Annotated in this window: 49 protein-coding genes and 1 tRNA gene (2 of these 50 only partly in view); 24 read left to right on the plus strand and 26 right to left on the minus strand. The window is 68.7% G+C overall.

What is annotated here, in order from left to right; genetic code table 11:
• A protein-coding gene (locus AC3A6X_RS12835; protein ID WP_487842535.1) for an efflux RND transporter periplasmic adaptor subunit crosses the window boundary here: on the minus strand, positions 1–1,222 show its 5' portion. The gene continues 35 nt to the left of window position 1, outside the view; the window shows 1,222 of its 1,257 coding nt (coding positions 1–1,222); its start codon is at positions 1,220–1,222; its stop codon lies beyond the left edge, outside the window.
• Between the two features lie 219 nt (positions 1,223–1,441).
• On the opposite strand from AC3A6X_RS12835, the gene AC3A6X_RS12840 reads away from it, so the two are divergent.
• The 6 genes from AC3A6X_RS12840 (at position 1,442) to mdoH (ending at position 9,300) form a co-directional block, all read left to right on the plus strand.
• Positions 1,442–1,906: a hypothetical protein gene (locus AC3A6X_RS12840; RefSeq protein WP_487842536.1), complete on the plus strand. Its 465-nt coding sequence runs from the start codon at positions 1,442–1,444 to the stop codon at positions 1,904–1,906.
• 89 nt (positions 1,907–1,995) lie between these two features.
• Positions 1,996–3,366 (plus strand): tRNA (N6-isopentenyl adenosine(37)-C2)-methylthiotransferase MiaB, encoded by a 1,371-nt coding sequence (gene miaB / locus AC3A6X_RS12845; protein WP_487842537.1) that lies wholly within the window; start codon positions 1,996–1,998, stop codon positions 3,364–3,366.
• Positions 3,366–4,793, plus strand: coding sequence for a sensor histidine kinase (locus AC3A6X_RS12850; protein ID WP_487842538.1), 1,428 nt, complete (start codon positions 3,366–3,368; stop codon positions 4,791–4,793). Before miaB ends, AC3A6X_RS12850 begins: the two co-directional genes overlap by 1 nt.
• 75 nt (positions 4,794–4,868) lie before the next feature.
• Positions 4,869–5,492, plus strand: coding sequence for a hypothetical protein (locus AC3A6X_RS12855; RefSeq protein WP_487842539.1), 624 nt, complete (start codon positions 4,869–4,871; stop codon positions 5,490–5,492).
• Positions 5,489–6,913, plus strand: a complete 1,425-nt coding sequence (locus tag AC3A6X_RS12860) for a sigma 54-interacting transcriptional regulator (RefSeq protein ID WP_487842540.1) — start codon at positions 5,489–5,491, stop codon at positions 6,911–6,913. The genes AC3A6X_RS12855 and AC3A6X_RS12860 overlap by 4 nt, the downstream gene beginning before the upstream one ends.
• Before the next feature lie 392 nt (positions 6,914–7,305).
• Complete coding sequence (gene mdoH, locus AC3A6X_RS12865) at positions 7,306–9,300, plus strand: glucans biosynthesis glucosyltransferase MdoH (protein WP_487842541.1); 1,995 nt, start codon at positions 7,306–7,308, stop codon at positions 9,298–9,300.
• A gap of 80 nt (positions 9,301–9,380) precedes the next feature.
• Here the strand turns inward: mdoH and ffh are convergent, their stop codons facing one another.
• Positions 9,381–10,766 (minus strand): signal recognition particle protein, encoded by a 1,386-nt coding sequence (gene ffh / locus AC3A6X_RS12870; RefSeq protein WP_487842542.1) that lies wholly within the window; start codon positions 10,764–10,766, stop codon positions 9,381–9,383.
• 88 nt (positions 10,767–10,854) lie between these two features.
• Here ffh and AC3A6X_RS12875 point away from each other — a divergent pair, with 88 nt between their 5' ends.
• The 8 genes from AC3A6X_RS12875 (at position 10,855) to AC3A6X_RS12910 (ending at position 21,142) form a co-directional block, all read left to right on the plus strand.
• Positions 10,855–11,661: a cytochrome C assembly family protein gene (locus AC3A6X_RS12875; protein ID WP_106554916.1), complete on the plus strand. Its 807-nt coding sequence runs from the start codon at positions 10,855–10,857 to the stop codon at positions 11,659–11,661.
• Positions 11,658–11,906 (plus strand): PP0621 family protein, encoded by a 249-nt coding sequence (locus AC3A6X_RS12880; RefSeq protein WP_487842543.1) that lies wholly within the window; start codon positions 11,658–11,660, stop codon positions 11,904–11,906. The genes AC3A6X_RS12875 and AC3A6X_RS12880 overlap by 4 nt, the downstream gene beginning before the upstream one ends.
• A gap of 14 nt (positions 11,907–11,920) precedes the next feature.
• Positions 11,921–13,615, plus strand: coding sequence for a sensor histidine kinase (locus AC3A6X_RS12885; protein ID WP_487842544.1), 1,695 nt, complete (start codon positions 11,921–11,923; stop codon positions 13,613–13,615).
• Positions 13,616–13,619: 4 nt separating this feature from the next.
• Complete coding sequence (locus AC3A6X_RS12890; RefSeq protein WP_487842545.1) at positions 13,620–15,137, plus strand: sigma-54-dependent transcriptional regulator; 1,518 nt, start codon at positions 13,620–13,622, stop codon at positions 15,135–15,137.
• 99 nt (positions 15,138–15,236) lie between these two features.
• Complete coding sequence (gene ampD / locus AC3A6X_RS12895; RefSeq protein ID WP_487842546.1) at positions 15,237–15,818, plus strand: 1,6-anhydro-N-acetylmuramyl-L-alanine amidase AmpD; 582 nt, start codon at positions 15,237–15,239, stop codon at positions 15,816–15,818.
• 350 nt (positions 15,819–16,168) lie between these two features.
• Complete coding sequence (locus tag AC3A6X_RS12900) at positions 16,169–19,090, plus strand: ribonucleoside-diphosphate reductase subunit alpha (RefSeq protein WP_487842547.1); 2,922 nt, start codon at positions 16,169–16,171, stop codon at positions 19,088–19,090.
• Between the two features lie 150 nt (positions 19,091–19,240).
• Positions 19,241–20,470, plus strand: coding sequence for a ribonucleotide-diphosphate reductase subunit beta (locus tag AC3A6X_RS12905; RefSeq protein ID WP_487842548.1), 1,230 nt, complete (start codon positions 19,241–19,243; stop codon positions 20,468–20,470).
• A gap of 195 nt (positions 20,471–20,665) precedes the next feature.
• Positions 20,666–21,142 carry a histone H1-like DNA-binding protein gene (locus tag AC3A6X_RS12910; RefSeq protein WP_102905180.1) on the plus strand — a complete coding sequence of 159 codons (477 nt, stop codon included), beginning with the start codon at positions 20,666–20,668 and terminating at the stop codon, positions 21,140–21,142.
• A gap of 70 nt (positions 21,143–21,212) precedes the next feature.
• Here the strand turns inward: AC3A6X_RS12910 and AC3A6X_RS12915 are convergent, their stop codons facing one another.
• From AC3A6X_RS12915 to AC3A6X_RS12945, 7 genes are all read right to left on the minus strand, one after another.
• Positions 21,213–22,115 carry a carbohydrate kinase family protein gene (locus AC3A6X_RS12915; protein ID WP_487842549.1) on the minus strand — a complete coding sequence of 301 codons (903 nt, stop codon included), beginning with the start codon at positions 22,113–22,115 and terminating at the stop codon, positions 21,213–21,215.
• A 45-nt stretch (positions 22,116–22,160) separates the two neighbouring features.
• The gene (locus AC3A6X_RS12920; protein ID WP_487842550.1) at positions 22,161–23,474 is read right to left on the minus strand and encodes a DUF3426 domain-containing protein; all 1,314 of its coding nucleotides are present in this window, start codon (positions 23,472–23,474) and stop codon (positions 22,161–22,163) included.
• A gap of 43 nt (positions 23,475–23,517) precedes the next feature.
• The gene (gene prmA / locus AC3A6X_RS12925; protein WP_309970992.1) at positions 23,518–24,402 is read right to left on the minus strand and encodes a 50S ribosomal protein L11 methyltransferase; all 885 of its coding nucleotides are present in this window, start codon (positions 24,400–24,402) and stop codon (positions 23,518–23,520) included.
• 13 nt (positions 24,403–24,415) lie between these two features.
• Entirely contained in the window at positions 24,416–25,765 is a 1,350-nt protein-coding gene (accC, locus tag AC3A6X_RS12930) for an acetyl-CoA carboxylase biotin carboxylase subunit (RefSeq protein WP_106554926.1), read from the minus strand.
• A 120-nt stretch (positions 25,766–25,885) separates the two neighbouring features.
• Positions 25,886–26,356 (minus strand): acetyl-CoA carboxylase biotin carboxyl carrier protein, encoded by a 471-nt coding sequence (gene accB, locus AC3A6X_RS12935; protein ID WP_487842551.1) that lies wholly within the window; start codon positions 26,354–26,356, stop codon positions 25,886–25,888.
• A gap of 132 nt (positions 26,357–26,488) precedes the next feature.
• Positions 26,489–26,968: a TlpA family protein disulfide reductase gene (locus tag AC3A6X_RS12940; RefSeq protein ID WP_487842552.1), complete on the minus strand. Its 480-nt coding sequence runs from the start codon at positions 26,966–26,968 to the stop codon at positions 26,489–26,491.
• Between the two features lie 47 nt (positions 26,969–27,015).
• Positions 27,016–27,609 (minus strand): hypothetical protein, encoded by a 594-nt coding sequence (locus AC3A6X_RS12945; protein WP_309970980.1) that lies wholly within the window; start codon positions 27,607–27,609, stop codon positions 27,016–27,018.
• 66 nt (positions 27,610–27,675) lie between these two features.
• Between AC3A6X_RS12945 and mpl the strand changes: the two genes are divergently transcribed.
• Both mpl and AC3A6X_RS12955 read left to right on the plus strand, forming a co-directional pair.
• Positions 27,676–29,088: a UDP-N-acetylmuramate:L-alanyl-gamma-D-glutamyl-meso-diaminopimelate ligase gene (gene mpl / locus AC3A6X_RS12950; protein ID WP_487842553.1), complete on the plus strand. Its 1,413-nt coding sequence runs from the start codon at positions 27,676–27,678 to the stop codon at positions 29,086–29,088.
• Positions 29,089–29,092: 4 nt separating this feature from the next.
• The gene (locus AC3A6X_RS12955) at positions 29,093–29,593 is read left to right on the plus strand and encodes a cupin domain-containing protein (protein WP_487842554.1); all 501 of its coding nucleotides are present in this window, start codon (positions 29,093–29,095) and stop codon (positions 29,591–29,593) included.
• A gap of 12 nt (positions 29,594–29,605) precedes the next feature.
• Here AC3A6X_RS12955 and AC3A6X_RS12960 read toward each other — a convergent pair whose 3' ends face one another.
• The 3 genes from AC3A6X_RS12960 to rodA all read right to left on the minus strand — a co-directional run bounded on the left by AC3A6X_RS12960 (position 29,606) and on the right by rodA (position 33,592).
• Positions 29,606–30,724: a 3-deoxy-7-phosphoheptulonate synthase gene (locus AC3A6X_RS12960; protein ID WP_487842555.1), complete on the minus strand. Its 1,119-nt coding sequence runs from the start codon at positions 30,722–30,724 to the stop codon at positions 29,606–29,608.
• A gap of 216 nt (positions 30,725–30,940) precedes the next feature.
• A complete protein-coding gene (tldD, locus tag AC3A6X_RS12965) occupies positions 30,941–32,401 on the minus strand; it encodes a metalloprotease TldD (RefSeq protein ID WP_106554933.1) in 1,461 nt (486 codons plus the stop codon).
• Between the two features lie 33 nt (positions 32,402–32,434).
• Positions 32,435–33,592 carry a rod shape-determining protein RodA gene (rodA, locus tag AC3A6X_RS12970; protein WP_487842556.1) on the minus strand — a complete coding sequence of 386 codons (1,158 nt, stop codon included), beginning with the start codon at positions 33,590–33,592 and terminating at the stop codon, positions 32,435–32,437.
• 88 nt (positions 33,593–33,680) lie between these two features.
• Here rodA and AC3A6X_RS12975 point away from each other — a divergent pair, with 88 nt between their 5' ends.
• The 5 genes from AC3A6X_RS12975 (at position 33,681) to mtgA (ending at position 38,993) form a co-directional block, all read left to right on the plus strand.
• Positions 33,681–34,277, plus strand: a complete 597-nt coding sequence (locus AC3A6X_RS12975) for a YqiA/YcfP family alpha/beta fold hydrolase (RefSeq protein WP_487842557.1) — start codon at positions 33,681–33,683, stop codon at positions 34,275–34,277.
• Positions 34,278–34,375: 98 nt separating this feature from the next.
• The gene (locus AC3A6X_RS12980; RefSeq protein ID WP_487842558.1) at positions 34,376–36,436 is read left to right on the plus strand and encodes a ribonuclease catalytic domain-containing protein; all 2,061 of its coding nucleotides are present in this window, start codon (positions 34,376–34,378) and stop codon (positions 36,434–36,436) included.
• 91 nt (positions 36,437–36,527) lie between these two features.
• Complete coding sequence (locus AC3A6X_RS12985) at positions 36,528–37,394, plus strand: energy transducer TonB (RefSeq protein WP_487842559.1); 867 nt, start codon at positions 36,528–36,530, stop codon at positions 37,392–37,394.
• Positions 37,395–37,404: 10 nt separating this feature from the next.
• Positions 37,405–38,247, plus strand: coding sequence for a shikimate dehydrogenase (gene aroE, locus AC3A6X_RS12990; protein WP_487842560.1), 843 nt, complete (start codon positions 37,405–37,407; stop codon positions 38,245–38,247).
• Positions 38,244–38,993: a monofunctional biosynthetic peptidoglycan transglycosylase gene (gene mtgA / locus AC3A6X_RS12995; protein ID WP_487842561.1), complete on the plus strand. Its 750-nt coding sequence runs from the start codon at positions 38,244–38,246 to the stop codon at positions 38,991–38,993. Before aroE ends, mtgA begins: the two co-directional genes overlap by 4 nt.
• Before the next feature lie 38 nt (positions 38,994–39,031).
• Here the strand turns inward: mtgA and AC3A6X_RS13000 are convergent.
• Positions 39,032–39,107 (minus strand) — tRNA-Gly (locus AC3A6X_RS13000).
• Between the two features lie 91 nt (positions 39,108–39,198).
• Here AC3A6X_RS13000 and AC3A6X_RS13005 point away from each other — a divergent pair.
• The 3 genes from AC3A6X_RS13005 to ruvC all read left to right on the plus strand — a co-directional run bounded on the left by AC3A6X_RS13005 (position 39,199) and on the right by ruvC (position 41,881).
• The gene (locus AC3A6X_RS13005) at positions 39,199–39,978 is read left to right on the plus strand and encodes a lysophospholipid acyltransferase family protein (protein WP_487842562.1); all 780 of its coding nucleotides are present in this window, start codon (positions 39,199–39,201) and stop codon (positions 39,976–39,978) included.
• Positions 39,979–40,248: 270 nt separating this feature from the next.
• A complete protein-coding gene (locus tag AC3A6X_RS13010) occupies positions 40,249–41,319 on the plus strand; it encodes a phosphatidate cytidylyltransferase (RefSeq protein WP_487842563.1) in 1,071 nt (356 codons plus the stop codon).
• 13 nt (positions 41,320–41,332) lie between these two features.
• Entirely contained in the window at positions 41,333–41,881 is a 549-nt protein-coding gene (gene ruvC / locus AC3A6X_RS13015) for a crossover junction endodeoxyribonuclease RuvC (RefSeq protein WP_487842564.1), read from the plus strand.
• Here ruvC and AC3A6X_RS13020 read toward each other — a convergent pair.
• The 13 genes from AC3A6X_RS13020 to AC3A6X_RS13080 form a co-directional block, all read right to left on the minus strand.
• Positions 41,878–42,054 (minus strand): hypothetical protein, encoded by a 177-nt coding sequence (locus AC3A6X_RS13020; protein WP_436823614.1) that lies wholly within the window; start codon positions 42,052–42,054, stop codon positions 41,878–41,880. The two genes, ruvC and AC3A6X_RS13020, sit on opposite strands and share 4 nt — an antisense overlap.
• 11 nt (positions 42,055–42,065) lie before the next feature.
• Positions 42,066–42,989, minus strand: a complete 924-nt coding sequence (lpxC, locus tag AC3A6X_RS13025) for a UDP-3-O-acyl-N-acetylglucosamine deacetylase (RefSeq protein ID WP_487842565.1) — start codon at positions 42,987–42,989, stop codon at positions 42,066–42,068.
• Positions 42,990–43,068: 79 nt separating this feature from the next.
• The gene (gene ftsZ, locus AC3A6X_RS13030; protein WP_106558530.1) at positions 43,069–44,274 is read right to left on the minus strand and encodes a cell division protein FtsZ; all 1,206 of its coding nucleotides are present in this window, start codon (positions 44,272–44,274) and stop codon (positions 43,069–43,071) included.
• Between the two features lie 157 nt (positions 44,275–44,431).
• A complete protein-coding gene (ftsA, locus tag AC3A6X_RS13035; RefSeq protein WP_162578612.1) occupies positions 44,432–45,661 on the minus strand; it encodes a cell division protein FtsA in 1,230 nt (409 codons plus the stop codon).
• Positions 45,662–45,677: 16 nt separating this feature from the next.
• Entirely contained in the window at positions 45,678–46,469 is a 792-nt protein-coding gene (locus AC3A6X_RS13040) for a cell division protein FtsQ/DivIB (RefSeq protein ID WP_487842566.1), read from the minus strand.
• Between the two features lie 91 nt (positions 46,470–46,560).
• A complete protein-coding gene (locus AC3A6X_RS13045; RefSeq protein WP_487842567.1) occupies positions 46,561–47,520 on the minus strand; it encodes a D-alanine--D-alanine ligase in 960 nt (319 codons plus the stop codon).
• Positions 47,517–48,950, minus strand: coding sequence for a UDP-N-acetylmuramate--L-alanine ligase (gene murC, locus AC3A6X_RS13050; protein WP_106558534.1), 1,434 nt, complete (start codon positions 48,948–48,950; stop codon positions 47,517–47,519). The genes AC3A6X_RS13045 and murC overlap by 4 nt, the downstream gene beginning before the upstream one ends.
• Positions 48,947–50,011 (minus strand): undecaprenyldiphospho-muramoylpentapeptide beta-N-acetylglucosaminyltransferase, encoded by a 1,065-nt coding sequence (gene murG, locus AC3A6X_RS13055; protein WP_487842568.1) that lies wholly within the window; start codon positions 50,009–50,011, stop codon positions 48,947–48,949. Before murG ends, murC begins: the two co-directional genes overlap by 4 nt.
• A 76-nt stretch (positions 50,012–50,087) precedes the next feature.
• Entirely contained in the window at positions 50,088–51,386 is a 1,299-nt protein-coding gene (ftsW, locus tag AC3A6X_RS13060; RefSeq protein ID WP_487842569.1) for a putative lipid II flippase FtsW, read from the minus strand.
• A 61-nt stretch (positions 51,387–51,447) separates the two neighbouring features.
• Positions 51,448–53,223 carry a UDP-N-acetylmuramoyl-L-alanine--D-glutamate ligase gene (gene murD, locus AC3A6X_RS13065; RefSeq protein WP_487842570.1) on the minus strand — a complete coding sequence of 592 codons (1,776 nt, stop codon included), beginning with the start codon at positions 53,221–53,223 and terminating at the stop codon, positions 51,448–51,450.
• 5 nt (positions 53,224–53,228) lie between these two features.
• The gene (gene mraY / locus AC3A6X_RS13070) at positions 53,229–54,407 is read right to left on the minus strand and encodes a phospho-N-acetylmuramoyl-pentapeptide-transferase (protein ID WP_309970912.1); all 1,179 of its coding nucleotides are present in this window, start codon (positions 54,405–54,407) and stop codon (positions 53,229–53,231) included.
• Positions 54,408–54,432: 25 nt separating this feature from the next.
• Positions 54,433–55,881: a UDP-N-acetylmuramoyl-tripeptide--D-alanyl-D-alanine ligase gene (locus AC3A6X_RS13075; protein WP_487842571.1), complete on the minus strand. Its 1,449-nt coding sequence runs from the start codon at positions 55,879–55,881 to the stop codon at positions 54,433–54,435.
• Positions 55,878–56,718, minus strand: the 3' portion of a protein-coding gene (locus AC3A6X_RS13080; RefSeq protein WP_487842572.1) for a UDP-N-acetylmuramoyl-L-alanyl-D-glutamate--2,6-diaminopimelate ligase. It continues 662 nt past the right edge of the window; 841 of the gene's 1,503 nt are visible here — the last part of the coding sequence; the start codon falls outside the window, past its right edge; its stop codon occupies positions 55,878–55,880. Before AC3A6X_RS13080 ends, AC3A6X_RS13075 begins: the two co-directional genes overlap by 4 nt.

The raw sequence follows: 56,718 nt of genomic DNA on the forward strand, positions 1-56,718 counted from the left end.
TGCCGGGCTTGGCAGAGGCCGCGCTGCCCGGCGTCGCCTCCGGCGCGTTGCCGTTGGGGCGCTGCTGCGGCTGGGCGGCGCTGTCGAGCCGCACCTTGCCGCCCGGACGCACGTTCTGCTTGCCCTCGATCACCACCTGCTCGCCGGGCTCGACGCCGCGCACCGCGACCTGCGTGCCGAAGGTGTGCAAGGTCTCGACCTTGCGGCGCGTGGCCTTGTGCTCGGCGTCGACCACGTAGACCGAGCTGCCCTCGGCCAGCATCATGAGGGCGGCCGCGGGGATGACGGTCGCGCCCTCGAGGCTGCGCACGGTCACGCGGGTCTCGACGAACTGGCCGGGCCACAGGCCCTGGTCGGCGTTGTCGAACACCGCCTTGGCGCGCACGGTGCCGATCATCGGGTCGACCGTGTTGTCGACGAAGTTCAGCGTGCCCTTCATCGGCGTCTTGCGTCCGCTCACCAGCGCCTCGACCGGCGTGTGCGAGCGCGCGGCGGCCAGCAGGTCCTGGAGCTTGCCTTCGGGGACCGGGAAGCTCACCGCGATCGGGTCGAGCTGGGTGATGGTCACCAGCGTCAGGGTGGGCTGGACCAGGGTGCCCGGGTAGATGTTGACGGCGCCGATGCGCCCGGCGATGGGCGCGCGCAGCGTGGCGTAGCCCAGCGCCACTTGCGCCGACTGCACCGCCGCCTTGTCGGCGGCGACCGCGGCGCGCTGGGCCTCGAGCTGCGACAGCGTCGCGTCGGCGGCGGCCTTGGCGATGAAGTTCTGCGCCACCAGCTCCTGGCTGCGGCGGTACTGGCGCTCCAGGTCGGCCATCGTGGCCTCGTCCTTCTGCTGCTGGGCGCGGGCCTTGGCGAGGTTGGCTTGGTCGGGGCGGTCGTCGAGCGTGAAGAGCAACTGGCCTTGCTTGACGAACTGGCCTTCCTTCACATGCACCTCGCGCACGGTGTTCGTCACCTGCGGGCGCAGCTCCACGCTGTTGAGCGAGACCACGCTGCCGTTGACCTGCACGGTGACCGGCACGTCCTGCTTCTGCGCCGCCGCGAGCGTGACCAGGGCGGCTGCTCCGGCGCCCGGCCCGGCGCCCTTGCCGGCGGTGTTGCCGGCGGCCGGTGCGCCCGTCTGTGCCACGCCCTGGGTCCTGTTCCCGGCCCAGCGCCAGGCGCCGGCCGCGGTCAGGATCAGCACACCCGCGAGGGCGAGGACGAGTTTCTTGTTCATGAGCGCTTTTGGATGGGTAGAAAGCCGGCCACGGTTGACCGAGGCGCACTTTTGCCTGACAACAGCTATTGGATCAGGGGTGTGGGACTGCCGTCCATCGGTGCCGTAAAGATAAGTAAAGCGAATATGAAGCACCGCACGGAAGCCCGTCCGTTCGCCGCGGCGTGTGGGAGGCGGCCGCTAGAATCGCCGCTGTCCCACAGCCTCTGGATGAACACCATGAACCGCTGCAACCCTCCCTGGTCTGCTCTCATTTTGGTAGCACTGTGCGCCGTTCTGGCGCCCGCTGCTGCGCAGGAGCCGGTCCAGACCCAGAACGAGGCCGCGCTCGGCGGCCGCAACTTTCCCATCGGCACCCTGCGCGGGCGCTTCATGGTCGTGAATTCGCCCGACATCGAGCTCGACGGCGAGCCCAAGCAGCTCTCGCCCGGTGCCCGCATCCGCAGCGCCCAGCAGATGCTGGTGATGCCGGCGTACCTCACCGGCCAGAACCTGCTCGTCAACTACAAGCTCGACCCCGAAGGCAAGGTGAGCGAGGTCTGGATCCTCACGCCCGAGGAAGCCCAGGCCAAGCGCGAGTCGGCAGGAAAGCCGTTCCTGAACTTCTGGCCCTTCGTGGCCGACACCGGCCCGCGCGACGACGGCAAGACGCCGTTCGACCAACTGCCCCGCTACGGCCAGTAATCCTCGAACTCGGTGACCGGACGCGGAGGGCGCCCGCTCTTCACGTCCGGCGTTCCGCTTTCCGACGGCACCTCCACGGAGCCCACCCCATGACCCGCAAAGTTTTCATCAAGACCTTCGGCTGCCAGATGAACGAGTACGACTCGGACAAGATGGCCGACGTGCTGCGCGCCGCCGAGGGCTACGAGCCCACCCCCAACGTGGAAGAGGCCGACCTGATCCTCTTCAACACCTGCTCGGTGCGCGAGAAGGCGCAGGAAAAGGTGTTCTCCGACCTCGGCCGCGTGAAGCACCTCAAGGCGCGCGGCGTGAAGATCGGCGTCGGCGGCTGCGTGGCCAGCCAGGAAGGCGCGGCCATCATCGCGCGCGCGCCCTACGTCGACGTGGTCTTCGGCCCCCAGACCCTGCACCGCCTGCCCGAGCTGCTGCACGAGCGCGAGCGCGCGGGCCAGCCGCAGGTGGACATCAGCTTCCCCGAGATCGAGAAGTTCGACCACCTGCCGCCGGCACGGGTCGAGGGCGCGACCGCCTTCGTCTCGATCATGGAAGGCTGCTCCAAGTACTGCAGCTACTGCGTGGTGCCCTACACCCGCGGCGAGGAGGTGAACCGGCCGCTGGACGACGTGCTGGTCGAGATCGCCGGCCTGGCCGACCAGGGCGTGCGCGAGGTCACGCTGCTGGGCCAGAACGTCAATGCCTACCGCGGCCACATGGGCAGCACGGCCGAGATCGCCGACTTTGCGCTGCTCATCGAGTACATCGCCGAGATCCCCGGCATCGAGCGCATCCGCTACACCACCAGCCATCCGAACGAGTTCACGCCGCGGCTGATCGAGGCCTACGCCCGCGTGCCCAAGCTGGTGAGCCACCTGCACCTGCCGGTGCAGCACGGCAGCGACCGCATCCTGATGGCGATGAAGCGCGGCTACACGGCAATGGAATACAAGAGCACGGTGCGCAAGCTGCGCGCCATCCGCCCCGGCCTCTCGCTCTCCAGCGACTTCATCGTCGGCTTTCCGGGCGAGACCGACGCCGACTTCGAGAAGATGATGAAGCTGATCGACGAGCTGGAATTCGACAACAGCTTCAGCTTCATCTTCAGCCCGCGCCCCGGCACGCCGGCGGCGCAGTTGCACGACGACACGCCGCATGCGGTCAAGCTCGCGCGGCTGCAAAGGCTGCAGGCGGCGATCGACGCCAACGTCAAGCGCTTCGGCCAGGCCCTCGTGGGTACAGCCCAGCGCGTGCTGGTCGAAGGCCGCTCGCGCAAGGACGCGAGCGAGCTGATGGGCCGCACCGAGTGCAACCGTGCGGTCAACTTCGAAGGCGATCCGCGACTGGTCGGCCAGATGATCGACGTGCGCATCACCCGTTCGCTCGCCTACTCGCTGCGCGGCGAGGTGCCGACCGCCGAATCGGCCTCGTCGCCGGCCGCCCAGGCCGCGCTGGCCTCGGCCTGATGGCAGGCCTGAAGTCGGCGCGCGGCTCGTTCCAACAACTGCTGCTGTTCGCGTTCCTGCTGATCACCGCGCTGCTGGTGGGCGTGGCGCTGCGCTCGGTCTTCCAGTACGACGTGCTGATGACGCAGAGCCGCAACGCCGCAGGCCGCGCGCTCACGCTCTCCGGCGCGGCGCAGTCCCTGGCCGAGCGCAGCGCCGCGATGGAGCGCGCCGGACGCCAGTCGCTGGTGCTCAACGACGCGGTGCTGCGACGCCGCTTCGACGATGCGGCGCGCGACGCCAATCACGCGCTCGACCGCCTGGGCGCGAACGGCCTGCCCTCCACCGGCCTCGACCTGTGGCGCGGCCAGCTGGCCGTGATCGAGGGGCTGATGAGCGGTGCGCCGGAAACCGCGCTCGCGCGCGAGAGCTCGATGGCGATGCAGTTCCGCGACCTCGACGCGCTCAACACCAACATCGCGCAGCAGGCCCAGATCCTGATCGAGACGCAGAACAACGCGCTGGCGCAGCGCATCGAGAACGCGCGCCGGCGGCTGATGCGCGAGGTGCTGGCCGCCAGCGCAGTGGCGGTGGCGCTCGCGCTGGCCTTCGGCGTCTGGCTGGCGCGGCCCTTCAAGCGGCTGCAGCGCGCCATCGTCGGACTGGGCGAGAACCGGCTGGACGAGCCGATCGACATCCGCGGCGCGGCCGACGTGCGCCGCATCTCGCAGCAGCTCGAGTGGCTGCGGCTGCGGCTGACCGAGCTGGACGCCGACAAGGCACGCTTCCTGCGCCACGTCTCGCATGAGCTCAAGACCCCGCTGGCGGCGCTGCGCGAAGGCGTGTCGCTGCTGGAGGACGGCGTGACCGGCGCCCTGAACCCGGCGCAGCGCGAGGTGGCGCAGATCCTGCAGCAGAACACCGTCGCGCTGCAGGGCCAGATCGAGGCGTTGCTGCGCTTCAACGCGGCGGCTTTCGAGGCGCGCGAGCTGCGCCGCCAGCGCACGCCGCTGTTGCCGCTGATCGAGGAGCAGATCGAGGCCCAGCGCCTGCAATGGCAGGCCAACGGGCTGACGGTGCGGGCCGAGGGCGAGCCGCTCGCGGTGGTGGTGGACCCGGTGAAGCTGGGCACGGCGCTGGCCAACCTGCTGTCGAACGCGATCCGTTATTCGGCGCGGGGGGGCACCATCGTGATCACCGTGTCGAGCACGCCGGACACCGTTGGCATCGAGATCCAGGACGCGGGCCCGGGCATCGCCGAGGCCGACCGCGACCGCATCTTCGAGCCTTTCTACCGCGGCGAGCGCCAACCCCAGCATGCCGTCAAGGGCACCGGCATCGGACTGTCGATCGTGCAGGAGTACATTGCAGCTCATGGCGGCCGCATCACGCTGCTGCCCGAGGGACCCGGGGCGCGCTTCCGCATCGAGCTGCCGCGCTCCGCCTGACCACCGCCCCCGCTTCTAGCGTTTTTCTCCGACCTCATGTTCTTCAGTTCGATCGCTCGCAGATCCGCATTCGCCATGACCGTGGTCGTCATGCCGCTGCTGCTCGCCGCATGCGCCGCGCCGTCCAAGCCGCCGGCCGAAGCCGTCGCCGTGCAGCCGCCACCACCCCCACCGCCGCCCCCGCCGCCGGTGCAGCCCGTCGAAGCCGAGCCGATGGCGCCGGCCACGCAGCCGGCGCTGATCTTCACGCAGCTCACGCAAGGCCCGGTGGCCGCCCTGCTCGTGTACGCCGACAAGGTGCGGCCATTGGGCGGCAACGAGCTCGCCAACGAGATTTCGCGCCTGGGCGAGCCGGGCGAGCAGCCCTTGGTGCAGATGCAGCTGGCGATGCTGCTGGCGCAGACCCGCTCGCCGGCCGATCTCGCGCGCGCGCTCGGCCTGCTGCAGCGTGTGATCGCCAACCCGGCGAACGAGGCCCAGGCCCTGCATCCACTGGCCCGGCTGCTGGCCGCACGCTACCAGGAGCAGCGCCGCGTCGAGGACGATCGCGACCGCCAGGCGCAGCAGCTGCGCGACAGCCAGCGCCGCATCGACCAGCTGACCGACCGGATCGAGGCGCTGCGGGCGATCGAGCGCAGCTTCTCGCGTCCCAACAACCCGCCGCCCGTCGCGCCGGCGGCACCCAAGGCTGCACCATGAACACCACCCCTGGCTCCGCGAAAGACCCGCCCGGCGCCCGCCTGCTGGTGGTGGACGACGACGCCGACATGCTGCGGCTGCTGTCGATGCGGCTCACGGCGGCCGGCTACCAGGTGACGGCCGTGACCTCGGCCGAATCGGCGCTGACGCAGCTCGAGATCGAGCATCCCCAGCTGGTGCTGAGCGACGTGCGCCTGCCCGGGCGCGACGGCCTGCAGCTCTTCGACGAGGTTCGCAAGCGCCATCCCACGCTGCCGGTGATCCTGCTGACGGCGCACGGCACCATTCCCGACGCGGTCGAGGCCACCGCGCGCGGTGTCTTCACCTACCTCACCAAGCCCTACGACGCACGCGAGCTGCTCGACAAGATCGCGCAGGCCCTGGCGCTGGGCGCGCCCGCGCCCAGCGGCGGCAAGGTCGGCGACGAGAGCTGGCGCTCGGAGATCGTGAGCCGCAGCAACCGCATGGCCGAGCTGCTGGCCGAGGCCCGGATGGTGGCCAAGTCGGACGCCAGCGTGCTGCTGCGCGGCGACAGCGGCGCCGGCAAGGAACTGCTGGCCCGCGCCATCCATCGCGCCAGCGCACGCGCCGACAAGCCCTTCGTGGCAGTCAACTGCGGGGCCATTCCGGAGGCGCTGCTGGAGTCCGAGCTGTTCGGGCATATGAAGGGCGCCTTCACCGACGCGGTCGCCAATCACAAGGGCCTGTTCCAGCAGGCCGACGGCGGCACCCTGCTGCTCGACGAGATCGGCGACATGCCCCCGGCCCTGCAGGTCAAGCTGCTGCGGGTGCTGCAGGAGCACGCCGTGCGGCCGGTCGGCTCGACGCAATCGATCGAGGTCGATGTGCGGATCATCTCCGCCACCCACCGCGACCTCGATGCCGCGATGGAGGCCGGGCAGTTCCGCGAGGACCTCTACTACCGTCTCAACGTCGTGACACTCCAGCTGCCGCCCCTGTCGGCGCGGCGCGAGGACATTCCGCTCCTGGCCAACCATTTCCTGAACCGGCTCTCGAGCAAGTACGGCAAGCGGCTGTCGGGCTTCGCCCCGGAGGCGCTGAAGGCGCTGACCATGGCGCCCTGGCCGGGCAACGTGCGCCAGCTGTTCAACGTGGTCGAGCAGGTCTGCGCCCTGTCGAGCTCGCCGCTGATCCCGCTGGCGCTGGTGCAGCGGGCGCTGCGCTCGCCCAGCGTCGAGGTCCAGACCTATGCCGAGGCCAAGCAGCGCTTCGAGCGCGAATACCTGGTCGGCCTGCTCAAGCTGACCGACGGCAACGTGGCCGACGCGGCACGCCTGGCAGACCGCAACCGCACCGAGTTCTATCGCCTGCTGCAGAAGAACGGGCTCACCGCCGGGCACTTCAAATCCGATGCCGTGTCGCCGGGCGGCGATGCTGTCGCCGAAGAGCGACGACCCTAAGTGCTTGATTTCATTGGGAATTCACTTCCCCTTCACTAGCCTTGTCGGGATTCGGCGACAAATTCGGGGGTTTTGGAGGTCTTTAGACCTCAAAAGCCGGTCCCAGCGCTGCCGAATCGCGCTAAGCGGTTGATCTGAAAGAGTTTTTCCAGGCTGGCACGGGGTTTGCCCTTAGAAGGGCATGACAGCACTTACCAGCCCATCTTTCGCACTGCGTCCGCAGCGCGACGGCCTGCGTCAAAAGCAGTTTTCCCTCTCGCGGTCCCGTGCCGCGGGTCATCCGCCCGCCGGCCTGGGCCAATCCGGCGGTGCGGCACCGGACTGCGTCTTCAAGCGCTTTCCGGCAATCGGCGACACGCCTTCCGTCGACAAGCAACGGGGGTGAGTCGCATATGAAGCCCAACGATTTCTCCCAGCTCAACGTTCTCACCGAAGCGGATTTTTCCCGCCGCAGCATGCTGCGTGAAGAACGCCACCCCAACTCGGTCACCGCGCCGCCCATCAACCGCGGCTCGATGACGCCCCGCCCCTGGCGCGGCTTCTGGAACAGCATAGGCACGGCGCTGCTCGTCAAGCTCGGCGCCGGCGGCAAGGCAGCGGCCCGCGCGTCGCGCGCACCGCAGGCCACCCAGGCCTGGCAGCGCGCGGCCCAGCAGCGGCGCATGGCCTTTCTGGCGCTCACCGTGGTCAGCACGGTGATCGCATCCGCGCTGTTCGCGGGGGTGCAGCCCGACTACGAGAGCCTCTGGCTCGAATACAGCCAGATCGCCCTCTACGGCCTGCTCTCAGGCTGGGTGGTGACCGGCTTCGTGACCGCGCTGATGGGCTTCTATGTCTCGGTGCGCGGCGACAAGCACGCGCTGTCGGCCAAGCAAGTGGCCGACCATCCGATGAACCCGGAAGCGCGCACGGCGATCATCATGCCGATCTGCAACGAGGACGTGGCCACGGTGTTCGCCGGCCTGCGCGCCACCTGCGAATCGGTGGCGGCGACCGGCCATGCGAGGCAGTTCGACGTCTTCGTGCTGTCCGACAGCTACACGCCCGAGGTCGCCGCCGCCGAACGCGCCGCCTGGGAAGACCTGCGCGTCGCGCTGGCCGACAGCCCGAACCAGCCGCAGGTCGAGGTCTACTACCGCCTGCGCAAGCGCCGCACCCACCGTAAGGCCGGCAACGTGGCCGACTTCTGCCGCCGCTGGGGCAAGGACTACCGCTACATGGTGGTGCTCGACGCCGACAGCGTGATGAGCGGCGACTGCCTGACCTCGATGGTCAAGCTGATGGAAGCCAACCCGTCGGCCGGCATCATCCAGACTGCGACGCAGGCCATCGGCCACGTCACGCTGCACGCCCGCGCCCAGCAGTTCGCCTCGCGCGTGACGGGCCGCCTGTTCACGCTGGGCATGCAGTTCTGGCAGCTCGGCGAGTCGCACTACTGGGGCCACAACGCGATCATCCGCGTCGAGCCCTTCATGGAGCACTGCGCGCTGGCGCCGATCAAGGGCACCGGCGGCATGTCGGGCGGCATCATGTCGCACGACTTCGTCGAGGCCGCACTGATGCGCCGCGCCGGCTACCAGGTGTGGCTGGTCGCCGACCTGGTGGGCAGCTACGAGCAACAGCCGCCGGACCTGCTGGCCGAGCTGCAGCGCGACCGCCGCTGGTGCCAGGGCAACCTGCAGAACGCCCGCCTGATGGCCGAGCCCGGCCTGCACCCGGTGCACCGCGCGATGTTCATGACCGGCACCATGGCCTACGCCTCTGCGCCGCTGTGGCTGGCCTTCCTGACGCTGGGCACCGCCCTGTGGCTTACCGGCTCGAGCGTGATGGCGCACTGGCTGGTGATGCCGATGGAGCTGGCCGGCCTGTGGCTGTGGACGCTGTGCCTCCTGTTCCTGCCGCGCATCCTGGGCATCGCAGCCGTGGTGATGCGCCGCGAGCAGCGCCAGTACGGCGGTGTCGGCGGCCTGCTCAAGAGCGCCGCGCTGGAAAGCGCGCTGGCCATCGTGCAGGCCCCGGTGCGCATGCTGGCCCACTCGCTGTTCGTGGTGGTGGCGCTCACCGGCATCAAGCTGGACTGGAAGTCGCCGCCGCGGGAAGCCGCTGCCGTGCCGTGGCGCATCGCCTTCACCCAGCTGGCGCCGATGACGCTGGTGATCGCCGCGCTGGCGGTGGGCATCGCGCTGATCGATGCCGGTGCGCTGGCCTGGCTGATGCCGGTGGGTCTGCCGCTGCTGCTGGCGATCCCGCTGACCGTGCTGACCAGCCAGATCGCGCTGGGCAATGCGATGCGCGATCGTGGTTTCCTGGTGATTCCGGAGGAATCGCGTTCGCCGGCGGTGCTGCGTCGGGCCTGGATGCACGCGGTGCGCCTGGCACGCGCCTGACGGTTCGCCACCCATGAAAAAGCCCGCTCGATGAGCGGGCTTTTTCTTTGCTCCCTCCCCTTCCGGGGGAGAGACAGAAGTCAGAAGCGCGGCATGCCGCCGCCTCCACCCATGCCTGGCAGGCCCTTCATGCCGCCCATGCGCTTCATCATCTTCATCAGGCCGCCGCCCTTCATCTTCTTCATCATCTGCTGCATCTGCTCGAACTCATTGAGCAGCCGGTTCACCTCCTGAACCTGCACGCCAGCGCCGGCCGCGATGCGCCGCTTGCGCGTCGCCTTGAGCAGCTCCGGCTTGCGCCGCTCCAGTGGCGTCATGCTGTTGATGATGCCCTCCTTGCGCCGGATGTCGCGCTCGGCGCGGGTCATGTCGGCGTCGGTGGCCTTGGCGGCCAGGTGCGTCGGCAGCTTGTCCATGATGCTGGAGAGCCCGCCCATCTGCTTCATCTGCTGCAGCTGACCGAGGAAGTCGTTGAGGTCGAAGCCGGCGCCGCTCTTGACCTTGGCCGCCAGCTTCTGCGCCGCCGCCACATCGACACCGGCCGTGACCTGCTCGACCAGCGCGACGATGTCGCCCATGCCGAGGATGCGGCCGGCATGGCGCTCGGCATCGAACACCTCCAGGCCATCGATCTTCTCGCTGACGCCGGCGAACTTGATCGGCACGCCCGTGACTTGCCGCACGGACAGCGCCGCGCCGCCGCGCGAATCTCCGTCGGTCTTGGTGAGGATGATGCCGGTGAGCGGCAGCGCTTCCTTGAAGGCCTTGGCGGTGTTGATCGCGTCCTGGCCCTGCATCGCGTCGACCACAAACAGGGTCTCGACCGGGTTCAGCGCCGCGTGCAGCTGCTGGATCTCGTTCATCAGCACCTCGTCGATCGCGAGGCGGCCGGCGGTGTCGACCAGCAGCACGTCGAAGAAATGGCGCTTGGCGTGATCGAGCGCGGCGCGGGCGATGTCCAGCGGCTTCTGCTCCGGCGTGCTTGGGAACCACTCGGCGCCGGCCTGCTTCGTGACGGTCTTGAGCTGCTCGATGGCCGCCGGCCGGTAGACGTCGCCCGAGACGGTGAGCACTTTTTTCTTGCGCTTCTCGATGAGATGCTTGGCGAGCTTGGCGGTGGTGGTGGTCTTGCCGGCGCCCTGAAGGCCAGCCATCAGGATCACGGCGGGCGGCTGGGCCACCAGGTTGATGTCAGCCACGCCCTCGCCCATGGTGGTGGCGAGCTCGCGGTTGACGATGCCCACCAGCGCCTGGCCGGGCTTGAGCGAGCCCAGCACTTCCTGGCCCATGGCCTTGTCCTTGACGCGGGCGACGAAGTCGCGCACGACGGGCAGGGCGACGTCGGCCTCGAGCAGCGCCATGCGGACCTCGCGCAGCATGTCCTGCACATTGCTTTCGGTAATGCGGGCCTGGCCGCTGACCTGCTTGACGAGGCGTGAGAATTTTTCGGTGAGGGCGCTGGCCATGGTGCTTCCCGCGGGCGGGACCGGTAGGTGGGGAGTAGGGGCGCCTTCGCGAAGGATCACGCAAGAGCGAGACGCTAAACTCCGACCGATGATTTTAGCGATCCCCTCCCCACTCGGCGTGGCGCTGGGCATCGCCACCGCCGCCGCTTACGCCGCGACCGCTGCGGCGGCCTCCTGGCTCGGGAGGCCTTCCACGCAATGGATGCTGGGTCTGGCCTGGGTGCTGCACGCGTGCGTACTCGCCTGGTCGCTGGCCGGGGGCGATCCGCGCTTCGGCTTCGCGCCCGCCCTGTCCGTCACCGCGTGGCTGGTGATGACGGTCTACGCCATCGAGAGCCGCCTGTATCCGCAGCTCAAGGTGCGACGCATGCTCGCGGGCCTGGGCGCGGCGGCCGTGCTGCTGGCGCTGGTCTTTCCGGGCACGCCGCTGCATGTATCGGCATCACCCTGGCTGCCGCTGCACCTGGCGCTCGGCATTGCCTCCTACGGCCTGTTCGGCGCGGCGGTGATCCACGCCTGGATCATGACCCGCGCCGAGAAGCAGATCCGGCTGGCGGCCGAGCCGCAGGCCGGCGTGCCTCTGCTCACCATGGAGCGCCTGACCTTCCGCTTCGTGACCGCCGGCTTCGTGCTGCTGTCGGCCACCCTTCTTGCGGGCCTGCTGTTCAGCGAGCAGTTGTACGGTGCCAGCGCACGCAGCTGGAAATGGGACCACAAGACGGTGTTCTCGGTGCTGGCGTGGATCAGCTTCGCGGTGCTGCTCATCGGGCGCGCGCGCTTCGGCTGGCGCGGCCGCACCGCACGGCGCGTGCTCTATGCCGGCGCGGCCCTGTTGCTGCTGGCCTATGTGGGCTCGCGCTTCGTGCTGGAGGTGGTGCTGGGGCGCGTGACATGAAATACCTGCTGGTCCTCGCGGTCATCCTGGTGGCGGTCTGGCTCTGGCGCAAGGCCCGGCGCGAAGAGCTGCAGTCGCGCACGCCGCCGCCGTCACCCCCGCCCGCACCGGGCGCCATCGCGCCGCCGCAAGCCATGCTGCGCTGTGCGCATTGCGGACTGCACTTGCCAGCCGCGGACGCGGTGCGCGGCACGGACGGTGCGGCCTACTGCAGTACGGCGCACCGCCAGGCCGCCACACACTGAGTGAGCCGTCGCCGATGAGCACCTTCCTCTGGTCGCGTGCCGAGCCCGGGACCGACTGGACGCCGCTCGACCGGGCGGCCGGCCGCGAAAGCTCGGCCCTGCTGCGCCTGTGGCGCGGCTTCATGACCGCGCGCTGCTTCATCGCCGTTGTGCTGCTGCTGCTGCAGGCCATCGTCTTCGCGCTCGGGCAAGCCCCGCAGCCTATCGTGGTGGCGCTGACGGGCAGCTACCTGGTCGTCACCGTGCTGACCGCGCGCTACTCGCGCTTTCAGCCGCCGGTGCGGCGCTTCGGCACGGCCTGGCTATCCACCATCGGCGTCGACCTGGTGGTCTTCAGCACGCTTCAGCTGCTGCAGGTGGGCAGCATCAACTACACGCCGCTGTTCGCCTTGCCGGTGTTGATGGGGGCGGTACTGGGCACCGGCACCGTCGGGCTGGGCACCACCGCCATCGTCACGCTGCTGCTGCTGGCGCATGCCGGCTGGTACTGGCTGCAGCAGCAGGCCGAGCCCTCGGCGCGCTTCGTGCAGGCGGCGCTGACCGGCACCGGCCTGTTCGTGGTGGCGCTGCTGGCGCACGAGCTGGCGCGGCGGCTGATGCGCGAGGAGGCGCTGGCGCAGAGCAACCGCGGCGCGGCGCAGATGCATGCCCTGGTGAACGACCTGGTGATCGAAACGCTCAGCGAGGGCGTGCTGGTGGTCGACGCCCAGGGCCAGGTGCACGCGGCCAACCCGGCGGCCGACGCGATCCTCGGGCAGGGCCTGGCGCAGCTCGCGCTGCCCTTCGCGCTGGGCGCGAACCCCGCCTGGGCGCCGCTGGCAGCGATCGCGCGCAGCACCTTCGCGCGCCGCACATCGCAGGCGCGCGAGATCCCGATCGCGCAGGCCCAGGGCGCGCCACGCGAGGTGCGCGTGCGCACGCGCCTCACGCGCGCCGCCGAGCGCGGCATCGACAGCCTGTGCGTGATGTTCCTGCAGGACCTGCGCGAACTGGAGGCGCGCATCCGCACCGAGAAGCTGGCGGCCATGGGCCGTATGTCTGCGGCGGTCGCGCACGAGATCCGCAACCCCTTGACCGCGATCACACAGGCCAGTGCGCTGTTGAGCGAGGACCTGGTCGATCCGGCCCACCGCCGACTGACGAACATGGTCCAGCAAAACGCCCAGCGCCTGGCGCGCATCGTCGACGACGTGCTCGACGTCGCCCGCGCCCGCCAGCAGCGCGTGCTGCCGCTGGGCGAGCAGCTGGTGCTCGATCCGACCGTGCGCACGCTGGCCGAGGAATGGGTGCGGCAAACCCAGCGCCAGGGCGTGCTGCTGGTGCTGGAAGCCCCCGGCCGCGTGGTGCGCTTCGACATTGAGCACCTGCGGCGCATCCTCGTGAATCTGCTCGACAACGCCGCGCGCTACGCGGGCGAGCGCGAAGGCTCTATCCAGGTGATGACGCGGCTGAATGCGGCCGGCCGCGCAAGCCTGCAGGTGTGGAGCGACGGCGCGCCGCTCGAGCCCGCGGTGCAGCGCCATCTGTTCGAACCCTTCTTCTCCTCCGAGAGCCGCTCCAGCGGCCTCGGCCTCTACCTGTGCCGCGAGCTGTGCGAACGCCACGGCGCGACCATCGGCTACGAGCGCCGCACCCTCGCCGCAGGCGGGCCGGAGGGCAACGAATTCGCCGTCGTCTTCATGCCGGGCGAAGGCGGGCTGACACAATAGCGCCGTGAGCAGCTCCAATCCGTCCGCACAGCGCCCTGCACAGATCCTGGTCGTCGACGACGAGCCCGACCTGCGCACGCTCTACGAGCTCACGCTGCTGCGCGAGGGCTACCGCGTCGAGGCGGCCGGCAGCGTGTCGGAGGCGCGCGAGCATCTGGACGCGGGCCGCTTCGATGCCGTGATCACCGACATGCGCCTGCCCGACGGGCTGGGCATGGAAATCCTGCAGCGCATCCAGCAGGAGCAGCGCAGCGAGCGCTGCGTGGTGATGACCGCCTACGGCTCGGCCGAGAACGCGGTCGAGGCCCTGAAGGCGGGCGCCTTCGACTACCTCACCAAGCCGGTGGACCTGAAGCAGTTCCGCACCGTCGTGGCCTCGGCGGTGCAGGCGCAGGCCGCGCCCGCGCGGCCGGTGCGCCAGGCGGAGGACAGCGGCGGCAAGCTGGCCGCAACCACCAGCAACGCCGGTATCGCGGCGCTCGAACGGCTGGTCGGCGGCTCCGAGCCGATGCGCCTGGTCAAGTCCCGCATCGCCAAGGTGGCGCGCGGCATGGCGCCGGTGCTGGTGCGCGGCGAGTCCGGCACCGGCAAGGAACTGGCGGCGCGTGCGGTGCATGCGTGCAGCCAGCGCAGCGACGGCCCCTTCGTCGCCGTCAACTGCGGCGCCATTCCCGAGAACCTGCTCGAGGCCGAGTTCTTCGGCGCCAGAAAGGGCTCGTACACCGGCTCCTCGCAAGACCGCGACGGCTACTTCCAGGCCGCGCGCGGCGGCACGCTCTTCCTCGACGAGATCGGCGACCTGCCGCTGGCGATGCAGTCCAAGCTGCTGCGCGCGATCCAGGAGCGCAGCGTGCGGCCGATCGGCTCGACCCAGGAAGACGCCGTCGACGTGCGCATCGTGAGCGCCACGCACAAGGACCTGCAGGCCGAGGTGCAGGCCGGCCGCTTCCGGCAGGACCTGTTCTATCGACTGAACGTGATCGAGATCGCGGTGCCGGCGCTGCGCGAGCGCCGCGAGGATCTGCCGGCACTCTGCGAGGCGCTGCTGGCGCGCATTGCGCGCGACGCCGGCATGCCGATCCCCGCGCTGTCGGCCGAGGTGCTGCAGCGCCTGTCGCAGCATCCGCTGCACGGCAACGTGCGCGAGCTCGAGAACCTGCTGCACCGCGCCGTCGCCTTGAGCGATGGCGACGTGCTGCACATCGATGTCTCGAGCCCCGCGGCTCAACTCGAGCCGGCGGGCGCGCCGCCTGCCACCGCAACGCCGGCGCCGGCCGAGCCGCAGCAGCCCGCGCCTCCCGCGGCCAGGCCCGCCGCCGCGGTGCCGAGCGATCTGCAAAGCTACCTGGACCAGCAGGAGCGCGAGATCCTCGTTCGCGCGCTGCAGGAAAGCGGCTTCAACCGCACCGCCGCCGCGGCGCGGCTGGGCCTGAGCCTGCGGCAGATCCGCTATCGCATCGCGCGCCTGGGCATCGCGACGCCGGGCGGCGACGACAGCCATGGCAACGGACCCGACGACTGAGGACACGAGCGCCGCCCGGGCGCCCGCAGGTGCTTCCATGAGCACCGCCCGGCCGCCCGAAGGCGCTCGCACCGCAGCGCGTAGCGCGAAGGTTGCCCCATGAGCACGGGCCTCTGGCAGGACGGCTGGTACCGCTTCGCCCGGCCGCTGCGCTCGCCGAACTTCGGACCGCGGCCTGCCGGTGCGCAGATCGACCTGATCGTGCTGCACTCCATCAGCCTGCCGCCGGGCCGCTATGGCGGCGACGAGGTGCAGCAGCTCTTCATGAACCAGCTGGACTGGGACGCGCATCCCTACTTCGGCAGCATCCGCGGCCTCGAGGTCTCGGCCCATTTCTATGTGCGCCGCAACGGCGAGCTCTGGCAGTTCGTGAGCTGCGACGACCGCGCCTGGCATGCCGGGCCATCGTCCTGGCGCGGCCGCACCAACTGCAACGACGATTCGATCGGCATCGAGCTCGAAGGCCTGGAGGGTGCGCATTTCGAGCTTGCGCAATACGAAACCCTGGCCAGTCTCTGCCCAGCCATCGCGCAGCGCTATGCGATCGCCTTCGTCGCCGGCCACGAGCACATCGCACCGGGCCGCAAGGCCGATCCCGGCAGCGGCTTCGACTGGCCTCTGCTGCAGCGGCAGCTGGCATGGGCGCCCGCGATGTTCCCGGACACAACTGTTGCCCGCTGATTTTTTTCAATGGTCGCTGCGGCACTGATGCGCCGGCGCCACGGCCGAGCCATCGCCGCTTTTGCTTTCGGTCCGCGCAGCAACCATGCGCCTTTCAGGCCCAAAAACGCGCGCAAGGCGCATGAACAGCGGCGCCCGCTAAGGTGGCTCAGTAACGACGCCGCAAACCCGCCGATGGCAAGGTGTCCACAGAGGATGGATACCGTTGAACTACAAGGAAAACACTATATCTAGTGGGTTGAACCCCCCTTGGACCCCAGATATAGTGTGCCCTGGCCCTGTGCTTCATGCCAAGCAACCGGCCAGACGCGGCACCGCCGCCCCAACAAGAATTGCCAACAGAGGATCGAATGCAAACTGCCCTGAACCATCCCGCCACCTCCCGCGCCGTAACCTCGACGCCGCAACACCCCAGCGACAAGGCCGGCTCGCACGCCGGCAACGCGCTTGCCAACTACCAGATCATCCGCCGCAACGGCGCCGTCGTTCCCTTCGAGCCCAACAAGATCGCGATCGCGATGATGAAGGCCTTCCTCGCGGTGCATGGCACCCAGGGCGCGGCCTCCGCCAGCGTGCGCGAGACGGTCGACACGCTGACCCAGGGCGTGGTGCGCGCCATGCTGCGCTCGCGTCCGGGCGGCGGCACCTTCCACATCGAGGACGTGCAGGACCAGGTCGAGCTGGGCCTGATGCGCGGCGGCCACCACGAGATCGCGCGCGCCTACGTGCTGTACCGCGAGCGCCGCTCGCAGGAGCGCTCCAAGCAGGGCGAGCTTGAAGCCCCGGTCGCCGTCTCCACGCTGCACGTGCTCGACCGCGGCGAGCGCGTCGCTCTGGACCTCAACGAGCTCAAGGGCCTGATCGAATCCGCCTGCGCCGGCCTGGGCGAGAGCATCACGGCCGGCCCGATCGAGGCCGAGACCATGCGCAACCTCTACGACGGCGTGCCGCTTGACGAGGTCTACAAGGCCTCGATCCTGGCCGCCCGCACGCTGATCGAGAAGGACCCGGACTACACCTTCGCCACGGCGCGCCTGCTGCTGCACACGATCTTCAAGGAAGTCATCGGCCGCGAAGTGCCGGCCGCTGAGCGCGCCCAGGCCTACGCCGACAGCTTCCCGCTGTTCATCAAGAAGGGCGTGGACAACGAACTGCTCGACGAGAAGCTGCAGCAGTACGACCTGGCCCGCCTGGGCGCCGCGCTCAAGCCCGAGCGCGACCTGCAGTTCGACTACCTCGGCCTGCAGACCCTGTACGACCGCTACTTCCTGCACGTGCGCAAGACCCGCATCGAGCTGCCGCAGGCCTTCTTCATGCGCGTGGCCATGGGCCTGGCGCTGAACGAGATCGACCGCGAGGCGCGCGCCATCGAGTTCTACGAGGTGCTGTCCTCCTTCGACTTCATGTCCAGCACGCCCACGCTGTTCAACAGCGGCACGCTGCGCTCGCAGCTCTCCAGCTGCTACCTGACCACCGTGCCCGACGACCTGGACGGCATCTACGAGTCGATCAAGGAAAACGCCCTGCTCTCCAAGTTCGCCGGCGGCCTGGGCAACGACTGGACCCGCGTGCGCGCGCTGGGCAGCCACATCAAGGGCACCAACGGCGAGTCGCAGGGCGTGGTGCCCTTCCTCAAGGTGGTGAACGACACCGCGGTCGCGGTCAACCAGGGCGGCAAGCGCAAGGGCGCGGTCTGCACCTACCTGGAAAGCTGGCACCTCGACATCGAGGAGTTCCTGGAGCTGCGCAAGAACACCGGCGACGACCGCCGCCGCACGCACGACATGAACACGGCCAACTGGATTCCCGACCTGTTCATGCGCCGCGTGATGGAAAAGGGCAGCTGGACGCTGTTCTCGCCTTCCAGCGTGCCGGACCTGCACGACAAGTTCGGCGCCGACTTCGAAACCGCCTACGTCGCCTATGAAGAGAAAGCCGCGCGCGGCGAGATCAAGCCCAGCCGCACGCTCCAGGCCACCGATCTCTGGCGCAAGATGCTCACGATGCTGTTCGAGACCGGCCATCCCTGGATCACCTTCAAGGATGCCTGCAACGTGCGCTCGCCCCAGCAGCACGTCGGCGTGGTCCACTCGTCCAACCTCTGCACCGAGATCACGCTCAACACCAGCGACACCGAGACCGCCGTCTGCAACCTGGGCTCGGTCAACCTGCTGCAGCACCTGAAGGACGGCAAGGTCGACCAGGAGAAGCTGCAACGCACCGTGTCGACCGCGATGCGCATGCTCGACAACGTGATCGACATCAACTACTACGCGGTCAAGAAGGCGCGCGACTCCAACCTGCGCCACCGCCCGGTCGGCCTGGGCCTGATGGGCTTTCAGGACGCCCTGTACGAGCTGCGCATCCCCTACGCCTCGCAAGAGGCCGTGCAGTTCGCCGACGAGTCGATGGAAGCGATCTGCTACCACGCCTACTGGGCCTCGACCGAACTGGCCCGCGAGCGCGGCCGCTACTCGAGCTACAAGGGCTCGCTGTGGGACAAGGGCGTGCTGCCGCCCGACACGCTGGAGCTGCTCGAGAAGGCGCGCGGCGGCTACGTCGAGCTGGACCGCTCGGCCACGCTGGACTGGGACGCGCTGCGCCAGAAGATCAAGGCCGACGGCATGCGCAATTCCAACTGCGTGGCCATCGCGCCGACCGCCACCATCTCGAACATCATCGGCGTGGACGCCTCGATCGAGCCCTGCTTCGGCAACCTCTCGGTCAAGTCGAACCTCTCCGGCGAGTTCACCGTCATCAACCACTACCTGGTGCGCGACCTCAAGCGCCTGGGCCTGTGGGACGACGTGATGGTGATGGACCTCAAGCACTTCGACGGCTCGCTGCGCCCGATCGACCGCGTGCCGCAGGACGTGAAGGCGCTCTACGCGACCGCCTTCGAGATCGAGACCACCTGGCTGGTCGAGGCCGCCGCGCGTCGCCAGAAGTGGATCGACCAGGCGCAGTCGCTGAACATCTACATGGCCGGCGCGTCTGGCAAGAAGCTCGACGACACCTACAAGCTCGCATGGCTGCGCGGCCTGAAGACCACCTACTACCTGCGCACGCAGAGCGCCACGCACGCCGAGAAGTCGACGGTGCAATCGGGCCGCCTCAACGCGGTGTCCTCGGGTTCGAACGATGCGCCTTCGTCGGGCATGAGCGCGCTCGAAGCAGCTGCGGCGGCTGCGCGGGCGCAGCTCGGCGCGATGCCCGCGACCGACATCGCCTTCTGCGGCGTCGACGATCCGACGTGCGAAGCGTGCCAGTGATGTCGGCGTGAAGACGCATCGATTCGCGGCATCGCCCGACAAATGGCGATGCACGCGAACAACATAACGACAACATAAATGGAGCCACGATGTGAAGAGCACTTTGCAACTCACATCGTTGCTCACATAATTTGAGCATTGGATTTTTCTATGTTGACCTGGGACGAAGAAGTCAAGCCCTCCTTGCCAAAGGATCTGCAACAAGGCATGCGGCAACCATCGATCAGCGACGCGCAAGCCAGCCGCTCGCTGGAGCATCCGACTTCGCAAACAGCGCCCGCCCTCGCTTCGGTTCCCCGCACGCTCGATGACGGCGCTGTGCCGCGCGCTGCACAGCAGGCCGCGCCCGCAATGCCGGCCGCACGCCGCGTCAAGGCCGCCGACAAGCGCATCATCAACGGCCAGACCGACGTCAACCAGCTGGTGCCGTTCAAGTACAAGTGGGCCTGGGAAAAGTACCTCGCCACCTGCGCCAACCACTGGATGCCGCAGGAAGTGAACATGACGCGCGACATCGCGCTCTGGAAAGACCCGAACGGCCTGACCGAGGACGAGCGCCGCATCGTCAAGCGCAACCTCGGCTTCTTCGTGACGGCCGATTCGCTGGCCGCCAACAACATCGTGCTGGGCACCTACCGCCACATCACGGCGCCCGAATGCCGCCAGTTCCTGCTGCGCCAGGCTTTCGAGGAAGCGATCCACACGCACGCCTACCAGTACATCGTCGAGTCGCTGGGCCTGGACGAGAGCGAGATCTTCAACGCCTACAACGAGGTGCCGTCGATCCGCGAGAAGGACCAGTTCCTGATCCCCTTCATCGACGCCATCAGCGACCCGAACTTCCACACCGGCACGCACGAGAACGACCAGACGCTGCTCAAGTCGCTGATCGTCTTCGCCTGCCTGATGGAGGGCCTGTTCTTCTACGTCGGCTTCACGCAGATCCTCGCGCTCGGCCGCCAGAACAAGATGACCGGTGCTGCCGAGCAGTACCAATACATCCTGCGCGACGAGTCGATGCACTGCAACTTCGGCATCGACCTGATCAACCAGCTGAAGCTCGAGAATCCCCACCTCTGGACCGCGGAGTTCAAGGCGGAGATCAAGGCCCTCTTCCTGAAGGCCGTCGAGCTCGAGTACCGCTATGCCGAAGACACCATGCCCCGCGGCGTGCTCGGCATGAACGCCTCCATGTTCAAGGGCTACCTGCGCTACATCGCCAACCGGCGCGCGCAGCAGATCGGCCTGGAAACGCTCTTCCCGAACGAAGAAAATCCCTTCCCCTGGATGAGCGAAATGATTGACCTGAAGAAGGAGCGCAACTTCTTCGAGACCCGCGTGATCGAGTATCAGTCGGGTGGTGCGCTCTCCTGGGATTGAATTGTTCCGACAAGAAAAGTGAATTCAAGAATAGCCCTCATCACGACCAGGCACCGGAGAGTGCGGCGGCGGTGAAGGCGCAGGTGTTCATGGCGCTGGAGCTCGATCCAACGCCATGAATCGCTTCACGCTACCAACATGCGTGGAGTGCTTCAAAAGGTTGATTTTTTCAACTTGATCAAGGAGAAAAGAGAAATGGCAACTGCAAAGAAAGCGCCGGCTAAGAAAGCCGCAGCAAAGAAGGCTCCGGCCAAGAAGGTCGCTGCTGCCAAGAAGGCACCGGCCAAGAAGGTCGCAGCGAAGAAGGCTCCTGCCAAGAAGGTAGCGGCCAAGAAGGCGCCGGCGAAGAAGGCCGCAGCGAAGAAGGCTCCTGCCAAGAAGGTAGCGGCCAAGAAGGCGCCGGCGAAGAAGGCCGCAGCGAAGAAGGCTCCTGCCAAGAAGGCAGCGGCCAAGAAGGCGCCGGCGAAGAAGGCCGCTGCCAAGAAGGCTCCTGCGAAAAAGGCGCCGGCGAAAAAGGCCGCGGCCAAGAAGCCTGCCGCCAAGAAAGCAGCGAAGAAGCCTGCTGCCAAGAAGGCCGCGAAAGCGCCCGCCGCTGCTGCGCCTGCGCCTGCAGCGCAAACGACGCTGAACCCCCAGGCAGCCTGGCCGTTCCCGACGGCCAGCAAGCCCTGAGTCGCTCAGCAGCCTTGAAGGCAAAAGCCCGGCACTTCGGTGCCGGGCTTTTTTTATTGCAGACCGGGGTTCAGAGGCCGAGCGCCTGGCGATCCACCTGGTAGTTCTGCGGGCCCCGCTGTGCGATCTTGAGCGCACCGAGGCGGTTGCCCAGGGCGGCACAGCGCGCGAGCGTCCAGCCCTGCTCCAGCCCGTACAGCAGCGCACCGCGCCAGGCGTCGCCGCAGCCCGTGGGCTCGATCACCGCGGTGGGCTTGACGGCCAGCACATGCTCGCGCTCGCCCCGGGTCCACACCTCGCAGCCCTCGGCCGCGAGGGTGATGACCAGGCCCTGCACGCGCTCGGAGATCTCGGCGAAGCTCCAGCCCGTGCGCTGCGAGAGCATCTTGCCCTCGTAGTCGTTGACGACGACCCAGCTCGCCAGCTCCACGAAATGCCGCAGCTCCTCGCCGTCGAACATCGGCAGGCCCTGGCCGGGATCGAAGACGAAGGGGATGTTCGCCGCCTTGAACTGCTCGGCGTGCTGCAGCATCGCCTCGCGCCCGTCGGGCGCCACGATGCCGAGCCGGATGTCGTCGCGCGCCGCCACGCGCGTGATGTGCGCCTGCTGCATCGCGCCGGGGTGGAAGGCCGTGATCTGGTTGTTGTCGCGGTCGTTCATGATCATCGCCTGCGCGGTGAAGCTGTCGTCGACCTGCTGCACGAATTCCGTGCTGATGCCGAGCGAGCGCAGCCGCTCCAGGTAGTCGCCGCCGTCGCTGCCGACCGTGGCCATCGGCAGCGCCCGGCCGCCCAGCGCGTTGAGGCTGTAGGCGATGTTGCCGGCACAGCCCCCGAAATCGCGCCGCAGGCCGGGGACCAGAAAGGACACGTTGAGGATGTGCAGCTGATCAGGGAGGATCTGATCGGCGAACCGGCCCTCGAAAGTCATGATCGTGTCGAACGCGAGAGAACCGCAAATCACTGCTGCCATGAATGAACCACTGGTTGGGTTGAGAAAGAAAATGAGGCGCCGGCTTCAGGGATAGAAGGCCAGCAGATGAAAGCCCGCGACCGGCGGCAGCGCCGCGGCCTCGGGACCGCCGAGCGCCAACGGCAGCGATGCCGTGCGCTCGGCACGGGCCGGCAGCACGGAGGGCGCGCCAAACTCCGACGGCATGAGCACGCGCCGCACCACGGCGCGCTCCTGCGTGTCCAGCAGGGACAGCTCGACGGCAGGCATGGCGAGCGGCACGGGCGCGGCATTGCGCAAGGTGAAGTTCAGCCTGTAGGCGTCGCCGACCTTCTCGCGTGCGAAGGAGGCGCCGTCGATCGTGATGTCGCCGATCTGCCGCAGGGCCGAGAGCTCGCAGCCCGTCAGCCCGCACACGGCCGCGAGCACCGGGCGCATCGAGGGCTGGCGCGCCGCGATCAGGTCGCGCTCCTGGTGCAGCACCTGCATGACCAGGAGGACCGCAGCCAGCGCGGCCACCCCGACCAGCGCACGCCGCACGCCGATGCGCTCCCAGAATGCGGCGCCCTCGGCGGGAGCAACGAAGCGGGGCAGGCGCCGCGGGATGTCGGGCGCGGGTTCGTGCTCGCTGGGCGCGAGCACGACGGGAGCCGATTCGCGCGCGGCACGCTCTTCGCCGCGGGCCTTGGCTCGGGCGATCTTGGCGGACTTGGCACGCGCGCGCCGCAGGGCTTTCTGCAGCTGCACGTTGGCAGCGTCGTCTTCGGCCATGGTCGCCGGTGCGGACTTCGCTTCGAGCCGTGCCGGCTCCGCTCGCCGGGCCTCGCGACCAATGGGCGGCGAGGCCGGCAGACTCAGGTCGATGTTCGGGAAGGGCGGCAAGGAAGGGTACGGCGGCACCACATGCGGATCCGCCTCGACCATCGATGCCGGAGCCTCGGGCCAGGGCTCGTCGGTGACGACGCCGGCGAAGGGCAGCGGATCGGACTTCGCCCGCGCTTCGGGTTTCCTGGGCGCTTCGGGTGGCAGCGGCTCGGCGACCGGTGGCTCGGCGATCTGCGGTTCGGCTGGCGGCGGCTCGGTCTCGTGCTCGTCGTCGAGGAAGTCCGTCTCATCCACGTCGTGCCCCGAGTCTTCCGAAGGCGGTGCGACCTCTTCCTGCTCGGGCATGGTGGGCGACGGCGCGCTCGCTGGCGTCTCGATGGGCGGTGCGGGAGCCCTGGACTCCGGCGCCGGATCGGACGTCTCCTGCAGCGCAAGGGTCGCGTCGAAGACTTCGCTGCAGCGCCCGCAGCGCACCCAGCCATCGGAGATGCGAAGCTGGTCCCTCACCACCTTGAAGGTGGTGCCGCAGGCGGGGCAGCGGGTGACCAGGCTCATGAGGCGCCGATTGTAGGGTTGCGACCTCCGGCAGGAGGAGGGTCTAGACCCGCGCGGTCATGAGGATCCAGCCATCCTCGCTGTCGCTGACTTCGAGCGCCGCATAGGGCGCATAGGCCAGCTTCAGCTCATCGGCCTGGCGCTCGAGGATGCCGGCGAGCACCAGCGAGCCGCCGGGCGCCACGTGCTCGCACAACAGGGGTGCCAGCACCTTGAGCGGGGTGGCGAGGATGTTCGCCAGCACGATGTCGTAGCGGCCCTGGGCGAGTTCGCTCAGCCCGGCCTTCAGCTGCACACGATTGGCCTCGGCGTTGAGGCGGGTCGCGTCGACCGCGGCTTCGTCGATGTCGACGGCATCGATCTCCGCGGCGCCGAACTTGGCCGCGCCGATCGCCAGGATGCCGGAGCCGCAGCCGTAGTCCAGCACACGCTTGCCGGCCGTCTCCGCGCGCGACGCGATCCAGCGCAGGCACATGCGCGTGGTCGGATGCGTGCCGGTGCCGAAGGCCAGGCCCGGATCCAGCCGAATCACCTGTCGCGCCCCGGCCGGGGGCTCATGCCAGGTGGGCACGATCCAGAACTCCGGCGTGATCTCGACCGGCGCGAACTGCGATTGGGTGAGGCGCACCCAGTCCTGCTCGGGCACGTCGACCAGGCCCAGCAGTTGGCAGCCGTCGAAGAAGTCCTGCGCCGCCAAAACCGTCGCTGCCTCGCGCGCCTGCGCCTCGTCGGCGAACAGGGCAATTACGCGGGAGCGCTGCCAGCCCTCTTTCGGCGGCGGCATGCCCGGCTCGCCGAAGAGCGCCTGCTCGGCGTCGGTCTGGGCGTCGGCGTCCTCGACCGAGACGCTCAGCGCATCGAGAGCCTCGAGCGCGTCGCTGACGGTCTCGACGCGGTCCTCCGGAACGAGCAGGCGGAGTTCGAACATGGGGCGGCCCCGTTCAGCGCTTGTGGGCCGCGAGCCACTCTTCGAGGTAGTGGATGTTGGTGCCGCCGCTCATGAACTTGGCGTCGACCATCAGCTCGCGATGCAGCGGGATGTTGGTCTGGATGCCCTCCACCACCGTCTCGCTCAGCGCCGTGCGCATGCGCGCGAGCGCTTGCTCGCGGGTGTCGCCGTGCACGATGATCTTGCCGACCATCGAGTCGTAGTTGGGCGGCACGAAGTAGTTGGTGTAGATGTGGGAATCCACCCGCACGCCCGGCCCGCCCGGCGGATGCCACATCGTGATGCGGCCCGGCGACGGCGTGAACTTGTACGGATCCTCGGCGTTGATGCGGCACTCGATCGCATGGCCGCGCATCTCGATCTGGCGCTGCGTGAACGGCAGCCGCTCGCCGGCCGCCACCATGATCTGCGTCTTCACGATGTCGATGCCGGTGGTGAACTCGGTGACCGGGTGCTCCACCTGCACGCGCGTGTTCATCTCGATGAAGTAGAACTCGCCGTTCTCGTAGAGAAACTCGAAGGTGCCGGCGCCGCGGTAGCCGATCTTCTTGCAGGCCATGGCGCAGCGCTCGCCGATCTTCTCGATCAGCTTGCGCGGAATGCCCGGCGCGGGCGATTCCTCGATCACCTTCTGGTGGCGCCGCTGCATGGAGCAGTCGCGCTCGCCCAGGTAGACCGCGTTCTTGTGCTTGTCGGCCAGCACCTGGATCTCGATGTGGCGCGGGTTCTGGAGAAACTTCTCCATGTAGACCGAGGGATTGTTGAAGGCTGCCGCGGCCTCCGCCTTGGTCATCTGGATCGCGTTGACCAGCGCTGCCTCGGTGTGCACCACGCGCATGCCGCGGCCGCCGCCACCGCCTGCCGCCTTGATGATGACCGGGTAGCCGATGGCGCGCGCGATGCGCTTGTTGATGGCGGCGTCGTCGGACAGCTCGCCCTCCGAGCCGGGCACGCAGGGCACGCCGGCCTTGATCATGGCCTGCTTGGCCGACACCTTGTCGCCCATGATGCGGATCGACTCGGGGCTGGGGCCGATGAACTGGAAGCCGCTCTGCTCGACGCGCTCGGCGAAGTTGGCGTTTTCGCTCAGGAAGCCGTAGCCGGGATGGATGGCCTCGGAGTCCGTCACTTCGGCGGCCGAGATGATCGCCGGCATGTTCAGGTAGCTCTGGGACGACGGCGCCGGGCCGATGCACACCGCCTCTTCGGCCAGCTTCACGTACTTGGCTTCCCGATCGGCCTCGGAATAGACCATGACGGCCTTGATGCCCAGTTCGCTGCAGGCCCGCTGGATACGAAGTGCGATTTCGCCGCGGTTGGCGACCAGAATCTTCTTAAACATTGCGCCCTCCGCGGCTCATCGCCCGTGCGCTGGCGCGCACCAGTGCAATTTGCCGGGCTTCGCCCGTCCGCGCCCAGGCGCGAACCCCGCGCTGGGCAGCGAGAATCTTCTTGAACATGGTCACTCGATGATGAACAGCGGCTGGCCATATTCGACCGCCTGACCGTTTTCGCCGAGGATTTGTGTGACGGTGCCGGACTTGTCGGCCTCGATTTCGTTGAGGATCTTCATTGCCTCGATGATGCAGATCGTGTCGCCCTCCTTGACCTGGCTGCCCACTTCGACGAAGGCCGGAGCGCCGGGGCTGGAAGAGCGGTAGAAGGTGCCGACCATGGGCGACTTCACTACGTGGCCGGTTGGCGCGGCCTGCGCGGGAGCTGCGGCCGTAGCCGGCGCCGCGGCGATGGCGCCCGCGGGTGCCGCGACACCGACACCAGGAGCCGGGGCCGGCATGGCCTGCACGTACTGGACGGGCGCTGCGATCCCGCCTTTTACGATGCGGACCTTGCCTTCGGTTTCGGTGATTTCCAGTTCGGAAATATTCGATTCGGACACCAGATCGATCAGTGTCTTGAGCTTGCGCAGATCCATGGGACTCCAACGCCGGGTTGCCGGCTATGAGGATTTATTTGGCCTGAAAATCGGTGTATTTCTGTGTACTTCGGTGTACTTCGGCGTTCAGCCGTCAACTACCCGACAAAGGGACCGAATTCTAGCCGTGAACTATGCCCGCCGCCACGCTTGGAGGTCGGCCGGTTCGATCTTGCCCATTTTACGCGTCGCGATCGTGCCACCGGCGTCCAACACGATGCTGAACGGCAGCCCGCCGGCCGTGTTCCCGAGGTTTTTGACCAGTTCGGTCCCTTGCAAGCCTGCCAGCCCGATGGGATAGCTCACCGGCGTCTTGGCCAGGAATTTGCGCACGGCGCTGGGTTGATCGATGGCCAATCCCACGACTTGCCATCCGTTGGCGGCATTTTCGCGGAAGAAGGCATCGATCATCGGCATCTCCTCGATGCAGGGCGGACACCAGGTGGCCCAGAAGTTGATCAGCACGCGCTTGCCGCGAAGTTGCTCGAAGAGCAGCTCCCCGCCCTCCGGCCGCTCGAAGCGCTGGGCCCAGAAAGCGGCATCGAGCCGCTCGCCGCCTCCATTGGCGCGCCGGTGCCAGACCGCGCCACCGAGTCCGGCGATCGCCGCCACCGCGGCCACGCCTCCATAGAGCCAGCCACGGCGCGTAGGCTTGGCTGTCATCCGTTTTCCTTTTCGATCAGCCGCCTCAGCGCGGCCAGATTGCCCCGCGGCACACGGCCCTGGGTGTCGGGCTTGAGGGCGCCACGCAGGTCGTCGAGGTCGTAGATCAGGAGGTGCACCCCGATCTCTTCGCCAAGGGCACGGCTCGCCACATGAATGCTGAGCGCCTCGACCTGCTCGCCATGGAAGCCGGTCACCATGCGCGGCTCGTAGTCGACATGGTGGTCGATGAGCGTGATTTCGGCCGACTTCGGGTCGTCGCAGAACAGCTGGATATAGATGTCCGACAGCCGGGTCGCCGTGCCGTGCCAGACGGCGCCGCCGATATGGGGGCGGTACTCGGCCATGTGCTCCATCCATTCGAGCGCCAGCACGCGCAGGGCATGCAGTTCCTTCGGCTGGGTGTCGGCGCAATAGAGCTGGATGTAGTCCCGCACCTCGTTTTCGACTTCGTCGTTGTGGGGAAGCGGCGTGCGCGCGGGGAGGCCCAGGTCGCGCAGCGCGCGGCGCTTGGCCGGGCCGTACTCCAGCCCCTCCTCGACGATGAGGCGCGCGGCGGCGGCGGCGATTTCCTGTTTGGGCACATCCATCGGCCCATTTTGCCCAAAGGAAGGCGTGCGCAGAAGAGCGATCTCGGGCATCCCTAGAATCGACCGATGCACATTCACATCCTCGGCATCTGCGGCACCTTCATGGGCGGGCTGGCCGCACTGGCGCGCGAGGCCGGGCACCGGGTCACCGGCTGCGATGCCGGCGTCTACCCGCCGATGAGCGACCAGTTGCGCGCCCTCGGCATCGAACTGATCGAAGGCTTCGGCGCCGACCAGATGGCACTGCAGCCCGACGTCTTCGTCATCGGCAACGTGGTGTCGCGGGTCCGGCTCGCCGATGGCGCGCCCAAGTTCCCGCTGATGGAAGCGATCCTCGACGCCGGCGTCCCCTACACCAGCGGCCCCCAGTGGCTGGCCGAGCAGGTGCTGCAGGGCCGGCATGTGCTGGCCGTGGCCGGCACCCACGGCAAGACCACCACCACCTCCATGCTGGCCTGGATCCTCGAGCGCGCCGGCCGCTCGCCGGGCTTCCTGGTGGGCGGGGTGCCGCTGGACTTCGGCGTCTCGGCCCGGCTGGGAAGCGGCGCGCAGAAGCTCTTCGTGATCGAGGCCGACGAGTACGACACCGCCTTCTTCGACAAACGCAGCAAGTTCGTCCACTACCGTCCGCGCACCGCGATCCTCAACAACCTGGAATACGACCACGCCGACATCTTCGACGACCTGGCGGCGATCGAGCGGCAGTTCCACCACCTGGTGCGCACGGTCCCGGCCAGCGGCCGGGTGGTCGTCAATGCGACCGAGGACAGCCTGCGACGCGTGCTGAGCCAGGGCTGCTGGAGCGAGCTGGCCCGCTTCGGTACCGGCGGCGAATGGCAGGCGCAGGGGACGCACGACGCCTTCGACGTGCTGCGGCAAGGCGAGGCCGTCGGCCGGGTCGAATGGCCGCTGTCCGGGCTGCACAATCAGATGAATGCCCTGGCCGCCATCGCCGCGGCCGAGCATGTGGGCGTGGCGCCGGCCGAGGCGGCGGCGGCGCTGGCAGGCTTTCGCAACGTGCGCCGGCGCATGGAAGTGCGCGGCACGGTCGAGCGGGCCGGCAGGCCGATCACCGTCTACGACGATTTCGCACACCACCCGACCGCCATCCGCACCACGCTCGATGGCCTGCGCAACAAGCTCGACGCCGGCGGCCATCGGGGCGAGCGCATCCTGGCCACCTTCGAGCCGCGCAGCAACACCATGAAGCTGGGCACCATGGCGGCCCAGTTGCCCTGGAGCCTGGAGCAGGCCGACCTCGCCTTCTGCCACAGCGGCGGGCTGGACTGGGACGCGGCGGCAGCGCTCGCGCCGATGGGCGAACGCGCACGAGTGGCCGGCGCGATCGAGCCGCTGGTGGCGCAGATCGTGGCCGCCGCGCAGCCCGGCGACCACATCGTCTGCATGAGCAACGGCGGCTTCGGCGGCGTGCACGAGAAGCTTCTTTCAGCCCTGCGCGCGACAGGCGCGGCAGAATGAGCGGATGCGCGCACAGCAGCTCATCGACACGCTGAAGCTGGCGCCCCATCCCGAGGGCGGCTGGTACCGCGAGCTGTTCCGCTCCGAGGCGCAGGTGTCGCCGGACGATGGCCGGCCGGTGCGCCAGGCGCTCACGACCATCTATTTCCTGCTGCAGGCCGGCCAGTATTCACGCTGGCACCGGGTGCTCTCCGACGAAGTCTGGGTTTACCTCGAAGGTGCCCCGCTCTCGCTCTGGACCAGCGATGCTGCGCTGCGCACGCCGCCTGCACATATCCGGCTGGGACCGGTCGACGTGCATGGCACGCATCCGCAGCACACCGTGACAGCTGGTCGCTGGCAGGCAGCGAAACCGCTGCTGACGCCCGACAGCGCCGACTACACGCTGGTGCATTGCACCGTCGGCCCCGGCTTTGACTTCAATGATTTCGCCTTCATGCAGCCTGACGGCGAAGAAGCGGCGCTGCTGCGCCACCACTGGCCTGCGCTGGTCGAGCTGATCTGATCTGACCGGGCCTCAGCCCCGGCGCGCCTTGACCGCCTGCGACAGCAGCTCCAGCACGTGCGTCGAATCGTCCCAGCCCAGGCAGGCATCGGTGATGCTCTTGCCGTATTCGAGGTTGGCGACGCTGTCCTTGCCGGCGCTGAATTTCTGGGCACCGGCAGTGAGGTGGCTCTCGACCATCAAGCCGAAGATGCTGCGGCTGCCGTGCGCGATCTGAGCGGCGATGTCCTTCGCCACGTCGACCTGTTTCTGGTGCTGCTTGCTGCTGTTGGCATGGCTGCAGTCCACCATCAGCGTCGGCGGCAGCTTGGCGGCCTCCAGGTCCTTGCAGGCGGCGGCCACGCTGGCGGCGTCGTAGTTGGGAGCCTTGCCGCCGCGCAGGATCACGTGGCAGTCCTTGTTGCCGTTGGTCTGCACGATGGCGACCTGGCCGTTCTTGTGCACCGAAAGGAAGTGATGGCCGCGCGCGGCCGCCTGGATCGCATCGGTGGCGATGCGGATGTTGCCGTCGGTGCCGTTCTTGAAGCCGATCGGCGCCGACAGGCCCGAGGCCAGCTCGCGATGCACCTGGCTCTCGGTGGTGCGCGCACCAATCGCGCCCCAGGAGATCAGGTCGCCGATGTACTGCGGCGAGATCACGTCGAGGAATTCGCTGCCGGCCGGCAGCCCGAGGCGGTTGATCTCGATCAGCAGCTGGCGCGCGATGCGCAGCCCTTCGTCGATGCGGAAGCTCTCGTCGAGGTAGGGGTCGTTGATCAGCCCCTTCCAGCCCACCGTGGTGCGCGGCTTCTCGAAGTAGACGCGCATCACGATCTCCAGCGTACCGGCGTACTTCTCGCGCTCGGCCTTCAGGCGCCGGGCGTACTCGAGCGCGGCGACCGGGTCGTGGATCGAGCAGGGGCCCATCACCACCAGCAGGCGATCGTCCTTGCCGCTCATGATGTTGTGGATGGCCTGGCGGGTGCCGGTGATGAGCGTCTCGACCGGCGTGCCGCGAATCGGGAAGAAGCGGATCAGATGTTCGGGAGGCGGGAGCACGGTGATGTCCTTGATGCGTTCGTCGTCGGTTCGGCTGGTTTTTTCGACGCTCGCATACCAGTTCTCGGTGGCGGGGAGATTGCTCGTGCTCATGGGTCGTTCCTTCAAGGGATGTGAATCATCGGGGCATAAAAAAACCGCCGGGGCTCGAGGCGCCGGCGGTTTTGGGAGGGGTTCAGTGTGCTTTACGCGCTCGCCTCTCGTCCGCCGGAGTCCGGGAACCAAAAGTACGAAAAGAAAAACGCGACGCGCGAAGACATAGGGGCCGAATGTAGCACAGGAAAACGAGGCAGCCGCTGCGCGAAGGCCTCAGGCCGTGCCGCCGACAGTCAAGCCATCGATACGCAACGTGGGCTGGCCCACGCCGACCGGCACGCTCTGGCCCTCCTTGCCGCAGGTGCCCACGCCCGAATCGAGCGCCATGTCGTTGCCGATCATGGTGACACGCGTCAGCGCATCGGGGCCGTTGCCGACCAGGGTCGCGCCCTTCACGGGGTACTGGATCTTGCCGTTTTCCACCCAGTAGGCCTCGCTGGCCGAGAACACGAACTTGCCGCTGGTGATGTCGACCTGGCCGCCGCCGAAGTTGGTGGCGTAGAGGCCCTTCTTGATGCTGGCCACGATCTCCGCGGGCACCTTGTCGCCGCCCAGCATGTAGGTGTTGGTCATGCGCGGCATCGGCACGTGCGCATAGCTCTCGCGGCGGCCGTTGCCGGTGGGCTTGACCTTCATCAGCCGCGCATTGAGCGAGTCCTGGATGTAGCCCTTGAGGATGCCGTCCTCGATGAGCACGTTGCGCTGGGTGGCGTTGCCCTCGTCGTCGACATTGAGCGAGCCGCGGCGGTCGGCGATGGTGCCATCGTCCAGCACCGTCACGCCCTTGGCGGCCACGCGTTCGCCGATGCGGCCCGAGAAGGCGCTCGACCCCTTGCGGTTGAAGTCGCCCTCCAGCCCGTGGCCGATGGCCTCGTGCAGCAGGATGCCGGGCCAGCCCGGGCCCAGCACCACAGTCATCTCGCCCGCGGGCGCCGGCCGCGAATCGAGGTTGACGAGCGCCTGCTTGACCGCCTGGTCGACGAATTCGGCAATGCGCGCCTCGTCGAAGTAGGCGAGGCCGAAGCGCCCGCCGCCGCCGCCCGAGCCCACCTCGCGCCGTCCGTTCTGCTCCGCGATCACCGTGACCGACAAGCGCACCAGCGGCCGCACGTCGGCGGCCAGGGTGCCGTCGGCGCGCGCCACCAGCACCACGTCGTATTCGCTCGCCAGCCCGGCCATCACCTGGGCGACCCGCGGATCGCGCGAGCGCGCGAGCTTCTCGACCTTGCCCAGCAGCTCGACCTTGGCGGCGCTGTCGAGCGTCGAGATCGGGTCCACACCACCGTAGAGCGTGCGGCTGGTCGCGACCTTGCGCGTCGGCGCCTTGACCCGGCCGTTGCGTCCCGCGGCGGAAATGGTGCGGACGGTGCGCGCCGCATCGAGGAGCGATGCCTCGGAAATGTCGTCCGAATAGGCGAAGGCCGTCTTCTCGCCGCTGACCGCGCGCACGCCCACGCCCTGGTCGATGCTGAAGCTGCCGGTCTTGACGATGCCCTCCTCCAGGCTCCAGCCCTCGCTGCGGGTGTACTGGAAGTAGAGGTCGGCGTCGTCCACCTTGTGGGCGGTGATCTCCGCCAGGGCGCGCAGCAGGTGCGATTCGTCCAGGCCGAAGGGCGTGAGCAGGAGCTGCTGCGCCGTGGCGAGGCGCTCGAGGGTGGGTTCGCGGGAAATCATCGGAGGATTCTAGGCTCGCCCCCCGGATGGCGCTCAGCTTTGCATCAGTCGCTTGGCGCGAGCAATCGACATCAGGATGCCCAGCCCCAGCCCCAGCGTCACCATCGCGGTGCCCCCATAGCTGATGAAGGGCAAGGGCACCCCCACCACCGGCAGGATGCCGCTGACCATGCCCATGTTCACGAAGGCATAGGTGAAGAAGATCATGGTCACCGCACCGGCCAGCAGGCGCGAGAACAGCGTGGGCGCGTCCAGCGCGATCGCCAGGCCGCGGAAGATCAGGAAGATGAAGCCGGCGATCAGCGCCAGATTCCCGGCCAGGCCGAACTCCTCGGAGTAGGCGGCGAAGATGAAGTCGGTGGTGCGCTCGGGAATGAACTCCAGGTGCGTCTGCGTACCCTGCATGAAGCCCTTGCCGCCGACCCCGCCGGAGCCAATGGCGATCATGCCCTGGATGATGTGGAAGCCCTTGCCCAGCGGGTCCTTGGTCGGGTCGAGCAGCGTGCAGATGCGCTGCTTCTGGTAGTCGTGCAGGATTCGCCAGTCGAGGCCGTCGGCGCAGAGCTGCGACTCGAAGCCCACGATCAGCGACACCGCGATCAGCCCGATGATGACGGGCGGCACGATCAGCTTCCACGACAGGCCGGCGAAGAAGATCACCGACAGACCGGCCGCCAGCACCAGCAGTGCGGTGCCCAGGTCGGGCTGCTTCATGATCAGCCCGACCGGCACCGCCAGCAGCACCGTCGCCACCACGTAGTCGAGGGTGCGCAGCTGGCCTTCCCGGCGCTGGAACCACCAGGCCAGCATCAGCGGCATGGCGATCTTCAGGATCTCGCTCGGCTGGATCACCACGCCCACGTTGATCCAGCGCGTCGCGCCCTTCTTCGTGATGCCGAACAGCATCACTGCCACCAGCAGCGACACGCCCAGCACATAGACCGGCACGGCGAAGAACATCAGCCGCTGCGGCGGCACCTGCGCCACCACGAACATGATGAAGCCGGCCAGCAGCATGTTGCGGCCGTGGTCCATGAAGCGCGTGCCGTGGTCGTAGCCCGACGAGTACATGGTCAGCAGCCCGGCGCAGGCCAGCAGCAGCACGGCGAAGGCGAGAAAGCCGTCGAAGCCCTGGAACACGGGCGCGATGCGACGCGCGAGGGACGGCTGGTGGAACACGGCGGCGGACATGGGCGCGGATTATCCGCCCGCGGCCGCAATCCTCCAGCTTCACGGACAATCGCCGAGCATCGGTCCGTCCTCGATTTAAGACAAAGGCATGACTTCCGCGCCCACCACCCACCTGCTGTACCTCCACGGCTTCCGTTCTTCGCCGCAATCGACCAAGGCCCGGCAGGTGGCACAGCGCGTCCGGGAGCGGCATCCGCAGCTGCATTGGTGGTGCCCGCAACTGCCGCCCTCGCCGCACGAAGCGATCGAGCTCGTCATGCGCGGCATCGCGCAGTGGCCGCGCGACACGATGGCGGTGGTCGGCTCCTCGCTGGGCGGCTTCTATGCCACCTACGTCGCCGGCATGACCCGTTGCCGCGCCGTGCTGCTGAACCCGGCCGTCCACCCGGCGCGCGACCTCGCGAAGTACATCGGCGAGCAGACCTCCTGGCACGATCCGGCCGAGCACTTCCATTTCCGGCCCGAGTACATCGACGAGTTGCGCGCCCTCGACGTGGGCCCGCTGGCGCGGCCGGAACGCGTCTTCGCCGTCATCGCCAAGGGCGACGAGCTGCTGGACTGGCGCGAGATGTCGGCCCGCTACCCCCAAAGCCGCATCAAGCTGCTGGAAGGCAGCGACCACGCCCTGTCCGATTTCGAGCGCCACCACCTGGACGAGGTGATGGCCTTCATCGACCCCGCGTGAGCGCCGCCCGGCCGCCCGAAGGCGCTCGCACCACAGCTGAAGGCGAAGGCACTCCAATGCGCCCTGCCCACGCGGCGGCGCATGGGACAATCCGCCCCATGTTTGTTTTGTTCGAAGAAGCCGGCAAGTACCTGGGCGGACGCGTGCTGTCGGAGGCGGAGGCCTCGGCGCAGGTCGAGCTCGATTCCGGCAAGCGGGTCAAGGTCAAGGCCGCCAACATCGTGCTGCGCTTCGAGAAGCCGGCGCCGGCCCAGTTGCTGGACGAGGCGCGCGCCCTCGCCGCCGGCATGGACCTCGACCTGGCCTGGGAATTCGCGCCCGAGGGGGAATTCGCCTTTATCGAGCTGGCCGCGGACTACTTCCAGGCCCAGCCCACGCTGGCCCAGCAGGCCGCCTCGCTGCTGGCGCTGTTCGAGGCACCGCACTACTTCCGCCGCGCCGGCAAGGGCCGCTTCAAGAAGGCGCCGGCCGAGATCGTGCAGCAGGCGCTGGCCGCCATCGAGAAGAAGAAGCAGGTGCAGGCCCAGATCACCGAATGGGCCGCGCAACTCGGCGCCGGCGAGTGCCCGGCGCCGGTGCGCGAGCAGCTCTACAAGATCCTCTTCAAGCCCGACAAGAACGCGCCCGAGTACAAGGCCGTGGTCGAGGCCGCGCGCGCCACGCAGCGCCCGCCCCTCGACTTGCTGCAGCAGGCGGGCGCGATCGACTCGCCCTACCAGTTCCACTGGCGGCGTTTCCTGTTCGAGAATTTCCCCAAGGGCACCGGCTTCCCGGCGCTCAAGGCCCCGCCCATCGCCGACGAACTGCCGCTGGCCGAGGTGCAGGCCTTTTCGGTCGACGATTCGCAAACCACCGAGATCGACGACGCGCTCTCGGTCACCGGCCTTCGCAGCGGCACGGTGCGCGTCGGCATCCACATCGCCGCGCCGGGCCTGGCGCTGGCGCCGGGCGGCCCGATCGACCAGGTCGCGCGCGCGCGCATGTCCACCGTCTACATGCCGGGCCACAAGATCACCATGCTGCCCGACGAGGTGGTCGAGACCTACACCTTGCAGGAAGGGCGCGACTGCCCGGCCGTCTCGCTCTACGCCGACTTCGACGAGGCGACGCTGGCGCTGAAGACCACCGAGACCCGCCTCGAGCGCGTGCCCATCGTCGCCAACCTGCGCCACGACCAGCTCGACGGCTTCATCACGCAGGCCTGGCTCGAGGACGCCACGGTCGACAACGCCGGCACGCCCGAGGTCGCCAAGCGGCTGCGCGAGCCGCTGTCCTTCCTGTTCCGCCTCGCCAAGCAGCTGAAGGCGCAACGCGAAGTGGTGCGCGGCAAGCCCGAGAGCTTCAACCGGCCCGACTACAACTTCCGCCTGCCCGACGCCCAGGGCGAACCCACCGGCGGCGAGCGGGTGCAGATCACGACCCGCCAGCGCGGTGCGCCGCTGGACCTGATCGTGTCGGAGGCGATGATCCTGGCCAACAGCAGCTGGGGCGGCTGGCTCGGCGAGCTCGGCGTGCCCGCGCTCTACCGCAGCCAGGCCAGCCTGGCGCCGGGCATCAAGGTGCGCATGGGGACCCGCGCCCTGCCGCATGCCGGCCTGGGCGTGAAGAGCTATGCCTGGAGCACTTCGCCGCTGCGCCGCTACACCGACCTGGTGAACCAGTGGCAGATCATCGCGGCCGCGCGCCACGGCAAGACCGCCGCGCTGGCGGCGCCCTTCAAGCCGAAGGACGCCGACCTGTTCTCCATCCTCTCGGGCTTCGATGCCGCCTATGCCGCCTACAACGCCCACCAGGGCGGCATGGAGCGCTTCTGGACGCTCAAGTACCTGGAGCAGGAAAACATCACCGAGCTCGAGGCGACGCTGATCAAGGACGTGCCCAACGGCGCCCTCGCGCGCGCCGACACGCTGCCGCTGGTATTCCAGGTCACGGGCACGCAAGGCCTCGCGCGCGGGGCACGTGTGCGCGTCAAGCTCGGCGAGGTCGACGAGATCGCGCTCGACGTGCACGGCACCGTCATCGAGCGCCTCGACACGGCGCCGGCCGAGGCGGCTGTGGAAGACGAAGGCGAGGAAGAGGAAGTCGCCGGGCCGATCGCCATTGCGGTGGACCTGGCCGACAGCGACGAGGCGGCGCCACCGGAGAAGATCCCAGCATGAGCACCGCACGGCCGCCCGAAGGTGCTCGCCCCCTCCTTCAGGAGGGGGTGCGCGAAGTACACGAAGTGACGAGCCTGGGGGAGGTCACCCCGTGAACCTGCGCGACCTGAGCAGCCTGCAAATCGCGCTCGGCATCTCGGTCGCCGCGCATGCCCTGCTGCTCGCGTTCCGCTTTGCCGACCCCGAATCCTTCAACCGGGTCTTCACCGAGACGCCGCTCGAAGTCATCCTGGTCAACGCCAAGACCAACGAGCGGCCCGAGAAGGCCCAGGCCATCGCCCAGAGCTCGCTGGCCGGCGGCGGCGACCTCGAGCGCGGCCGCGCCACCAGCCCGCTGCCGCCCTCCACCTTCACCACCATCGGCGACTCGATGGAAGACGCCCAGCGCCAGGTCGAGGCCATGCAGGCCCAGCAGATGCTGCTGCTGGCGCAGATCAAGCAGCAGCTCGCCGCGATGCCGCGGCCCGATCCGCGCCACCAGGGCAACCCCAGCGAGGCCGCGGCGCGCGAGGAAAGACGCCGCCAGCTGATCGAGATGCTGGCCGAGATCGAGCGCCGGGTGAACGAAGAGAACGCGCGGCCCAAGAAGCGCTACCTCAGCCCGGCCACGCGCGAGGCCACCTACGCCGTCTACGTCGATACGCTGCGCCGCAAGATCGAGGCGCGAGGCACCGAGAACTTCCCCGAGCTCTCGGGCAAGAAGCTCTACGGCGAGCTCACGATGCTGGTGACCGTCAACTTCGACGGCTCGATCCTCGGCACCGAGGTCGTCGAGGGCTCGGGCAACGCGACCCTGGACCGGCGTGCGCAGGCCATCGTGCGCAGCATCGGCAACTTCGGCAAGTTCACCGACGCGATGCGGCGGCAGACCGACCAGATCGTGCTGCCCTCGCGCTTCAAGTTCACCCGCGACGAGACGCTCGAGACGCAGGTTTCCTCGTCGTCGTCCAAACAGTAAGCCGGACGCCATGGACCTCTATTGCGTGATGGGCAATCCGGTCGAGCACAGCCGCTCGCCCTGGATTCATGCGCGCTTCGGCGAGCTCACCGGCCAGGTGCTGGACTACGGCCGCCGCCTGGTGCCGCTGGACGGCTTCGAGGCCGCGGTGGCCGCCTTTCGTGCCGAGACGAGCGGCACGGCGCGCGGCTGCAACGTCACCGTGCCCTTCAAGTTCGAGGCCGCGGCGCTGGCCCAGCACCTGAGCCCACGAGCCATGCTGGCGCGCGCGGTCAACACGCTGCGCTTCGACGAGGACGGCATCCACGGCGACAACACCGACGGCGCCGGCCTCGTCGCCGACATCACGCAGCACGCCGGCGTGCCGCTGGCGGGCAGCGAGCTCCTCTTGCTGGGTGCCGGCGGCGCCGCGGCCGGCGTGCTGGGCCCGCTGCTGGAAGCCGGCCCGCGCCGCGTGGTGGTGGCCAACCGCACGCTGGCCAAGGCCATCGACCTGGTGCGGCGCCATGCGGCGCTGGCGCTGCAGCATGGCATTGCGCTGGAGGCGCACGAACTGCAGTCGGTGCCCGGCGAGTTCGATGTGGTGGTGAACGGCACTGCCTCCAGCCTCGCCGGCGGCGAGGTGCCGGTGGCGGTCCGCGTGCTCAAGCGCGGCGCGCTGGCCGTCGACATGATGTACGGACCGGCCGCCGCGGGCTTCATGCACTGGGCCCGCGAACACGGCGCCATGCCGCGCGACGGACTGGGCATGCTGGTCGAACAGGCGGCCGAATCCTTCGCGCTCTGGCGCGGCGTACGGCCGCCTTCGGGGCAGGTTCTGGCCGAGCTGCGCGCGGTGGTCGACGGCAAGTGAAGGCCATCCTGCGCTGGGTGCTGTGCCTGCTGTTCGCGGCAGTGGCGCTCGAAGTCTTCTTCATCGGCCGCATCGCCGCGATGGCGGTGATCGATCCGCAGTCCACCGCCTTCCAGCGTTCCGAAGCCTGGCAGCTCGCGACCGAGGGGCGCAGCAACGGCGAGCGCGCCTGGAAGCAGGAATGGGTGCCTTATTCGCAGATCGCGGACAGCCTGAAGCGCGCGGTGATCGCGAGCGAGGACAGCGAATTCATCTATCACAACGGCGTCGAGTGGGAGGCCGTCGAGCGCGCGCGCCAGCGCAATGCGAGGGCGGAGCAGATCGCGGCCCGGCGCGCAGCGCAGATGCGCGCGCGCGGCAAGGAGCCGCGCCCGATCCAGTTACGCGGCGGCTCGACCATCACCCAGCAGCTGGCGAAGAACCTGCTGCTGTCGGGCGAGCGCACGCTGCTGCGCAAGGGTCAGGAGCTGCTGCTTTCGGTCGCATTGGAGCTGCTGCTGGACAAGGGGCGCATCCTCGAGATCTACCTCAACAGCGTGGAGTGGGGGGAAGGCATCTTCGGCGCAGAGGCGGCCGCGCAGCACTACTTCAAGAAGCCGGCTTCGCGGCTCGGCGCGCACGAAGCGGCTCGGCTGGCGGTGATGCTGCCGAGCCCGAAGTTCTTCGAGCGGAGGTCCGGGTCGGCCTACCTCGCGGGCCGCACGGCCACGATCGTGGCGCGCATGCCATCGGCCGAGCTGCCCTGATCTGCAGGGGCAGCGCGCGCATCGAAGAGAGAGGGATTTGGAGCGGGAAAAGAGTCTCGAACTCTCGACCTCAACCTTGGCAAGGTTGCGCTCTACCAACTGAGCTATTCCCGCGTTTGAAGGGTCCGAATCATAACGGATTCGCGAGCCCTCTTCGGCCGCCGCAGGAGAAAAACCTGCATGCGCCGCCCGTATCATCGCCGCCATGCTTGCAAAGTTCACGGGGTGGGTGCTGCTGGGCCTGATCCGGCTCCTCACCGGTGCCCAGGCGCGCTGGTGGGGCTGCCCGCCCAAGGCCGAGCAGCGCATCTACTTCGCCAACCACCAGAGCCACCTGGACCTGGTGATGATCTGGGCCGCGCTGCCCGAGGAGCTGCGCAGCATCACGCGGCCGATCGCGGCGCGCGACTACTGGGCCACGACGCCGTTCAAGCGCTGGATCACCACCGAGGTGTTCAATGCGATCTACGTGGAGCGCAGCGGCAGCGCGCCTGCGCCTGTATCTGCGCCGGCCGCGCCCCGCGAGCGCATCGAGCCCGTGTTCGAGGAAGCGATGCCGGTCTTGGCGCCTGAGCCGGTCGACGCCATGCAGGGCGAGCCGCTGCCGGCATCGCCACCGGCCGATGCGCCACCCACGCCACAGCCGGGCAGCGCCGAAGCGCTGCTGCCGCTGCAGCCGCTGATCGAGGCGCTGCAGAGCGGCGACTCGATCATCATCTTTCCCGAGGGCACGCGCGGGAACACCGGCGAGCCGCAGAAATTCAAGTCGGGCCTCTACACGCTGGCGCAGATGTTCCCCGAGGCCGTGCTGGTGCCGGCCTGGATCGACAACGTGCAGCGGGTGATGCCCAAGGGCGAGGTCGTGCCGGTGCCGATCCTCTGCTCGGTCACGTTCGGCGAGCCGATCCGCCTCGAGGAGAGCGAGGAGCGGCGCCCCTTCCTCGACCGCGCGCGCGAGTGCGTCATCGCATTGCGGTATGTGTAGGGCCTGCCACACATGAATCACCCCCGCGTGGGGCCCCAGAGAGGGCCCAATCTAGGCGCCAAGCGCAGCTGGGCTGGTGGCCCAGCGAGCATTGGCAACGACGAGTGGGCCCTCTCTGGGGCCTCACCCGAAGGGCCGGGGCGGCAAGGGGCGCAGGGCGTCGTTGCGGTCCTTGCCCAGGCGGCGGCCAGCCTGGGCTGCGGCCCACGCCTAGCCCTGCGCCCCTTGCCGCCCCGGCGCGGGGGTGATTCATGTGTTGGCAGGCCCTGAATGAACGAATACCTCCGCCAGCTCTCTCCCACGCACCAGGTCGCGGCCCTGTTCTTCATCGTCTTCGGCCTGCTCGTCGTCGTGAGCATCGTGGCCTTCCTGCTGAGCTTTCGCGAGCGCCGCAACCCACGGCACGACGAGCGCTGGCAGCGCGAGCTGGCGCATTTCCGCCGGCTGCTGGGCACCACCTGGTTCATGGCGGTGATCTTCTGGATCGGCTGGGCGCTGGGCGAGACGGTGGCCACCGTGCTGTTCGCGCTGATCTCCTTCTTCACGCTGCGCGAGTTCATCACGCTGTCGCCGACGCGGCGCGGCGACCACCGCAGCCTGATCCTGGCCTTCTTCGTGGTGCTGCCGATCCAGTTCTGGCTGGTGGCGACGGCGCGCTTCGACCTCTTCACCGTGTTCATCCCGGTCTACGTCTTCCTCGCCATCCCGGTGGTGAGCGCGCTGGCCGACGATCCCAGCCATTTCCTCGAACGCAACGCCAAGCTGCAGTGGGGCATCATGGTCTGCGTCTACGGCATGAGCCATGTGCCGGCGCTGCTGCTGCTCACCTTCCCCGGCTACGAGGGCAAGAGCGCCTTTCTCGTGTTCTTCCTGGTCTTCGTCGTGCAGACCTGCGTGCTGGTGCAGCACCTGATTGCGCGACGCAGCACCTTGCCCGGCGAAGAAGCGGCCGCGGAAGACGCCGAAGCATCCGGCGGCCGCCTGAAGCGCGTCGGCGACTGGCTCTTCAGGGACGCGCCTGCCGCGCCGCACGTGAGCCGCAGCTTCAACTGGCGCAGCTGGGCCATCGGCATGGCGATCGCCAGCGTGGTGGGCGCGCTGTTCTCCTTCATCACGCCCTTCCGCTTCAGCCAGGCGCTGGCCGTCTCCCTGCTCGCCTGCGTGGCCGGCTCGATGGGTCACCTGGTGATGAAGGCGCTCAAGCGCGACCGCGGCATTCCCAACTGGGGCCGGCGCGGCGTGGGCGTGACCGGGGCCAACGGCTTGCTGGACCGCGTCGACGCACTGTGCTTCGCGGCCCCGGTGTTCTTCCATTCGGTGCGCTGGTACTTCGGTGCCTGAGGCGCGGCCCGGCATGCGCATCCTCGGCATCGACCCCGGCCTGCAGACCACCGGCTTCGGCCTGGTGGACATGGACGGCCATGCGCTGCGCTACGTCGCCAGCGGCACCATCAGCACCCGCAGCGTGTCGCAGGGCGAGCTGCCGGCGCGGCTCAAGGTGCTTTTCGACGGCATCGGCGAGATCGTGGCCCGTTACAAGCCCGACGCAGCGGCGGTGGAGATCGTGTTCGTGAACGTCAACCCGCAATCCACCCTGCTGCTTGGCCAGGCGCGCGGCGCCTGCCTCGCGGCGCTGGTGACGAACGCCCTGCCCGTCGCCGAGTACACCGCCCTGCAGATGAAGCAGGCCGTCGCCGGCCACGGCCGCGCCGCCAAGGCGCAGGTGCAGGAGATGGTGCGGCGCCTGCTGCAGCTGCCCGGCATGCCCGGCAGCGATGCGGCCGACGCACTGGGCATCGCGATCACCCATGCGCATGTGGGCAGTTCGATGGCGCGGCTCGGGCAGGCGGCGGTGCTGGCGCGCAGCACCAGCGGGATGTATCGGAAGGGGCGGACGCGCTAGAGCGCCCGCTCGGCGATCAGCACCGCAAAGAACCCGAAGGCCGCCAGCAGCGTCCACTTGAGCACGATCCAGCCGAAGCGCTTGTACTTGGGCTGCCCGGTCCCGGCATAGAACGCGAAGGAAACGCCGGCCACCAGCAGAAGCAGCAGGATGGCCCAGCGGAACAGCAGCATCAGGCGTTTGCCTACCAGGCCCGCGCGACTTCGGCGAAGCCGGCCGGTGCCTGCCGCTGATCATCGAAGCTGACGATCTCGTAGGCGTCCTTCTGGGCCAGCAGCTCGCGCAACAGCCTGTTGTTGAGCCCATGGCCCGAGCGGAAGGCGCTGTAGGCCGCGAGCAGCGGGCGCCCGATGACGTACAGGTCGCCCATGGCATCGAGGATCTTGTGCTTGACGAACTCGTCGTCGTAGCGCAGCCCGCCGGCATTGAGCACCTTGGTGTCGTCCATCACGATCGCGTTGTCGAGGCCGCCGCCCAGCGCCAGGCCCTTGGAGCGCATGTACTCGACCTCCTTGGTGAAGCCGAAGGTGCGCGCGCGCGCGATGTCGCGGCTGTAGGAGCCCGAGCCCAGGTCGAACTCGAAGCGCTGGCCGCTGGCGTTGACCACGCGGTGGTCGAAGTCGATCTCGAAGCTCAGCTTGTAGCCGTGGTAGGGCACGAGGCGCGCCCACTTGAGGTCGTGGCCCTCGCCTTCGCGCACCTCGACCGGCCGGGTGACGCGGATGAAGCGGCGCGGCGCATCCTGCAGCACGATGCCCGCGCTCTGCAGCAGAAACACGAAGGACGAGGCGGAACCGTCGAGGATCGGCACCTCGTCGGCCGTGATGTCGATCTGCAGGTTGTCGATGCCCAGGCCCGCGCAGGCCGACATCAGGTGCTCGACGGTCTGCACCTTGGCGCCGTTGGTGGACACGGTGGAGGCCAGCCGCGTGTCGGTCACGGCCTCGGCACGCATGGGGATTTCCACCGGCTCGGGCAGGTCGACCCGGCGGAACACGATGCCGGCATCGATGGGCGCCGGCCGGAGCGTCAGCTCGACGCGCTGGCCGCTGTGCAGCCCCACGCCGACGGCGCGGGTGATGGATTTCAGGGTTCGTTGTTGGAGCACGGCAGCGATTTTAGGAGCGCGAGGCATCCGGCGCGCCGTGCGCCTCGCTATCTCCGCAATAGCCACCATGTCGGGCCGATCAGTCTGCCTGCCTGCGCAGGAAGGCCGGGATCTCGATGTCGTCCATCCCGCCCGTCGACAGCGCGTCCACCTTGGCCGCGGCCATGGTGCGGTTGGTGCGCCAGACGCTGGGCACGGCCATGCCGTCGTAGTTGGGCTGGCTGGGGTGGCCCTGCACGGTGCCGCCGAGCGTCGGCACGCCGAACGGGATGTTGTCGGTGCCGGTGCGGATCACCTCCAGCGTCGGCGCCTGGCGGCGCGCGTCCTGGCGCGACAGGCCGGTGGCGACCACGGTCACGCGCATCTCGTCGCCCAGGCTGTCGTCGTAGGCGGCACCGTAGATCACGTGCGCGTCTTCCGCCGCGAAGGCGCGGATGGTGGTCATGGCCAGCTTCGATTCGCTCAGCTTCAGCGAGTTCTTCGATGCCGTCACCAGCACCAGCACGCCCTTGGCACCCGAGAGGTCGATGCCTTCGAGCAGCGGGCAGGCAACCGCCTGCTCCGCTGCGATGCGCGCGCGGTCGGGGCCCGAGGCCGCGGCGGTGCCCATCATGGCTTTGCCCGGCTCGCCCATCACGGTGCGCACGTCCTCGAAGTCGACGTTCACGCCGCCGTACTCGTTGATGATCTCCGAGATCCCGCCCACGGCGTTCTTCAGCACGTCGTTGGCATGCGCGAAGGCCTCGTCCTGGGTGACGTCCTCGCCCAGCACGTCGAGCAGCTTCTCGTTGAGCACCACGATCAGCGAGTCGACGTTCGCCTCCAGCTCGGTCAGGCCGGCGTCGGCATTGGTCATGCGGCGGCCGCCTTCCCAGTCGAAGGGCTTGGTCACCACACCCACCGTGAGGATGCCCATCTCCTTGGCCACGCGCGCGATCACCGGCGCCGCGCCGGTGCCGGTGCCGCCGCCCATGCCGGCCGTGATGAACAGCATGTGGGCGCCGTTGATCGCGCCGCGGATGTCGTCGACCGCCGCTTCCGCCGCGTCACGGCCCTTCTCGGGCTTGCTTCCGGCGCCCAGGCCGTTGGTGCCGAGCTGGATGGTCTTGTGCGCGTTGCTGCGCTGGAGCGCCTGCGCATCGGTGTTCGCGCAGATGAACTCGACGCCCTGCACGCGACGCTCGATCATGTGCGAGACCGCGTTGCCGCCGCCGCCGCCCACGCCGATCACCTTGATCTGGGTGCCTTGGTTGAACTCTTCGATTTCGATCATTTCGATGGCCATTTCTGACTCCTTGAATTTGCAGTTGCCTTGTTTGTACGAATGTGTTGTTTTGAGGGTCACCGTCTGCCCTCCTGCGGCGGTCCGGTGCGCCGCCATCGCTCGTTGAAATGCCGAGGGGGACTTCCCCGCACGAGCCAAAGTGGTGTGCTGTCCATCGTCAGAAGTTCCCCACGATGAAGTCCTTGAAGCGGCCGAAGGCGGTCTTTACAGAGCCGTTCTTCTGGGCGACCTTGAAGCCGCGCAGCCGTGCATAGCGCGCCTCCTCCAGCAGGCCCATCACGGTGGCGGCGCGCGGCTGCGCGACCATATCCGACAGCGCGCTCGAATACTTGGGGATGCCGCGGCGCACCGGCTTGAGGAAGATGTCCTCGCCCAGTTCGACCATGCCCGGCATCACCGCGCTGCCGCCGGTCAGCACCACGCCGGAAGACAGCACCTCCTCGTAGCCCGACTCGCGCACCACCTGCTGCACCAGCGAGAAGATCTCTTCCACCCGCGGCTCGATCACGCCGGCCAGGGCCTGCTTGCTGAGCATGCGCGGCCCGCGGTCGCCGAGCCCGGGCACCTCGACCTGCGTCTCGGGATCGGCCAGCAGCTGCTTGGCATAGCCGTTCTCGACCTTGATGTCCTCGGCGTCCTTGGTGGGCGTGCGCAGCGCCATCGCGATGTCGCTGGTGATCAGGTCGCCGGCGATCGGGATCACCGCGGTGTGGCGGATCGCGCCGTTGGTGAAGATGGCCACGTCGGTGGTGCCGGCGCCGATGTCCACCAGCACCACGCCCAGCTCGCGCTCGTCCTCGGTCAGCACCGCCTGGCTGGAGGCCAGCGGGTTGAGCATCAGCTGGTCGACTTCCAGCCCGCAGCGGCGCACGCACTTGATGATGTTCTCGGCCGCGCTCTGGGCGCCGGTGACGATGTGCACCTTGGCCTCGAGCCGCATGCCGCTCATGCCGATCGGCTCCTTCACGTCCTGGCCGTCGATCACGAACTCCTGCGGCTCCACCAGCAGCAGGCGCTGGTCGCTGGAGATGTTGATCGCGCGCGCGGTCTCCACCACGCGCGCCACGTCGGCCTGCGTGACTTCCTTGTCCTTGACCGCCACCATGCCGCTCGAATTGATGCCGCGGATGTGGCTGCCCGTGATGCCGGTGTAGACGCGGCTGATCTTGCAGTCGGCCATCAGCTCCGCTTCCTTGAGCGCCTGCTGGATGCTCTGCACCGTGGCGTCGATGTTCACCACCACGCCGCGCTTGAGCCCGTTGCTGGGCGCGATGCCCAGCCCCGCCAGCTTGAGCTCGCCGGTGGGCAGGACCTCGGCCACCACCGCCATCACCTTGGCGGTGCCGATGTCGAGTCCGACGACCAGGTCTTTGTATTCCTTGGACATGAATTTCCTCTGCTCTCTATTTCTTCCTGGGCGGTGGCGGCTCTGTCGTGACCGTGGTGACGCCGCGCAACCGCAGTGCATAGCCTTCGTTGTGCCGCAGGTCGGCGCCTTCGACGGCGGAGACGCTGCGCCCGTACTGTTTGGCGACCGGCGCCACCGTGACCAGGAAGCGCTGCGTGCGGGCCGCCACTTCCTCGCTGCGCCCGCGGCCCAGCTCGAGCACCGCCCCGCTGTCCAGCACCACGCTCCAGCTGCCGCGGCTCGACAGCTTCAGTTGATCGATCGCCAGTTCGTAGGGCGAGAACAGCGGCTGCAGCACGCGGTACATGCCCAGCACCTGGCCGGCCTGCTCGGGCGGGCCGCCAAGGCGCGGCAGATCGTCGTCCACCTCCGCGACGTTGGCGTCGAAGACCTCGCCGAAGCCGTTGATCAGCCGCGAATCGGCCTCCTCACCCCAGTGCGCCACCGGCACATGCTCGGTCAGCGTCGCGCGCAGCTTGTTGGGGAATTCGCGCCGCACCACCGCCTTGCGCACCCAGGGCACGGATTCGAAGGCCGCGCGCGCCTTCGCCAGGTCGACGGTGAAGAAGTTGCCGGCCAGCTGCGGCGCGACGTTGGCGCGCAGCGTGACCGCGTTGTTGTGCGTGACCTCGCCGTCCACCTTGATGCCGGCGAGCGGGAAGAAGGGCTGGCGCAGCACCCACCAGGCACCCGCCGCCAGCAGCACGAGCGCGAACAACGCGTACACCAGGGTCGCGGTCACGTTCATGAGCTTGACGTCGAAGGGCACGGGGATGCTGTGGGACATCAGATCTCCCCCAGGCTGCGCCGCTGCGCGGCTCCGCCACCCCCCTCGCAAGCGAGGGGGCGAGCACCTTCGGGCGGCCGGGCGGTGCTCATCAGACCTCCGCCCTTGAATCGAGCGTGGCGGAGGCCAGCACCCGCAGGCACAAATCCTCGTAGGAGATGCCTGCAGCGCGCGCCGACATCGGAACCAGCGAATGGCTGGTCATGCCCGGCGAGGTGTTCATCTCCAGCAGGAAAGGCCTGCGGTCGCTGGCGCGGATCATCAGGTCGGCACGGCCCCAGCCGCGGCAGCCGAGCTGGTGGTAGGCCGCCAGCGAGATACGCCGGATCTCCTGCTCCTCGGCCTCGGGCAGGCCACTCGGGCAGTGGTACTTCACGTCGTCGGTGAAGTACTTGTTCTGGTAGTCGTAGGCGCCCTCTGGCGCGGCGATGCGCACCACCGGCAGCGCCTGCGCGTTCAGGCCGTTGCCCAGCACGGCGCAGGTGACTTCCTCGCCCTCGATGAACTCCTCGCACAGCACGTCGGTGTCGTAGCCGACGGCCAGCGTCACGGCATCCTGCATCTCGGAATAGCCCATGACCTTGGTCACGCCGATGGAGGAGCCCTCGCGCGGCGGCTTGACGATCAGCGGCAGGCCCAGCACGTCGGGCACAGCCATGATCTGCTCGCGGCTCTGCTGGTCGAAGGCCAGGCGCGCATAGCGCGGCGTCGGCAGACCGTCGGCCTGCCAGATGCGCTTGGTCATGACCTTGTCCATGGCCACGGCCGAGGCCATGACGCCGGAGCCGGTGTAGGGGATGCCCAGCAGCTCCAGCGCGCCCTGCACCGTGCCGTCCTCGCCGTGGCGGCCGTGCAGCACCACGAAGCAGCGCGCGAAGCCCTCGTGCTTGAGCTCGACCAGCTCGCGCTCGGCCGGGTCGAAGGCATGCGCATCGACGCCGCGCGAGCGCAGCGCCTCGAGCACGCCGGTGCCCGACATGATGGAAATCTCTCGCTCGGCCGAGGTGCCGCCGAACAGCACCGCGACCTTGCCGAAGTCTTGCGGATTCACAAGGACCTCCCTGAAGAAGAAACCGAACCGCCCTGCTCGACCACCTTGGCCGGCACGGCGCCGATGGAGCCCGCGCCCATGCAGATCACGACATCGCCGTCGTGCGCGTTGTCCAGGATCGCCTGCGGCATGCCGGCGATGTCGTCGACGAAGACCGGCTCGACCTTGCCCGCAACGCGGATCGCCCGCGCCAGCGAGCGGCCGTCGGCCGCCACGATGGGCGCCTCCCCCGCGGCGTAGACCTCGCCGAGCAGCACCGCATCGGCGCCACCGATGACCTTGACGAAGTCCTCGAAGCAGTCGCGCGTGCGGGTGTAGCGGTGCGGCTGAAAGGCCAGCACCAGGCGCCGGCCCGGGAAGGCACCGCGCGCGGCGGCGATGGTGGCCGCCATCTCGACCGGGTGGTGGCCGTAGTCGTCGATCAGCGTGAAGCTGCCCAGACCGAGGGCGCCACGCAGCTTGACATCGCCGTAGCGCTGGAAGCGCCGGCCCACGCCCTTGAAGTCGGCCAGGCCGCGCTGCACCGCCTCGTCGGGCACGTTGAGCTCGACCGCCACCGCGATCACCGCCAGCGCGTTGCGCACGTTGTGCTCGCCCGGCAGGTTGAGCACGATGTCCAGGTCGGGCAAGGTGACGCCGTTGCGCCGCTGCGCGGTGAAGTGCATCTGCTGGCCGACCGCGCGCACGTTCACGGCGCGCACCTGCGCGTCCTCGCCGAAGCCGTAGCTGGTGACCGGGCACGAGACCTCGGTCACGATCTCGCGCACCGCCGGATCGTCGGTGCACAGGATCGCCACGCCGTAGAAGGGCATGCGGTGCAGGAAATCGACGAAGGCCTTCTTCAGCTTCGCGAAGTCGTGCCCGTAGGTCTCCATGTGGTCGGCGTCGATGTTCGTGACCACGGCCATGACCGGCAGCAGGTTCAGGAAGGAGGCGTCCGATTCGTCGGCCTCCACCACGATGTAGTCGCCGCTGCCCAGCTGCGCATTGGCACCGGCGCTGTTGAGCCGGCCTCCGATGACGAAGGTCGGGTCCAGCCCGGCGGCGGCGAGCACGCTGGCCACCAGGCTCGTGGTGGTGGTCTTGCCGTGCGTGCCGGCGATGGCGACGCCCTGCTTGAGCCGCATCAACTCGGCCAGCATCAGCGCGCGCGGCACCACGGGGATGCGCTTCTCGCGCGCCGCCACCACCTCGGGATTGTCGCCCTGCACGGCGGTGGAGGTGACGACCGCGTCGGCGCCCGCGATGTGGGCCGCGTCGTGGCCGACGAAGGTGCCGATGCCCAGGCCCGCGAGCCGCTTGAGCGTGGCGCTGTCGGCCAGGTCGGAGCCGGTGATCTTGTAGCCCAGGTTGAGCAGCACCTCGGCGATGCCGCTCATGCCGGAGCCGCCCACGCCGACGAAGTGAATATGGCGGATTGCGTGCTTCATTTTGCAAGCTCCTCGCACGCGCGGACCAGGACGTCGACCGCCTCTGTCTTCTGCATCGTCTTGGCCTTCACGGCACGTTCCATGAGCGCGGGGCGCCCGGTTTTCTGTAGCAAATCGGCCAGCAATTCGGGAGTCAATTCGGTTTGTTGAACGAGCCAGCCCCCGCCCGCGTCGACGAGGAAGCGGGCGTTGGTGGTCTGGTGGTCGTCCACGGCGGAAGGGAAAGGCACGAACAGCGCAGCCGCGCCGACGGCCGCGATCTCGGTGACGGTGCTCGCACCGGCACGCGCGACGATCAGGTCGGCGTCGGCATAGGCACTTGCGGTGTCTTCGATGAAAGGGGTGAGCTCGCCCTCGACGCCGGCAGCGGCGTAGTTGGAGCGCAGCTCGTCGATCTGCTTGGCGCCGCTCTGGTGCAAGACGCTCGGACGCTGCTCGGGCGCGATGCGGGCCAGCGCCTTCGGCACCACGGCGTTGAGCGCCTTCGCGCCCAGGCTGCCGCCCACCACCAGCAGCTTGAGCGGGCCGCTGCGGCCGGCGAAGCGCGTGGCCGGGTCGGGCTGCGACACGAAGGCCGCGCGCAGCGGATTGCCGACCCATTGCGCCTTCTTCATCACGTTCGGGAAGGCGGTGAAGACGCGGTCGGCGACGCCGGCCAGGATCTTGTTGGCGAGCCCGGCCACCGAGTTCTGCTCGTGCAGCACCAGCGGCTTGTTCAGCAGCACGCTCATCATGCCGCCGGGGAAGGTGATGTAGCCGCCCAGGCCCAGCACCACGTCGGGCCGCACGCGGCGCACCACGGACAGGCTCTGCCAGAAGGCGCGCAGGAGGCGCATGGGCAGCAGGGCCAGCGTGAGCGGGCCCTTGCCGCGCACGCCGCCGAACTGCACGGGTTCGAAGGCGAAGCCGCGCGGCGGCACCAGCTTTTCTTCCATGCTGCCGGGCGCGCCCAGCCAGTGCACGCGCCAGCCGCGCTCGCGCAGGGCTTCGGCCACGGCGAGGCCCGGGAAGATGTGGCCGCCCGTGCCGCCGGCCATGACGAGTGCGGTCCTGCTGCTCATACGCGGCCTCCGCGCATGAGCGGCGCTGCCGCGCCGCAGCGCTTCGCGCTGACCCGGTTTTGGCGAAACAGAGTTCTCATACGCGGCCTCCGCGCATGAGAACTCTGTTTTCGTAGTCGATGCGCAGCACGATCGCCAGCGCGATCACGTTCATCAGGATGGCCGAGCCGCCGAAGCTCATCAGCGGCAGGGTCAGCCCCTTGGTCGGCAGCGCCCCCAGGTTCACGCCCATGTTGATGAAGGCCTGGAAGCCGATCCAGATGCCCACGCCCTGCGCCACCAGGCCGGCGAACACGCGGTCCAGCGCGATCGCCTGGCGGCCGATGTGCATGATGCGGCGGGTGAGCCAGAGGAACAGGCCGATGGCCAGCAGCACGCCGACGAGGCCGAACTCCTCGCCGATCACCGCCATCAGGAAGTCGGTGTGGGCTTCGGGCAGCCAGTGCAGCTTTTCGACGCTGCCGCCCAGGCCGACGCCGAAGATCTCGCCGCGGCCGATGGCGATCAGCGAATGCGAGAGCTGGTAGCCCTTGCCCAGCGCATGCTCCTCGCTCCACGGGTCGAGGTAGGCGAAGATGCGCTCGCGCCGCCACGGGCTGGAGGCCACGATGGTGCCGAAGGCCACCACCACCAGCGCCGCGATCAGGAAGAACATGCGCGCGTTGACGCCGCCCAGGAACAGGATGCCCATCGCGATCACCGCGATCACCATGAAGGCGCCCATGTCGGGCTCGGCCATCACCAGCATGCCGACCACCACCACCGCCACGCCCATCGGCAGCACGGCGCGGAAGAAGCGCTCCTTGATCTCCATCTTGCGCACCATGTAGCTGGCGGCGTAGAGGATCATCGCGAGCTTGGCCAGCTCCGAGGGCTGGAAGCGCATGAAGCCCATTGGCAGCCAGCGGCGCGCGCCGTTGACGTTGATGCCGATGTGCGGAATCAGCACCGCGACCAGCAGCAGCAGCGAGGCCACGAAGAGCCAGGGCGCGGCGCGCTCCCAGGTGCGCATCGGCACCTGGAAGGCCAGCAGCGCGGCCACGAAGGCGATCACGATCGAGGCGACGTGCCGCGTGAGGAAGTAGCTGGCGCTGTAGCCGGCGCGCGAGAAGCGCGGGTTGTCGGGCAGCGCGATCGAGGCCGAATAGACCATCACCAGCCCCCAGGCCAGCAGGGCGACCGTGACCCACGCAAGCGCCTGGTCGAAGCCCAACACGCGCACCGGCGCGGCCTTGGTCTGCGTCATGCCGGCATTGCCCAGGCGCACCGGCAGGTGCATGGGCAAGGCGTCCATGCTGGTCTTGGCGCTGTTGAACCAGCCCTCCCAGAAGCGGGGGCTCTTGTTCGGCGTGGCGGCGGCGGCGTTCGCGCTCATAAGGCGACCTCCGCGCTACGCGCTGCGGTGCGAGCCCCCTTCGGAGCGGCCGTGCGGGGGCTCATCTGTCGCTCTCCCCGCCCGACGGCACGCCACCGTCGATGCCCGCGTCGCGCGGCGACTCGGCCCAGTCCTGCACGGCCTCGCAGAACACGGCGGCGCGGTGCGCGTAGTCCTTGAACATGTCGAAGCTGGCGCAGGCCGGCGACAGCAGCACCGCATCGCCGGGACGGGCGCGGCCGGCCGCGGCCTTCACCGCCTCTTCCATCGAGGCGGCGTGCAGCAGCGGCACGCCGGTGGAGGCGAGCGCGGCCTCGATCAGCGGTGCGTCGCGGCCGATCAGCACCACGGCGCGCGCGTACTGGCGCACGGGTGCCGCCAGCGGCGCGAAGTCCTGCCCCTTGCCTTCGCCGCCGAGGATCACGACCACGCGGCGCTCCTCGCCGAGGCCGCTCAGGGCCGCGACGGTCGCGCCGACGTTCGTGCCCTTGCTGTCGTCGAAGAACTCGACCTCGTCCACGATGGTGACCGGCTCCACGCGGTGCGACTCGCCGCGGTATTCGCGCAGGCCGTAGAGCATGGGCCCGAGCTGGCAGCCCGCGGCGGTGGCGAGCGCAAGCGCCGCCAGTGCATTGAGCGCGTTGTGCCGGCCGCGGATGCGCAGGGCATCGGCGGGCATCAGGCGCTGGATGTGGATCTCTTCCTCCTCGACCGCGGCGCCGCGCTTGCGCTTTTGCGTCTCGTCGGCTTCCAGGGCGCGCACCAGCCAGGCCATGCCGTGGACGCGCTCGATGCCGTAGTCGCCCGGTCGCAGGGGCATGGCGGCGCCGAAGGTCAGGACCGAGCGGGGCGACTGGCCCTTGGCCAGCTTGACGGGCGAAGGCTTCATCGCCATGACCGCCTCGTCCTCGCGGTTGAGCACCATGACGCTTTTCGTGCCGAAGATGCGCGCCTTGGCAGCGGCATAGGCGGCCATGTCGCCGTGCCAGTCGAGGTGGTCCTGCGTCACGTTCAGCACGGTCGCGGCGGTCGGCTCGAAGCCCTGCACGCCGTCGAGCTGGAAGCTGGAGAGCTCGAGCACCCACACCTCGGGCAGCGTGCCGGCATCGATGTGCGCGGCGAGCGTGTCCAGCAGTGTTGGGCCGATGTTGCCGGCCACCGCCACCGTCTTGCCGGCGCGCGCGACCAGCTGGCCGGTCAGCGCGGTGACGGTGGTCTTGCCGTTGGTGCCGGTCACGGCCAGCACGGCGGGCCGGTAGCCCTTGGGCGCCGGCGGAACGGGCACGGGCGGAGGCGGCGGGGCCTCGGCGTCGTCGTCGTCTTCGACCGCTGCGGATTCCGGCAGGGGGGCCAGTTGCGGCTCGTTGGCGGCCAGCGTTTCCTCGGGCTGCTGGGCTTCCAGCACTTCCGGCACATCGGCAGGCTGCAGCGCCTCCGGCGTCAGCTGCGCCTCCGGCTCGGACGGCGGTGCAGCTTCCTCTGCACGCTCGACCACGCGAAGGTCCGCCAGCGCGCGCGCGAAGAGGTCCAGCTCGCCACCCACCGGCAAGCCCACGGCCTTGGCGGCGTCGACCACCACCGCCACCGAAGCCGGCGACAAGCCCGGCGAGCGATACACCGCGCGCACCGCCGTGCCTTCGACCAGCGCGGCGGAGAACGGGCCGCCGACGAAGACCGCATCGGGCAGCTCGGCACGCAGGGCTTCGAGCTGCGGTGGCGCCTCGCGGGTGTCGGCCACTGTGAGCTTTGCTCCATGGCGAGCGCACCAGCGCGCCATCGCCAGGCCCGAGGCGCCCAGGCCCAGGATCAGCACGTGTTGGTCTTGGAGATGCCGCATGGATGTCACCGCAGCTTCAAGGTCGACAGGCCCACCAGGCACAGCAGCATGGTGATGATCCAGAAGCGCACCACGACCTGCGTCTCGCGCCAGCCGCTCTTCTCGAAGTGGTGGTGCAGCGGCGCCATCTTGAGCACGCGCCGCCCTTCGCCGAAGCGCTTCTTGGTGTACTTGAAGTAGGTCACCTGCGCCATCACCGAGATCGCCTCGACCACGAAGATGCCGCCCATGACGAAGAACACGATCTCCTGGCGCACGATGACCGCGATGGTGCCGAGCGCGCCGCCCAGCGCGAGCGCGCCGACGTCGCCCATGAAGACCTGCGCCGGATGGGTGTTGAACCAGAGGAAGGCCAGGCCCGCGCCGGCCATCGCCGAGCAGAACACCAGCAGCTCGCCCGAGCCCGGGATGTGCGGGAACAGCAGGTAGCGCGAATAGACCGCGCTGCCGGTGACGTAGGCGAACACGCCCAGCGCCGAACCCACCATTACCACCGGCATGATCGCCAGGCCGTCGAGGCCGTCGGTCAGGTTCACCGCGTTGCTGGCGCCCACGATCACCAGGTAGGTCAGGATCACGAAGCCGATGCCGCCCAGCGGATAGCTCACTTCCTTGAAGAAGGGCACCAGCAGGTTGATCTTGGGCGGAAAGTCCAGGTCGAAGCCCGAGCCCACCCAGGTGTAGAACAGCTCGAGCACGCGCCAGTTGGAGCTCTCGGAGATGCTGAAGAGCAGGTAGAAACCCGCGACCAGGCCGACGACCGACTGCCAGATGTACTTCTCGCGCGAGCGCATGCCCTCGGGGTCTTTTCTCACGACTTTGCGCCAGTCGTCGACCCAGCCGATGGCGCCGAAGCCCAGCGTGACCCACAGCACGATCCAGACGAAGCGGTTCGACAGGTCGAACCACAGCAAGGTCGCGAAGGCGATCGAGAACAGCACCAGCACGCCGCCCATGGTGGGCGTGCCGCTCTTGCTCAGGTGCGTCTCCATGGCGTAGCCGCGCACCGGCTGGCCGATCTTGAGCGCGGCCAGGCGGCGGATCACGTAGGGTCCGGCGCCCAGGCCGAGCAGCAGCGCACTCAGCGCCGCCATCAGCGCGCGGAAGGTGAGGTACTGGAAGATGCGCAGGAAGCCCAGCTCCGGCGAGAGCGTCTGCAGCCATTGGGCAAGACTCATCAGCATGATGCGAACGTGCGCGGCGCATGGATCATGGCCGGCCCTCCTCTTTGTTGTTGTTGTCCTGTTGCGCGGAAGCGGAGGCGATGGCCTGGACCACGCGCTCCATTCGCATGAAGCGCGAGCCCTTGACCAGCACGCTGGCGATGCGCGGCAGCTGCGCCAGCACTGCGGCATCGAGCGCGTCGATGTCACCGAAGTGGCGCGCCTCTGCGCCGCCGGCGCGCGAGAAGGCGGTGGTAGCGTGGACCGATGCGTCGCCCAGCGCGAACAGCGATTCGATGCCGCGCTCGGCCGCCCAGGCGCCGACCTCGGCATGGAATTGCGGGCCGCGGTCGCCGACCTCGCCCATGTCGCCCAGCACCAGCAGCCGCGGGCCCGGCAGGCCGCTGAGCACGTCGACGGCGGCGCGCACGGAATCGGGGTTGGCGTTGTAGCTGTCGTCGACCACGGTGATGGCGCGGCCGTCCGCCAGCAGCAGCTCGCTCGCCCGCGAGCGCCCCTTGACGGGCTCGAAAGCGGCGAGGCCTTCGGCGATCTTTTCGACCGACACCCCGCAGGCCAGCGCGCAGGCGATGGCCGCCAGCGCGTTCACCACGTTGTGGCGCCCGGCGATGCGCACGGTGGAGCGGATCTCGCCGAGCGGGGTGCGCGCCTCGAACTCCCAGGCGCCGTGCTTCCACTCGGCGCGACCGAGCGTAATGTCGGCGTTGGGCTGCTCGCCGAAGCTCAGGCAGCGCCGCGGCGCGCCCTCGTGCGCCATCTCGTTCCACAGCGAGGTAAAGGCGTCGCCGTAGGGGAAGACGGCCGTGCCGCTGTCCGGCAGCGCGGCGAACACGGCGCCGTTCTCGCGTGCCACTGCCTCGACCGTGGCCATGAACTCCTGGTGCTCGCGCTGTGCGTTGTTGACCAAACCGATGGTGGGGCGGGCGATCGCCGCCAGCCGCGCGATCTCGCCCGGATGGTTCATGCCCAGCTCGACCACCGCCAGCTGGTGGCGCTCGCGCAGGCGCAGCAGCGTCAGCGGCAGGCCGATCTCGTTGTTGAGGTTGCCGATGGTGGCCAGCGCCCGGTCCACGCCTGCGGCCCGCAGGATGGAGGCGATCATCTGCGTGACGGTCGTCTTGCCGTTGCTGCCGGTGACCGCGACCAGCGGCAGGTCGAACTGGGAACGCCAGCCCGCGGCCAGGGCGCCGAGCGCGGCGAGGGTATCGGGCACTTCCAGCCCCGGAAGGCCGGCGGCCTGCAGCCCGCGGTGCGCGATGGCCGCGGCCGCGCCGCGCGAATGCGCGTCGGCCAGGAAGTCGTTGGCGTCGAAGCGCTCGCCCTTCAGCGCGACGAAGAGGTCGCCGGCCGCCAGGGTGCGGGTGTCGGTATGCACGCGCGAGATGGCCACGTCAGGATCGCCGACCAGGCGGGCGCCGGGAATCCAGCTCAGTGCCTCGCGCAGCGTCATCATGGGAGCTTCTTCGGCGCTCATGCTGCTCCCCTCCTTTGCGTCAATGCATCGATGGCATGCGCCCGGTCGGAGAAGGCGATGCGCTCGCCGGCAATCTCCTGCCAGGCCTCGTGGCCGCGGCCCGCCAGCAGCACGACGTCGTCGGGCGCGGCCTGGGCCAGGGTCTGGCGGATCGCCTCGGCGCGGTCGGGCTCGACCTGGGCCGCCTCGGGACGCGCCAGCCCCAGCAGGATCTGGCTGATGATGGCGCCGGGCTTTTCGCTGCGCGGGTTGTCGCTGGTCAGCACCACGCGGTCGGCCTGCTTCTCGGCCACCGCGGCCATCATCGGCCGCTTGGCGCGGTCGCGGTCGCCGCCGCAGCCGAACATGCACCAGAGCTGCCCGCCGCGCTGGCGCGCCAGCGGGCGCAGGCCGGCCAGCGCCTTGTCCAGCGCATCGGGCGTGTGGGCGTAGTCGACCACGGCCAGCGGCCGGCCCGGCAGGCTCACGCGCTCCATGCGGCCCGGCACGCTGTCCAGCCGCGCGCAGGCCGCCACGGCCTGCGTGAGCGTGAGGCCCAGCGCGCGCAGGGTGCCGAGCACCCCGAGCAGGTTGGCCACGTTGTACTGGCCGATCAACTGCGTCGACAGCCGCTCGGGCGCGGCTCCCCGCTCCACCACGGTGAACTGCAGGCCCTGGGCGTCGTAGCCGATCTGCGTCGCCGCGAGGCGGGCCGGCGCACCGGCAGCGGAGACGGTCCAGATGTCCGGAGCTCCCTCGCCGCGCTCGACCAAATTGGCCACCAGGCTGGCGCCGTGCACGTCGTCGATGTTGACCACCGCGGCGCGCAGGCCCGGCCAGCGGAACAGCTCGGCCTTG

Source organism: Variovorax sp. Soil_C_12 (assembly GCF_057657375.1).

Excerpts from the sequence above, each read along its gene's own strand:
- AC3A6X_RS12840 (WP_487842536.1), top strand. The coding sequence starts at position 1,442 with ATGAACCGCTGCAACCCTCCCTGGTCTGCTCTCATTTTGGTAGCACTG.
- miaB (WP_487842537.1), top strand. The coding sequence starts at position 1,996 with ATGACCCGCAAAGTTTTCATCAAGACCTTCGGCTGCCAGATGAACGAG.
- AC3A6X_RS12850 (WP_487842538.1), top strand. The coding sequence starts at position 3,366 with ATGGCAGGCCTGAAGTCGGCGCGCGGCTCGTTCCAACAACTGCTGCTG.
- AC3A6X_RS12855 (WP_487842539.1), top strand. The coding sequence starts at position 4,869 with ATGACCGTGGTCGTCATGCCGCTGCTGCTCGCCGCATGCGCCGCGCCG.
- AC3A6X_RS12860 (WP_487842540.1), top strand. The coding sequence starts at position 5,489 with ATGAACACCACCCCTGGCTCCGCGAAAGACCCGCCCGGCGCCCGCCTG.
- mdoH (WP_487842541.1), top strand. The coding sequence starts at position 7,306 with ATGAAGCCCAACGATTTCTCCCAGCTCAACGTTCTCACCGAAGCGGAT.
- ffh (WP_487842542.1), bottom strand. The coding sequence starts at position 10,766 with ATGGCCAGCGCCCTCACCGAAAAATTCTCACGCCTCGTCAAGCAGGTC.
- AC3A6X_RS12875 (WP_106554916.1), top strand. The coding sequence starts at position 10,855 with ATGATTTTAGCGATCCCCTCCCCACTCGGCGTGGCGCTGGGCATCGCC.
- AC3A6X_RS12880 (WP_487842543.1), top strand. The coding sequence starts at position 11,658 with ATGAAATACCTGCTGGTCCTCGCGGTCATCCTGGTGGCGGTCTGGCTC.
- AC3A6X_RS12885 (WP_487842544.1), top strand. The coding sequence starts at position 11,921 with ATGAGCACCTTCCTCTGGTCGCGTGCCGAGCCCGGGACCGACTGGACG.
- ampD (WP_487842546.1), top strand. The coding sequence starts at position 15,237 with ATGAGCACGGGCCTCTGGCAGGACGGCTGGTACCGCTTCGCCCGGCCG.
- AC3A6X_RS12900 (WP_487842547.1), top strand. The coding sequence starts at position 16,169 with ATGCAAACTGCCCTGAACCATCCCGCCACCTCCCGCGCCGTAACCTCG.
- AC3A6X_RS12905 (WP_487842548.1), top strand. The coding sequence starts at position 19,241 with ATGTTGACCTGGGACGAAGAAGTCAAGCCCTCCTTGCCAAAGGATCTG.
- AC3A6X_RS12910 (WP_102905180.1), top strand. The coding sequence starts at position 20,666 with ATGGCAACTGCAAAGAAAGCGCCGGCTAAGAAAGCCGCAGCAAAGAAG.
- AC3A6X_RS12915 (WP_487842549.1), bottom strand. The coding sequence starts at position 22,115 with ATGGCAGCAGTGATTTGCGGTTCTCTCGCGTTCGACACGATCATGACT.
- AC3A6X_RS12920 (WP_487842550.1), bottom strand. The coding sequence starts at position 23,474 with ATGAGCCTGGTCACCCGCTGCCCCGCCTGCGGCACCACCTTCAAGGTG.
- prmA (WP_309970992.1), bottom strand. The coding sequence starts at position 24,402 with ATGTTCGAACTCCGCCTGCTCGTTCCGGAGGACCGCGTCGAGACCGTC.
- accC (WP_106554926.1), bottom strand. The coding sequence starts at position 25,765 with ATGTTTAAGAAGATTCTGGTCGCCAACCGCGGCGAAATCGCACTTCGT.
- accB (WP_487842551.1), bottom strand. The coding sequence starts at position 26,356 with ATGGATCTGCGCAAGCTCAAGACACTGATCGATCTGGTGTCCGAATCG.
- AC3A6X_RS12945 (WP_309970980.1), bottom strand. The coding sequence starts at position 27,609 with ATGGATGTGCCCAAACAGGAAATCGCCGCCGCCGCCGCGCGCCTCATC.
- mpl (WP_487842553.1), top strand. The coding sequence starts at position 27,676 with ATGCACATTCACATCCTCGGCATCTGCGGCACCTTCATGGGCGGGCTG.
- AC3A6X_RS12955 (WP_487842554.1), top strand. The coding sequence starts at position 29,093 with ATGCGCGCACAGCAGCTCATCGACACGCTGAAGCTGGCGCCCCATCCC.
- AC3A6X_RS12960 (WP_487842555.1), bottom strand. The coding sequence starts at position 30,724 with ATGAGCACGAGCAATCTCCCCGCCACCGAGAACTGGTATGCGAGCGTC.
- tldD (WP_106554933.1), bottom strand. The coding sequence starts at position 32,401 with ATGATTTCCCGCGAACCCACCCTCGAGCGCCTCGCCACGGCGCAGCAG.
- rodA (WP_487842556.1), bottom strand. The coding sequence starts at position 33,592 with ATGTCCGCCGCCGTGTTCCACCAGCCGTCCCTCGCGCGTCGCATCGCG.
- AC3A6X_RS12975 (WP_487842557.1), top strand. The coding sequence starts at position 33,681 with ATGACTTCCGCGCCCACCACCCACCTGCTGTACCTCCACGGCTTCCGT.
- AC3A6X_RS12980 (WP_487842558.1), top strand. The coding sequence starts at position 34,376 with ATGTTTGTTTTGTTCGAAGAAGCCGGCAAGTACCTGGGCGGACGCGTG.
- aroE (WP_487842560.1), top strand. The coding sequence starts at position 37,405 with ATGGACCTCTATTGCGTGATGGGCAATCCGGTCGAGCACAGCCGCTCG.
- AC3A6X_RS13005 (WP_487842562.1), top strand. The coding sequence starts at position 39,199 with ATGCTTGCAAAGTTCACGGGGTGGGTGCTGCTGGGCCTGATCCGGCTC.
- AC3A6X_RS13010 (WP_487842563.1), top strand. The coding sequence starts at position 40,249 with ATGAACGAATACCTCCGCCAGCTCTCTCCCACGCACCAGGTCGCGGCC.
- ruvC (WP_487842564.1), top strand. The coding sequence starts at position 41,333 with ATGCGCATCCTCGGCATCGACCCCGGCCTGCAGACCACCGGCTTCGGC.
- AC3A6X_RS13020 (WP_436823614.1), bottom strand. The coding sequence starts at position 42,054 with ATGCTGCTGTTCCGCTGGGCCATCCTGCTGCTTCTGCTGGTGGCCGGC.
- ftsZ (WP_106558530.1), bottom strand. The coding sequence starts at position 44,274 with ATGGCCATCGAAATGATCGAAATCGAAGAGTTCAACCAAGGCACCCAG.
- ftsA (WP_162578612.1), bottom strand. The coding sequence starts at position 45,661 with ATGTCCAAGGAATACAAAGACCTGGTCGTCGGACTCGACATCGGCACC.
- AC3A6X_RS13040 (WP_487842566.1), bottom strand. The coding sequence starts at position 46,469 with ATGTCCCACAGCATCCCCGTGCCCTTCGACGTCAAGCTCATGAACGTG.
- murC (WP_106558534.1), bottom strand. The coding sequence starts at position 48,950 with ATGAAGCACGCAATCCGCCATATTCACTTCGTCGGCGTGGGCGGCTCC.
- murG (WP_487842568.1), bottom strand. The coding sequence starts at position 50,011 with ATGAGCAGCAGGACCGCACTCGTCATGGCCGGCGGCACGGGCGGCCAC.
- ftsW (WP_487842569.1), bottom strand. The coding sequence starts at position 51,386 with ATGAGCGCGAACGCCGCCGCCGCCACGCCGAACAAGAGCCCCCGCTTC.
- murD (WP_487842570.1), bottom strand. The coding sequence starts at position 53,223 with ATGCGGCATCTCCAAGACCAACACGTGCTGATCCTGGGCCTGGGCGCC.
- mraY (WP_309970912.1), bottom strand. The coding sequence starts at position 54,407 with ATGCTGATGAGTCTTGCCCAATGGCTGCAGACGCTCTCGCCGGAGCTG.
- AC3A6X_RS13075 (WP_487842571.1), bottom strand. The coding sequence starts at position 55,881 with ATGAGCGCCGAAGAAGCTCCCATGATGACGCTGCGCGAGGCACTGAGC.